This is a genomic window from Chryseobacterium subflavum (genome assembly GCF_055762745.1).
On record NZ_JBVTMR010000004.1, the window covers coordinates 1 to 57,671 of the forward strand.

Consider the following 57,671-nt stretch of genomic DNA (forward strand, 5'->3'; position numbering starts at 1 on the left):
GCAAAGATACAAACTTTTCTCAATTTTCAAAATAAATTATTATTTATTTTTTTTAAATCTTTCGTTTATAATTACTCTCTTCTGCGCTACCTACTATCTCTCGTTTTCAGTGGGGCAAAAGTATAAACTTTAATGATACCGGCCAAGCTTTTGATAAACTTTTTTAACATAATATCCATAACTTATTGACTACCGGAGACAAAACTTTTAATTGGTATTGCAAAAATTAAAAATAATAAGACAATCCAGATTTCTGAATGTTTATAAAGTACTATAAAAACAAAGACAGACTTAAAAGCCAGTCTCTGTTTACATAATATATAGGTATTAATAATGATGAATTATGTATTCATTCTCAAATGAGCCGTCATCATAAAATTTTAATATAGCATATCCCGGTGGTGTTTCCTGATAATAGAAAGGTTTCGCGGAACGCTTGTCTCCTTCTCCCCACCAGAATCCTGACATAGCTCCGTTACAGAAATAATATACATCATTATACCATGCTCTGTCGAGGAGATGCTGATGACCACTAAGACAGCCTTTCACTTTATCTTTATGCTTATAAAACAAGTCTTTCAATGCATTATGGTCTTTATGCTGCCCTCCTTCCCAGGATCCTGTAACCGTAAGTATAGGATAATGCGACATAATTAATGCATATTCTCCCTGCGGAATATTTTCTAATTGTTGTTTCAGCCAGTTCATTTGTTCAGGATCCAGGGTAATACCAGAGTTATTGCCATCCAACATTATAAAATGCCATTTCTCTTTTTTAGTACTGTAATAACGCTTAGGCATTTTAAGTCTTTTGGCCGCATAGGGAACTCCATGCATTTCATCTGATTTTTCACTTGCCCACCAGATGTCATGATTTCCGACGCAACTATACATATCATAGTCTGCAATTTCCTTCATACAGTTATCCCAGGCATTCCATTGGTCATATACTTCCTGACGGGTAGAGTTTTCCCGGTCCACAGCCATAATGGAATCTCCTGTGTTAAGGAAGAAATCTACTTTCCTGTTTTTGATTTCTTTAAGACATTTTACAAACCTTTCCATTATTTTAGGATCTGCCGGTAAGTGTACGTCTGTAATGTGAGCTACAGTAAACAGCAGTTTCTTTTTTTTGCTTATATCATCCTTCGGAGCTTCGGCCAGCAAGCTGGCTGCAGGTCCTCCCAGAAGTACCCCTGAAATGGCAAGCGGAATATTTGTCAAAAATTTTCTTCTTTTCATAGTCAATGTTTCTCTGATACCAGCATTCTATATAATTTTACCTTCAAAGACAATACAGCAAAAGTTCCATATACAGAATACTAATAATATTTCGGTGGACAAATTTGACTCAATATTTACAAATAAGAATTTCTTACATATTATAAAATTGTTAAGCTCCCATTAATTTTTTACTGCAGTGTTCAATAATGCAGAAAAAAGCATAGCTTATATTTTTAATCAAAGGTTATGAAATATTAAACCCCGAATTTCTTCGGGGTTTAATATGATTAGTATATTATATATTAATATCTAATGTCCAAAAATATCTTTTAAACTGACTTCTTTAAAACTCCCCATTTTATTGACAGCGTCCATATCAAGATTTTCTTTTTTGCCAAGAATAGCTGTATTAAAACGCAAGGGTTTTATTTCTGTCCGGTAAAATTCTTTTATCCCGCTAAAATCCAACTTTTGAATTTCCTCATACATATCTTTTCTGAAATCATGACTAATTCCGATTTTCTTTAATCTTAATGTATTAAAGAAAATGTTCGTTCTGGTAATTCTCGTAGAAGCGATCTGTTTCAGAGCTGTACTTTTTGCATTTTCAAATTGGATGGGCACTTCAGGGAGTTCATTCATCAGTTCAGACATCGTATCTACGGCAATCTGTAGCTTATCAGGCTGTGTCCCAATATATGTCGTTACATAATCCGGGTGTCCGGATTCTGAATTTGCAGCATAAGAAACGTATGCTGAATAAGCTAAGCTCTTGCTCTCCCGGATCTCCTGAAATACAATGGAAGACAATCCCCGTCCAAAATATTCGTTGAAAACGTTAATCTTACCCAAGTTAGCAGTATTGATATTGTGCCCTCTACCGATTTTGCTCATTTCAACCTGTACCATATCATAATTGATGAAATTCACTTTCCCATCGGTTTCAGGCTCGGGATATTTCTTAGGCTCCGGAATTTCCAGGCTTGAAACCTCAACATAATTGTCAATATACGTTTTGAAATTCTCCAGATTTTTTCCGTAGAAGAATATCTGGTATGGAAACGCGAACATTCTTTTCATTCTGTCCGTAAATATTTCAACTTCACTGTTTTGAAGCTCCTCTTTAGAAATCACATCTGTAAACCTGGAAAATTCGCCCAACTTGGTGTAATTCGTTAGAGCTGTCATGATCCGGTTTTTATCTTTTTTCATCGCTTCACGGTTTTCAAGAACTGTTTCGACAAACTGTTTGTAGATTTCCTGATCCGGCTTTACTTTATACATCCAATGCTGAAGAAGGCTAATTCCTTTTTCAATGTTTTCCTCCAAACCGCTCAATGAAATCGTTAACTGATCATTGGTTGTTTTAAAATCATTACTCACACCAATTTTAAAGAACTCTTTCTTCAGATCTTCAGGAGCATAATCTTCAGTTCCCAAATATTGGAGCAGCTGCGTTGATATTGCCAGATCACGATCATGATCGCTTCCAAGCGGGAAAATGAAATAGACCTGTGCTATATCGTTATATTTGTTTTTGACAAAGCTAAGTTTCTTATCCTTAACCTGTCCGGTTATGATCTCTTTATCATAATCAATAAATTCAGGTTGAATATCTTCCGTTTTTTCCGCTAAAATCTGTTTTAAAAATTCCGATTGAGCATCTCTGTTAATTTTAATCGGTGTAATTCCGGGGTTTTCAACCCTGATCAGCTTGTCATTAACTCCTTTTTCCTTATTTATCAGAACATAATTGTCCTTAAAAAAATCATTGGCAAAATGAATAACATCCTGTTTTGTGAATGAAGCATATACATCCATTTCATTAAGCTCCTCTTCCCAGGTTCTTCCTTTTATATAGGTATCATAGAGATTGGTAGCCAAACCATCAGCGGTTTCAAGAGCCTTCATTCTCTGAAGTTTGAAATCATTGATGATGGCAGGAAGCATCCAATCCGGAAATTCTCCTCTTTTGATCAGTTCTATCTGCTCCAAAACCATATCCTTTGCATCTTTCAAAGATTGGGTTTCTTTAGGAACAGCCACAATTGAAAAATATCCATATTGCTTTAGTCCTACTGAAAATGCCTGAGCCCATAACATCCGTTGGGTCTGATTAATATTAAGGTCCAGTAATCCGGCTTCCCCCCTGTTACTCATAATATTTGCAGTAATATCTGCCAACATAGCTTCCCGGGTTCCATAGCTATCCGTTCTCCAGGCCATCTGAACCCTCGGTGTGGTCGGACTTTTTACAGTTCTTTCTACAATTCCCCGGAGAGGCTGTTCTACCACCGGAGTTTTCTTTGGTAATTCTTTATAAGGAATTGTTCCGAAATATTGATCGATAAGCTGAATCGTACGTTCATAGTCAAGATCACCAACCATGACCATGGCATAGTTATTAGGAACATAATATTCATCGAAATATTTGTGAATCGCCTTCATGGAAGGATTTTTCAAATGTTCGGCTTTTCCCAGGGTTGTTTGCTGGCCATTGGCATGGGTAGGAAAAAGAGCATCCATCAGTTCATAATTTACTAACCTCGAGTCATTATCCTGCGCCCGGTTAAATTCTTCGTATACTGATTCCAGCTCGGTATGAAAAAGACGTAACACAATTTCTGAAAATCGCTCTTTTTCAACTTTCAGCCATTTCTCAAGCTCGTTACTGGGAATGTTGTTTTTATAAACCGTCTCATCAAACCACGTATGAGCATTAGTTCCGCTTGCTCCCAATGATGAGATCACTTTATCATATTCATTCGCTATAGCATATTGACTGGCGTCCTGGGATACCTCATCTATTTTTTTATAGATTTCTTTCTTCTTTTCAGGATCTGCCTCTGCCTTATGATGTTCGTACAATTCTGAAATCTGATCTAACAAAACCTTTTCTTTTTCCCAGTTTTGGGTTCCGATTCCTGAGGTTCCTTTAAACATCATATGCTCCAGATAATGGGCAAGCCCTGTATTATCAGAAGGGTCATTGTTGCTTCCGGTTCTTACGGGAATATAGGTCTGAATCCTTGGTGAATCAAAATTCTGGGCAAGAAATACTTTTAATCCGTTTTTAAGGGTATAGATTCTGACTCCGTTTTCATCGTGAGTAATGGTTATATATTCGTAGTTGTTTTTATCAGTATGAATTGTTTCCTTGTATCTTTTGTCCGTCATATGTAAATTCATTTTCATTCATTAAAACAGAATGCTTTACAAATGTAAGGAATACTAAAAGAAAGCATATTACTTTTATAATTATTACATCTATGATGGCAATTCAAAAAGTGGAATTGCTGAATTGCCAATTTGCCGAATTGAAAAGGCGATTTATTACCGACCAGGATCATATGGTACTTTATCCAATAATACATTTTACAATAAATAAAATCTTTCACATTCGGTTTGTATCTGTAAGTTTGATTAAGTTTGCATAAGGTTTTACCTAAAATTTATACCATGTCCGGAAATATTCTGATCATCGATGATGAGCTTAAACTTCTCAAACTTTTGGGAATGATTCTTACTCAGGAAGATTTTAATGTTAAAGAAGCTTCTACTGCCCGTTCTGCCATGACGATGCTTGAGCAATACGAATTTGATGTTGTTTTAAGCGATGTCCGGCTTCCGGATGCATTTGGAGTTGAGCTTGTAAAATCCATTAAAACAAAATATCCGCATCAGGAAGTTATTCTTATGACTGCCTTCGGAAATATTACGGATGCGGTTCAGGCAATGAAAAACGGCGCCTACGATTACCTGGTAAAAGGGGATGATAATGATAAAATTATTCCTTTGGTGTATAAAGCACTGGATAAAGTAAAGGATAATAAATCTAAAATTGTCCAGAAGAAGGATTCACAAAAAGGATTTAATCAGATCATCGGTCATTCACCTGCCATCCTGGAGGCTAAAAAATTGGCGGAAAGGGTTGCTCTAACGGATGCTACAGTACTTTTAACAGGAGAAACCGGAACAGGAAAGGAAGTCTTTGCCAACGCTATCCATGACGGAAGTGAGAGGAAGAAAAATAATTTTGTTGCCATCAACTGTTCTGCATTCAGCAAAGAAATTCTTGAAAGCGAACTTTTTGGCCATAAACAAGGTTCATTTACGGGAGCGATAAAAGACAAAAAGGGTTTGGTAGAAGAAGCTAATGGTGGGACTTTATTTTTAGATGAAATCGGAGAAATGCCTATAGAGCTTCAAGCTAAATTACTCCGTGTTCTTGAAACCCATGAATTCATTAAAATGGGTGAAACCAAGGTTTCGAAGTCAGATTTCAGGTTGATCGCTGCTACAAACAGAAACCTGGAAGAAGAAATAAAACAAGGAAACTTTAGAGAAGACCTGTATTTCAGATTGAATGTCTTTGAGATTAGCCTACCTCCTCTTCGTGAAAGGAAAGAAGACTTAAAAATTCTCGCAAAGAATTTTATTGATATGTTCTCTCATAAATTGCACCTCAGCGCTGTACAGGTGTCTCCCGAGTATTATAAAACACTGGAAAAAAATGACTGGAAAGGGAACATCCGCGAATTGCGAAATACGGTAGAAAGAAGTTTGATATTAATGAACGAGAATATTCTGAATGCTGAGAGCCTTCCGCACTACTCAGAAAAAGTGACCGGTGATAAGGATTCTTTAAGCATCCGTTCACTAGAAAAAGAACATATACAAAAAGTTTTACATTATACTAAAGGAAACAAAGCCGAGGCTGCAAGACTTCTGGAAATCGGTATTGCCACATTATACCGCAAGCTGGAAGAATACGGATTACGATAAAACTGAGCCTATCATTTTAATAAAGAGCCTATCATTTTGATAGGCTTTTTTGTTTTCAACACCTTTTCAAAATACCAATAAAACACTGTAATACAAAACATTAAAATAAAAAACAAAAGAATGGATTCTTTTTTGGCATTAGGGATAACATAATAAATATTTTAAAATGACTATTTCAAAAAAAACATTCAAAACACGGCGTCATTCGAAGTTCAGCTTCCTGATCGTGTCTTATGTACTGTTTACCCTTTTAACCTTAATTATGATAAGATGATGTTGATAATTTTATTAATCCTGAGCGCCATTTTATTTTGGCTATTGTATAAGTCCGTTGAATTTTTTGATAAAATATAAAGCTATGTGGAGTTTGCTTTTTCTTTCAATACTGGCCTTCGTGTATATCTGCTATGTTCTTATAAAACCAGAAAAATTTTAATCTATCATGAACACAGAAATTTTAGGCATCATAGCAATGTTTGTTATCACATTGGTAATAGGAATATTTTTAGGAAAATATATTGCTAATGTTTATGGCCATAAAAAAACTTTTTTGGATCTTGTTTTTCAGCCCATTGAAAAATTAATTTATAAAATATCCGGAATTAACCCTAACCGTCAAATGACATGGAAGCAAAATATGTTTGCCATGTTGAGTATCAATCTGGTTTGGTTGATTATTGGATTTTTCATTTTACTCAATCAATCCTGGCTTCCTTTAAATCCCGACGGAAACCCTAATATGTCTCCCGATCTTGCTTTTAATACGGCAATATCATTTTTAGTCAACTGTAACCTTCAGCATTATTCAGGGGAAACGGGAGTCAGTTATTTAAGCCAGCTGTATTTAATGTTTCTTCAATTTGTAACTGCTGCAACCGGAATGGCTGCTATGGCCGTACTTTTCAAAGCATTTAAAGAAAAGACAACAACAGAATTGGGAAACTTCTTTGATTTTTTTACTAAATCCATGATCAGAATCCTGATCCCAATAAGTATTGTTGTTGCTCTGATTCTTTCTGCCAACGGAAGTCCGATGACTTTTGAAGGAAAGGATCACATCACTACTCTGGAAGGACAAAAAGTTGATATCTCCAGGGGTCCCGCTGCGGCTTTTATTGCCATCAAGCATTTGGGAACGAATGGTGGAGGCTTCTTTGGAACCAATTCGGCACATCCTCTTGAAAATCCTAATTACTTAACTAATATGACAGAAATGGTTACTCAGATGATCATTCCATTCGCTTTGGTATTCGCATTGGGATTTTATTTAAAAAAGAAAAGACTTTCATGGACGATATTTTCAGTAATGACCATAGGCTTTCTGGCATTGGCCACTCCTACCATTTTAAATGAAATCCATGGAAATCCACTGATCACACAGATGGGTGCTGATCATCAGTTAGGTGCAATGGAGGGCAAAGAAATACGTTTTGGAAGTGCTGCTTCGGGATATTGGAGTATTGCTACAACTGTTATTTCTACAGGCTCAGTCAATGCAATGCATGACAGTATGATGCCTCTTTCAGGAATGAATCAGCTTCTTGCCATGATGATCAACTGTTTTTACGGAGGTTGTGGTGTCGGAATTTTAAACTATTTCATTTTTATTATTCTGGCTGTATTCATTAGTGGATTAATGGTGGGAAGAACACCCGAGTTTTTGGGTAAAAAAATCGAAGCCAAAGAAATGAAAATTGCGATGATTGTGGCTTTATTTCACCCGTTTTTAATTCTTGTGGGGACAGCATTAACGGCTTATTTCCCTGAGTTCGGAGCCAAAACGCTGAATAACCCGGGATTCCATGGCTTCAGTGAAATGCTATATGAATTCACTTCTTCATCTGCCAACAACGGATCAGGGTTTGAAGGATTAGGCGATAATACTCCATGGTGGAATATCTCTACAGGAATCGTACTGTTGCTTTCAAGGTTTATACCTATTATCGGTCCTATCGCGATTGCAGGATACCTGGCTCAGAAGAAATATATCCCTGAAAGTGCCGGTACTTTAAAAACAGATACTGCAACTTTCGGATTTATGACTCTAGCGGTGATACTTCTGATAGCAGCATTATCTTTCTTCCCTGCATTGACACTGGGACCTATTGCAGAGCAAATCCAGTATTCTTCTAAATAAACGTGAACACTACCAAGTAAAAATCAACAGGACCATTAAGGATCTGAAATCAAGGAAATTCAAACTAGTCTGATATCATAGAAACATTCACTTGAATAATATTATCCATACCTCACCTTATATTTTAACCAACCTTAATGGTTCCTCTTGATTAACAATTATATAATTCTTTTCAACAATGAAAAATCAATCACAAACATTATTTCAAAAAGATTTGGTCAATGAGGCTATCAAACAGTCTTTCGTAAAACTGAATCCGAAAATTATGTTTAAAAATCCAGTGATGTTTCTGGTAGAAGTCGGAACCGTCGTTATGCTCATCGTAAGCTTATTCAGCTTAACGGGTGATAAAACACAGGGAAGCTTCTTATATAATTTTTTAGTATTTATCATTTTATTCTTCACCGTATTGTTTGCCAACTTTGCTGAAGCCATTGCTGAGGCAAGAGGAAAAGCCCAGGCTGATACCCTTCGAAAAACACGTGAAGAAACTCCTGCTAAACTAATTGTTGACAACAAGCCCGGATTTCAGGTAGAGACTACATTAAAAATGTCTGCTGAAATGAAATTAGGAGATATCTTCCTTTGTGAAGCGGGTGATCAGATTCCTATGGATGGTGAAATCATCGAAGGGCTTGCAACAATTGATGAGTCAGCCATTACTGGGGAAAGTGCCCCGGTCATTCGTGAAGCAGGTGGTGATAAAAGCTCTGTAACCGGAGGTACCAAAGTACTTTCAGACCGTATCAAAGTGAAAGTAACCACAAAACCCGGTGAATCTTTTCTTGATAAAATGATTGCCCTTGTTGAGGGTGCATCCAGACAAAAAACACCTAATGAAATCGCATTAACCATACTTTTAGCAGGGTTCACCCTTACTTTTATAATCGTTACCCTTACTTTAAAACCCTTTGCAGACTATGCGCAAACCCCAATTACTATTGCGGCATTTATATCCCTTTTCGTTTGTTTGATCCCGACAACAATTGGAGGTTTGCTTTCTGCAATCGGTATCGCCGGGATGGACCGAGCTTTAAGAGCAAATGTGATTACCAAAAGTGGTAAAGCTGTAGAAACAGCCGGAGATATTGACGTTCTGCTTCTGGATAAAACAGGTACCATCACCATTGGGAACCGTAAAGCAACCCAGTTTCATCCTGCCAATAACATACAACTTGATGAGTTTATTAAAGCGGCAGCTTTAAGTTCTGTAGCGGATGAAACACCGGAAGGGAAATCAATTATTGAGCTGAGTGAACTACAGCCTCAGGACCTGATTGTCTCCAGCCCTACTTATATCGATTTTACGGCAGAGACAAGGACGTCAGGAATTGATTTCGAAGATACACGTATCCGAAAAGGAGCTTACGATACGATTAAAAAATTAACTGAAAAAGCAGGAAATATCTTTCCTCAGGAAACTCAGGATGCAACCACTAAAATTTCTGAAAACGGAGGAACTCCGTTGGTGGTGTCGGTTAACGAGAAAGTATGGGGAGTAATTGAACTACAGGATATCATTAAAACAGGAATCCAGGAACGTTTTCAGCGTTTAAGAAAAATGGGTGTAAAAACCGTAATGGTAACCGGAGATAATCCTTTAACGGCCAAGTTTATTGCAGAAAAGGCAGGTGTTGATGATTTTATCGCTGAAGCTAAACCTGAGGATAAAATGAACTACATCAAAAAAGAACAGCAGTCCGGAAAACTGGTTGCGATGATGGGAGATGGAACGAATGATGCACCGGCTTTAGCTCAGGCAGATGTAGGTGTTGCCATGAACAGTGGGACACAAGCAGCAAAAGAAGCCGGAAACATGGTAGATCTTGATAATGACCCTACGAAGCTGATTGAAATTGTAGAGATCGGAAAACAATTATTGATGACCCGTGGAACCCTTACCACTTTCAGCATTGCGAACGATGTGGCTAAGTATTTTGCTATTATCCCGGCTTTGTTTATCACTTTTATTCCAGCTCTTCAGAAGTTGAATATCATGAATCTTCATAGCCCTGAATCTGCGATATTATCTGCGATCATTTTCAATGCGGTTATCATTCCTGCACTAATTCCACTGGCACTGAAAGGTGTGGCTTATAAACCTATTGGCGCAAGTGCTTTGCTCAGAAGAAATCTTTTGATCTATGGTTTAGGAGGTGTAATCGTTCCATTCATCGGAATAAAACTTATTGATCTGTTTATCAGTTTATTCTTTTAAAATTTAAAACAATGAAAATTTATTTTATTTCAGCATTAAAATTAACATTCGTCATGCTGGTTTGTACGGGCTTTTATTTACTTTTTGTATTGATAGGTTCAAAATTACTTCCTACACAGGGAAATGCAGAAACCATTACTTATCGGGACCAGAAGTTCTACGCTAATATCGGACAGGAGTTCAAGTCGCCAAAATATTTTCACAGCCGTCCATCCGCAGCTAATTATAATGCCGCGGGGAGTGCCGGAAGCAATAAAGGCCCAAGTAATAAGGAGTATCTGGAAACAGTTCAAAAGAGAATCGATACTATAAAAATGCAGAATCCTGAAATGAAAGATACAGAAGTACCTGTAGAGCTTGTTACCGCCAGTGGAAGCGGGTTGGATCCTGATATTTCAGAAGCAGGAGCTCTTTACCAGGTAAAAAGAGTGGCAAAAGAAAGAAATCTTTCTGAGGCCAGAATTGAAAGTCTTGTTAAAACAAATACTGAAAAAACCCTATTGGGACTTTTTGGACCTTCAAAAGTCAACGTACTGAAGCTCAACATTGCTTTAGATAAATTACAATAGAAGCAGATCTCCTTTACATTAAAATTAGTAATCAAAAAAGAACCTCAGCTTATAATGAATTCTGTAATCTAAAATTCTAACTAAACGGATATCAAAGTTTCCCATTACGAAAAGATTTCGTTTCTATATCATAAAAATATTCCTACCGTTTACAGAATTCATTTTTTTAACCCCCTTTTATAGTGGAAAGCCTTTTCCACCATTACTGCAACACATTATTATCAATATTTATAATGAAATCAAAAACTTTTCATGCAGCATGTTTCTTAGGACTTACTGCTTTGAGCCAAATCAACGGCCAGGAAATAAAAAAAGATTCCCTTCTTGGCAAACCCAAAGATTCATTAATCACAAAAACGGAATCAAGAATTCCTTTTGATGGATATGACCTGACGTGGATCAACGGTCAGAATCGTCAAACCGATTTTCCTTTAACCCTAAAAGACAAAGATGGAGAAACTATACTTACAGGTGTAACCTATGTGGACGCTTATTACAATTATGATTTTAACCGCCCAAAAGATAACACACACACTATTTCCTCAGCTATAGGACGCTCTAATGAAGTGACCATTAATATGGCTAGTATTGGTTTAGAGACCAATTATAAGAATGTAATCGGTCGTTTATGGTTACAGTACGGACAAATGGGCTCTATCGTTCAGGATCTTGATGGAACTGTAAATCACGGTAAAAATACGAGCGTAGGTAATTTAAAATATATCCGTGAAGCAGCAGCAGGTTATCACTTTAATGTAATGCACGGCTTGAATGTGGAAGCAGGAATTTTCATGAGCTATATCGGCTTGGAAAGTTATGTACTGGGAGAAAACTGGAACTACCAGAGAAGTTTGGTGTGCGATTTTACCCCTTTCTATTTTCAGGGAGCAAGAATTCAGGCTTATCCTTCAAAAAAATTTAAAACTGAGATCTGGGTTCTCAATGGATGGCAAACTTACAATTCCTGGAATACGGGTCTTGGTTTAGGGGTTTCCAATTATTATCGTCCTACAGAGAATCTACAGCTGGTAGCTAATTTTTATCTTAACGGAAAAGATACAAGAAACAACCCTGGAGTTCGCCGTTTTCACCACGACCACAGTATTGTAGCCAGATACTATAAAAATAAAGAAAGTAAAGGCTTATCACAGGCAGCATTCAGTATCAATAACCATTACGGGTTTCAAAGTGGAGGCGGTATAAAGGCCAGGGACAATTATATGATTGGTACTTCTGTTGCTAACAGACTCTGGTTTCACCATAATAAAATTGCTTTAACTTTAAGAGCGGATGCGGTTTCGAATCCGGGAGCTTATTTAGCATTTTCACCTTCTCCTGTTGCTCAGAATGATTTCAACGATGCAATTGCATCAGGAGAAAAACTTAAAATGTTTCAGGGAACAGCAACAGTAGATATCATGCCTAATCAGTTTGTGACCTTCAGATTAGAATATGGCTTCAGAAAAAGCAATATCCCCTATTTTGCCGGAAGAGAAGGAACAACCAGTCCGGATGGATGGATAGATACTCCTATAGAATCATGGAGACCGGATCTGAGAAAGTCTGACAGCAGATTTACACTCGCTGTAATGTTCAGATTGTAATAATATCATTTAACTATTAAAACCACATGAAAAAATATATTGTTGTTGGAATACTATTAGGAATATTTTTTCCGAAAGCACAATCTTCAGATTCAATGAAACTGAGTCCTAAAGTAAAATTTTCTGCTTATGCAGAACTGTTTTACACTTATGATTTCAATGAACCCAGTAATCATCTTCGCCAAAATTTCTTGTATTCATACAACAGACATAACGAAGTAAATCTTAACTTAGGTTTGGTAAAAGCTTCTTACGAAAGTGATCATCTCCGTGCCAATTTCGCCTTGATGGCAGGAACTTATGCACAAGATAATATGGCAGCAGAACAGAACGCCTTACGTTATGTAAATGAAGCAAATATTGGAATTAAAATTTCAAAAAATAAAAATTTATGGATCGATGCGGGGATAATGCCATCTCATATCGGATGGGAAAGCGCAATAGGAAAAGACAACATCAATCTGACCAGAAGTCTGGCCGCTGAAAACTCCCCTTATTTTGAAACCGGTGCCAAAATTTCTTACACTTCAGATAGTGGAAAATGGTTTTTAAGCGGATTGATATTGAACGGATGGCAGAGGATAGCGAAGCCGGACGGAAATCAAACCATTTCTTTTGGACATCAGCTAACCTTCAAACCTAATGATAAAATAACACTAAACAGCAGTTCATTTATAGGAAATGATAAGCCAAAAGACGATAAAAGAATGCGTTACTTCCATGATCTACATGGGATTTTCCAGGTGACAGAAAAGTTTTCTACCGTAATAGGTTTTGATATCGGTGCGGAACAGAAATCAAAAGGAAGTGAGCAATATAATATCTGGTATACTCCCAATGTCCTCATGAAATATCAGCTTGACAATAAGTGGACCTTAGGTGGAAGATTAGAATATTATAATGATAAAAACGGGGTCATTATCAATACAAAAACACCAAACGGATTTCAAACCTTTGGGTATTCTGTGAATGTTGATTATGCCATTTTAAAAAACGTCGTCTTCCGTACAGAAGCCAGAGGCTTTACCTCTAAGGATGCGATCTTTGTAAAGAATAATGAAATGCAACAAGGTAATTTTTTCATTACAGCAAGCCTTGCAGCCTGGTTTTAATAATATCATTTAATCACATAAAAAGTGTTTAAAATTAAATTAAAAAGAATAAAATCAATGTCTTCAGCAAAACAATTTTTAGAACTGATTCAAAAATCCAAAAAAGGGAAATTCAAGATCTATATTGGAATGAGTGCAGGTGTGGGAAAAACCTTCCGAATGCTTCAGGAAGCTCATGCCCTGTTACGAAATGGTATTGATGTAAAGATTGGTTATATTGAGACCCACGGTCGGGAAGAAACCGTGGCATTGGTTGATGGCATTCCTGAAATAGCAAGAAGATCTGTCTTCTACAAGGGTAAAAATCTTGAAGAAATGGATCTTCAGGCTATTATTAATGAGCATCCGGAAGTGGTTCTTGTCGATGAGCTGGCTCATACAAATGTTGAAGGTTCAAAAAATAAGAAAAGATGGCAGGACGTCCTTGAAATTCTTGATAATGGGATCAATGTCATCAGCGCAATGAACATCCAGCATATTGAGAGCCTGAACGAAGAGGTAAAAAAGATTACCGGTGTGGAGGTTACTGAGCGTGTTCCGGATAAAGTTCTAGCCCTTGCTGATGAAGTTGTGAATATAGATCTAACGGCTGATGAGCTTCTCACGCGGTTGAAAGAAGGAAAGATCTATAAAAAAGATAAAATTCAGACAGCACTGAACAATTTCTTTCAAAGCGGACATATTCTTCAGCTCCGGGAACTTTCCTTAAAAGAAGTTGCTACCCATGTTGAACGAAAGGTAGAAACGGAAATTAAAACTGAAAACTTTAAGCCTATAAAATTCCTCGCCTGCATAAGCAGTAATGAGAAAATTGCCAAAAATATTATCCGGAAAACAGCACGTCTGGCAAGTTATTACAACAGTCCGTGGACAGTTTTATATGTACAGAAACCTTCGGAAAATCCGGAAAAAATAGCCCTAAATAAGCAACGATATTTAATTAATAATTTTAATTTAGCACAGGAAATGGGGGCTAAAGTAATCAGGATAAAGGAAAACAGCGTTCATAAAGGGATTCTGGATTATGTGATCCAGCATAATATTACAACGGTTTGCATTGGAAAACCACATTCTCATTTCTGGCAAAGAATTTCGGGATATAGCTGGATTTATACCTTAATGAACCGATTGAACGAACGACAGATAGACATTATCATTTTATCTTAAGAGTAATGAAACTTAAAACTAAACTCACATTAGGCGTTGGTCTTTTATTTTTACTGATCGTTTTACTGTCAGTGATCGGCTCTGTGTACATCAATAAACTAAAATCAGACACCGAGAAAATCCTTACAGCCAATTACAACAGCCTTGAGTATTCTAAAAATATGCTGATTGCCCTGGACAGAATGAGCACAGACAGCGTTGTTTCCGTCAGAGATTTCGAAAAAAATAATGCACTACAGGAACATAACCTTTCAGAAATCGGCGAAAAAGAAATCACTCAGAATCTGAAGATCCACTTCAGCAGTTATCTGAAGCAACCTGATTATAAAAAAGAAAAGCTTATCCGTGAAGATTTAGTAAAGATCATGTCATTAAATATGAAGGGAATTGAACGTAAAAGCGATACAGCAATCATAACCGCAGAGCGCGCTACTTTCTGGATCGTAAGTTTAGGAACTGTATGTTTTCTTATCGCTTTTATCCTCTTGTTTAATTTGCCACAGACTATTGCTGAGCCCATCAACCAACTGACCTTCAGCATCAAGCAGATCGCCAATAAAAATTATAATGAAAGGGTTCATTTTAAAGGAAGCGAAGAATTCAATGATCTGGCCAACTCTTTCAATATCATGGCAGAGAAATTACAGGAATACGAAAGCAGTACCCTTTCTACACAGCTGATGGATAAAAAGCGGATCGAAACATTGGTTAATAATATGCATGATGCTGTCATCGGACTTGATGAAAATCATTATATCTACATGATCAATGATGAAGCTTTAAAAATCACCAACCTTCGTAAGGAAGAAATTATTGGCAAAACAGCTCATGAAGTTGCTGTAAACAATGACCTGATCAGGGAGCTGCTTAAAAATATGGACCATCCTGTAAAAGATCCGATCAAAATTGTCTCTGATAATAAGGAGAACTATTTCGAACAGGAAATTGTTCCCATTAATATTGCCAAAACAGGCGAAAAGGAAAAAAAATATATCGGAAAGGTAATCCTTCTCCGGAATATCACCCCTTTCAAAGAGCTGGATTTTGCAAAAACCAATTTTATAGCAACGATTTCCCATGAGTTAAAAACCCCGATTGCGGCTATAAAAATGGGGGTTCAGCTTTTAGGGAATCAGAAATTCGGAGAACTTAATGACCAACAACAGGAATTATTGAAAAGCATAAACGATGACGGGCAAAGACTCCTGGATATTACAGGTGAGCTTTTAAATTTGTCGCAGGTGGAAACCGGAAATATCCGTCTGAATATTAAAAGCTGCTCACCGAAAGAAATTGTTGCTACCGCTATTAAAAATGTTGAAAAACTAGCGGAGCAAAAGAATATTTCGATCAGCACCGACTTTCTCACAAGTGAAGAAGATCTTGTTTCCGCAGATTTTGATAAAACCGTTTGGGTGATGAATAACTTCCTGAGTAACGCCATTAAACATTCTTTTCAGGACGAAAACATCCGAATACTGGTAGAGAAGTCTGAAGCAATGATCTCATTTAGCATCACAGACACAGGAAGTGGAATTGATGAAAAATACCACCGCCAGATTTTCGACCGCTACTTTCAGGTACCGGGAGAACATCAGAACGGAACCGGCCTAGGGCTGGCCATTTCGAAAAACTTTATCGAAAAACAACATGGAGAAATTGGAGTAAAAAGTGCACCCAATCAGGGAAGTACATTCTATTTTGGGTTGCCGGTGGCTTAAGATAAGATTTCATAATTTTGAACCTGAAAAATTTTCAAATGAGAAACCTCTATATCTTAATTGTATTCCTATTATTGTCTCAGATATCTTATGCTCAAAATACTGATACAGATTTCTACAGCAGTGATTTCAAATGGAAGATTCAAATTCCAAAAAACTTTGAAAAAGTAAATAATGATGAATGGGCAAAGTTGCAAGGAAGAGGACAGGAAGTACTTGAAAAAACAACGGGTCAGCCAGTTATCAATCAATCTAAAACTATTTTTGTTTTTAAATCTGATAATTTTAATTATCTGGAAGCCAATTATCAGCCATTTGATCCAAAAGTTGATGGTAATTATGATGAATCAAACAAAGCAGTTAATGAAGTTTTGTATAAAGCATTCAAAGAGAATATGCCAAAAGCAAAATTTGATACCATCAGTACAAAGGAAAAAATTAATAATTTAGTTTTCAACAAGTATACAATTAAAATGATCCTTCCCAATAATATGATACTTGAGTTTCAAATGTATAGCAGATTGTTTGATAAAAAGGAATTTTCAGTTAATTTAATGTTTTTGGATCCAAAAAAGGGAGAGCAAATGATTAATGCATGGAAAGCATCACAGTTCGGAAAGTAATTTCTACATTTATATTATATTCCCTAAATTTAAAGAAAACACAATGCCTGACTTTTTCTCTTTTTTTCCATATCCATTTTTGTTATTTGGTTTAATGTTCCTTATTGTATCTTCCATAGTATTTTCAATTCAAAGAAAAAATATCATTTCCAAATTTAAACAAGCCGACTCTAAAGAATTTAAAAATATCAGAGGAAGTATTGTAACCAATAAGGGCCCCTTAAGTAGAAGTGTTGAATGGTGCAGTTTTGATCTATTAATCAATCAAAATTCAATTTTTATTTTTTCAAAACATTTATACTTCATTCCTACTAGAATCATTAAATTAAGATTCTCTAATTATGGTGATAAAAATACCAGTAACTTTACCCTTCTCAGAGAGTATAAAATCAATAAAAACAGCGTCGAATTTATTTATTACCCATCGTTTGTGATCGCTCGCAGTCGTAAAATATATTTAAAAAATCTTGATCAGAATCAAATTTCATTATTGGAAAATGTTTTAAATAATAAAAGCACGAAGATGTATTGATTTAATAGTTTGGATCTATTAATTATGAATAAAAAATTTTTACTATTTTTCCTTCTTTTTTCTGTATTATTATACTCCCAAAAGAATGTAAGTTATGATAATCTCTATATCTTTATTGGAGAAAAAGTAAGTATACATGAGTTTGATCCTAATATTGATAATGTAAAAAACATTGGGAAAGAACTTGACGAGGAAACAGGTGATTCTATTACAATTTTTCGTGAAACTCATGTAATGGATAATGCATTTAATTGCACCTATAAAGTTTTGAGAAATATTCAGGGAAATCTAAAAGATACCGTACAGTTTAAAGCTTATGATCATTATGGTAGGCCTGGATTTGAAGATGAGAAAAACATCATTTTGTATCTGTTTAAAAACGATAAAGGAGAGTTTTTTCATCAAAAGTATTTTTATGATCCTGTTTATAAAATTGATGGAAAATGGGTAGGGATTTACAGTTCTGCGTTTGCTAATGACAGCAAAAACTCTTGGAGAAATTTTAAAGTGCAAAATATTAATGAAGATAATATTCTTAAAATAGACATTAAAAATTGTGATAAGGATTGTCGAAGCAAATATTATCCAAAGCCCTATTTCATAATAAAGGATAAGATCGCTTATCCTAAAAAGGCGTTTGATGTAGATGATATTATATCTTTTAGGAAGAAAAATTCTTTTGCATTAAAGAACTAAAATATATCTCATGAGTGATCTGGTTTACACATCTTCTGCTCCATCCGCTTCCCTCAAAGACTTTGTGGAAAGCTTTTGGATGTTGGATAATCAATCAGAGAATAAAGAAGTTATTCTTTTGCCTGACGGAAGGATAGATATTATATTGTCACAGTCCTCCACAATGCCTTTTCATATTGTTCTTTTAGGCATTGGAACACATCCTGAAGAAATTGTAATTGCTGAAAAATCCAGAACCTTTGCAATTAGTTTTAATTTACTGGCAACCGAATATATACTTCACGAAACTGTTTCTGATATTTTAGATTATGCTAAGAACCTGCCTGAGAATTTCTGGGGTTTCACTGTGGATGATATGAACGATTTTAATCAGTTCTGTAAAAAAGCAACAGAGAAAATAGCATCTGAACTTTCTCTGCGGAAAATTGATGAACGGAAACGGAAGCTGTTTGACCTTATCTACTCTGCCAACGGAGATATTTCTGTGAAAGAACTTTCTGAAAAGGTGATATGGAGTGAACGGCAGATCAACCGTTATTTTAATCAGCAATACGGTATTTCCTTAAAGTCTTATTGTGGAATTCTCAGATTCAGAGCCTCTTTTACACATATTAAAGAAGGAAAACTTTTTCCCGAACAAAACTTTAGTGACCAGTCTCATTTTATAAAAGAGATTAAAAGGCTTTCCGGGTTTCTCCCAAAAGAACTCAGCCAAAATAAAAACGACCGATTTATACAATTTTCTGTTCTTCCCGGGAAGTAATTTTGCGTCATAATTTAATAGATTATGATAGTACAAAATAAAAAAGTAGCCATTATTGGTGGAGGTCCCGGCGGGCTTACTTTGGCAAATCTCCTGCAGATCAACAAAGCTGAAGTTCAAGTTTATGAGCGTGATGAGCATAAAGATGTCCGTGTACAGGGAGCAACTTTGGATCTGCATGAAGAATCAGGACTGGAAGCTTTAAAAAGAGCCGGGTTAATGGATGCTTTTATCGCTCACTACCGTCCAGATGCGGGAAAATTAAAAATTTTAGACAAAGACCTTACAGTTTATCTCAACGAACATGATTCCGTGAATTCACATAGTGAAGACCGTCCTGAAATCGATAGGGCTCCATTAAGAAAAATTCTGTTGGAAGCACTTACTCCGGGAACCGTGGTTTGGGATAGTCAGTTTTTATCTATGAAAAAACAAGGTGATGGCTGGAGGCTTTATTTTAAAAACGGGAAATCGTATGATGCAGACATCGTTATTGCCGCTGACGGAGCCAACTCCAGAATACGACCTTATATTACAGATATTCAGCCTGTTTATTCAGGAATAACTATGGTTGAGGGAAATATTTACCACGCAGCTATTAATGCTCCAAAGCTCTGGAAGCTTGTAGAAGGGGGTAAAATTTTTGCGTTGGATGAAGAAAAAACATTATTGTTCAGCACCAAAGGAGATGGTACGCTCACTTTTTATACAGGATGTAAAGTCGATGAAAATTGGGTCAGGGAATCCGGAATCGATTTTAGTAACCGAGAGCAGATCTTCGAATGGTTCAGAAAAGAATTTGGAACATGGAATGAGACCTGGCAGGAATTGTTTATGAGTGAGGATTCATCATTTGTTGTACGTCCTCAGTACCACTACCCGCTTGATCAAAAATGGGAAACACTTCCTAACCTGACCATGTTGGGGGATGCTGCCCACAGAATGCCACCTTATGCCGGAGAGGGAGTAAATATGGCGATGCAGGATGCATATGAGCTTGCAGAATGCCTTACTAGCAACAAGTATGACACCGTTCAGGATGCTTTATCTCATTATGAAAAGCAAATGCTAAAAAGGGCTTCAGAAATTACCCGGGTTACTTTGGATAATACTATCCTGATGCATGCACCTAAAGCTATAGAAAAACTAATGAAGATGTTTAATGGTGATTAAAACAGCTCTGTGAAGGCCATAACAGAGAAATCATAGATTGTGTTTTTATACTCATATTTATTTTTTGGAATTATATCCTAAACATTTATATTTGCGAAAAAGTGAAGTAATGAGATTTTGTTCTTCACCCTTATAACACACAACAAAAATGAGAAAAACGATTTCCAATTTTTTAAATCTCCATAACGGAGAAGAAAATCCTGCTATTGTTCTTGAAAATGTGACAAGTAATGTATCCTTCAGGGGGGCCAATTTATGGATTCTGGCTTGTGCTATACTTATTGCGTCGGTAGGATTAAATGTAAACTCAACGGCTGTAATTATAGGAGCCATGTTGATTTCCCCACTTATGGGACCTATTGTAGGAGCAGGTTTTGCTTTGGCTACGTTCAATTTCAGTCTTTTAAAGAAATCCATGAAAAATCTGCTGATCGCCACGGTGGTCAGCTTAACAGTTTCAAGCTTATATTTTTATTTGAGTCCGTTCAAAGATATTCAGTCTGAACTGCTGGCTAGGACTTCGCCTAATATTTATGATGTCCTGATTGCTTTTTTCGGTGGAATTGTGGGAGCGATATCCATCACAAGAATTGAAAAAGGGAACCCCATTCCGGGAGTGGCCATCGCAACAGCGTTAATGCCTCCATTGTGTACTGCAGGATTCGGTATTGCAACTGCAAACTGGTCTTTTGTGGCAGGGGCATTTTACCTGTATACCATCAACTGTTTCTTTATTTGTATTTCTACCTTCCTGATCATAAAATCTCTCAAATATCAGGCTGTAGAAACCACCAATAAAGCGTTTGAAAAAAGAATACGTTATGGCATTTCGATCCTGATCATTATTATGATTGTTCCGAGTTGTTATTTGGCTTATAACCTTTTAAACCAAAAAAAATACAACCAGAATGTAGAGAACTTCATCAATGAAGAATTTTCAAAAAAAGGATATACTGTAATCTATAAAAAAGTGGATTATAATGCCAATCCCAAATCTATTGAACTTGCTTTTTTATCTACAAAATTCGACAGTACGGAAATAAAGAAATTTAATACTTCATTACAGGATTTTGGGATAAAAAACACCAATCTCCTTATTAAACAAAACACCAGCGATCTTAAAAAAGAGATCTTAAGCGAAATCAATCTTCAAAAAACCAATATTACAGAAAAGGATCTTCAGGTGAATGAATTAAAGAATGAACTGAACCTCTATAAAATGGATAATCCTGAACTGATAAAAGAAGTAAAGATCCTCTTCCCGGAGGTTCAGGAGATGGCTATCGGAAAACTCCAAAATTATTTTACTACGGATTCAACAAGTCTGGAAACTGCTTTTATCTATCAGTCGGAAACCAAGATAGATGAAGAAAAATTAAAAACATGGTTAGTTAACCGGCTTAAGACCAGTAATATTATTGTATTCAACACCCGGAAAGATCCTGTAAAGAAAAAGAATTGAGACACACCGGCATTATCCGGTAGGAATAAAAGCAGATGAGATTTCATCTGCTTTTATTTTTCTCTGTAATTTGTGTAAATTCGGATTTCAATTTTAACTGATATCTGATGAAAATCCAAAGAAATAAATATCTTCTTCTCAATTACATATTTGTAGCCTGTCTGCTCATTTTGTTCATGAATGATCATTTTTTTAAATATGAATTCTCAAACTTCCTTACAGGCAAACTTTCAGATATTGTTGGAATTATCATCCTGCCTTTACTCCTGTCTTATATTTTTCCGAGACTTAAAATTCATTCCATATGGATTAGTGCTTTACTCTTTCTATTCTGGAAATCCGGTTATTCCGAAGGGGCGATCAATTGGTATAATCAATATGCATTGATTCCTGTAACAAGAGTTGTTGATTATTCTGATCTGCTGGCTTTGCTGTTCTTGCCCATCCCATATTTCATCATTCAAAGAGCAGACAACTTACATAGGATCAAAATATCATATCTTCATCCAACCTTTATTTTAATTCCTTCATTGTTTGTTTTGATGGCTACTTCTCCCCCGCCAAGCTTCAGCTATACCGTAAGCCGTGGTAATCTGCAATGTTCAAAATGCCATATTACAGTTAATTATTCACAGGAAGAAATTGTACAGAAACTTAAAAATAACAATATCATTTTTGACACCGTCTTCCCAATGAGTGAAAGAGCATTGGAAAGATATCCCGGTTTCCGCAACAATAACATTCACTTCTATAAAATCAACAAGTTAGTGATTGACCGGGATACATTACGAGATCTTGATTTTGCCATGCGAAGTATTAACAGTCATAGAACCAAATTTTATTTTAACGGGATGCAGGTCAGCGAAAATATTTCTACCCCTGAACTTATGAGGAAAGCTAGAAAATATTACCGGAAAATAGTATTCAGGGAATTGAAAACATCTTTAAAAAAGTAAAAGTAACGGATGGAAATACAATTTTTTTCAACACCACAGGATTTTCGGGAATGGCTGGAAAAGAACCACGAAACAAAAACAGAACTGTTGGTAGGATTTTATAAAATAGGGACAAAGAAACCCTCTATGACCTGGTCGGAATCTGTAGACCAGGCTTTATGCTATGGCTGGATTGATGGAGTAAGAAAAAGTGTAGACGACGAAAAATATACCATCCGCTTTACTCCCAGAAAACCGACAAGCATCTGGAGTGCGATCAATATAAAAAAGGTTGAAGATCTGACTCAAGCAGGATTAATGAAAACAGCGGGTCTCAAAGCATTTGCATTGAGAAAACAGGAAAAAACAGCAATATATTCCCATGAAAATGCTCTGGCCGAATTAAGTCCTGCCTTTGAAAAACAATTCAAATCGAATAAAAAAGCCTGGGATTTTTTTAGTAATCAAGCACCATCATATAAGAAAGTCATGCTGCACTGGATCATGTCTGCCAAACAGGAGAAAACCATGATATCCAGATTGGAGAAAACAATCCGTGAAAGTGAACAACAAAAACGAGTTTTATAATTATGGAAAAAAATTTCACATTAACAGGTGGTGCAAGGATTGGTCTTGCCAATGCCACTATCCATTTGCTGACCTGTATGTTGATGCAGATATACTAAAGATTAATGCTTCCCTGGTAGGCAATCTTGTTTTCCAACCTCAGGATATTATCTCTATAAAGCCGTACACTTCAATTCCTCTGATCGGACAGGGAATCAAAATCTATCATCGCGTTGAGAAGTACAATTCAAATGTTATTTTCTGGACCTTTAGAGATCCTGCAGGAATAATCAATGAAATAGAAAAAACCGGATTTTTAGCAGCTAAAGCAAATACTGCACCTCCAAAGAATTATACAATTATTGAACAGCAAATGCAGGGTGGATTTCCTTTAAAACCTTTAGTCCCTATGTTGCTGATTATTGCGTGGAATGCACTTTTCCTGTATGATTTTCTTCCTCATTCCGGAAATAAAAATACCTTACAAACATTTCCCGGGCCGGGAGTACGCTCTGCTCTGGGACTGGTCTTTATCACAGCATTACTCTCATTAATATCAAACGGCTTCAGAAGATTGATCTTAAAAAAAGGAAGGAGTTTTGAAGATATTAAGAAATTTTCCATTTTTATTTTAGGTATTACAGGTTTTATGCTGATCGTTTTTCTAGCTATAGGAATCGTGAACTAATATACAGTATCTGAGAACCTATGAAACCAACCATTTTTGATAACGAACAATACCGGATTTACATTCCTTTCCGAAAATCCATAGACTTCGAAAGCAAGCTCTGCGAAGCTAATATTGAATACTGGACTGATTCTGAAATGCAAACTGCTTCCGTTGATATCAGATTTTACTTCAATAAAAAAGATGCTGCCGGAATTGAAAAAATATTGAAGGAAAATACTTGGATAAAAGAAATGGAAAAGGCTGGGAAAACAGAATGGAGAAAGAAATTGAAAATATAAAGAAAACTCCATTAAAATAAATGAGAACTAAGAAAAAATCAAAACTCCGGATTATTATCCGGAGTTTTGATTTTTTATCCTATCCAATTACCCAAACTGACCACCTCGGCCTGAATAGGAAATACTTTAGCAGTAAGTACCTGATGAACTTCAGGATCCCTGTCTGCACAACAATCTTCAATCACCGTCAATTCATAATCCTTATCTGCAGCTTCCCGTAAAGTAGATAATACTACTCCCGAAGTACTGATGCCGGTCAGTATAAGATGTCGGATCTCCTTTCCTCTTAATACAACTTCCAGATCACTTCCTGTAAATGCACTGAACCGTTTTTTTGTTACGATCACTTCATCTTTTTCAGGTAAGACTTCCCGGTGAATCTCCTGCCATTGTGCTGCAAATTCCGGAGTCCACATTTCTTTGTTTCCAAATCTGGAAAAAGTTTTGTTATGTTCACTGATCTCAGGAGCTCCGGGTCTGAAAGCAACCACGACGTAAATAACCGGGATCCCGTTTGACCTCGCATGAGAAATGGCTTTGGAAATATTGCTGACTAATGGCTTCGGATCGTCAATATTCTGTAAAATAGAATTTTGCATATCCATTACCAGCAAAGCGCTTTTGTTTGTTTCTTGCATTTTTTTTAATATTAAATTGTTTCACGAGTGAATTCCTCTTTTTCCGGAGAGGATACTTTATTTTTTTCAGGAGTCGTAAATAACCTGTAGAAACATATTGCTATCAGGATTGCGAGTATTCCTTGAATCAGGAGTGTATTACTACTTCCTATATGCTCTGAAGCATATCCTGTGACTAAACTTCCTAACGGAAGCATTCCAAAAATAGCCGTTAATAAAATACTGATCGCCCTCCCTTTCATATGAGGTGCCGCTTCGGACTGCACGATAATATTACAGCTGGTTAGTTGCATCACACTTCCAAATCCTGTAAAGACCACAAACAGCATTGCCCAGTAAAAATTTGTTGACTGCGAAAACAGAATCAGCCCCAAACCAAGGGCTATTGTACTCAGAACAAGATAGAACCTGAGCTTATCATTTCTTTTCAGTGAGGCCAGTAAAATGGTTCCTGTAACAGCTCCTAAACCTATAAATCCTGAAATATATCCAAAAGTGGATGCACTTCCTTTAAAAGTAATTTTAGCAACCTCAGGAATTAAAGTATCGTAAGGTAAAACCAGTAAACCCATCAGGGAAAGCATAAGAATTACCAAGCCGATTCTGGACTCATTTTTAAGATAAACCCACCCCTCTTTGAATTCTGAGAGTACTTTTTTATGCGTTGTTTTCTTTTCATATGCCGGCAACTTCATCATCGAAAAACAGACAATTACAATCATAAAACCAATTGCATTAAGTACAAAACAAAAACCGACATTCCAATGCTCTAATACAAAACCCGCAACTGCAGGACCTAATACCTTGCTGATACTTGATGTTGCAGAGCTGAGAGAAAGTGCACTTGGAACATCACTTTCCTCCATCACTACCTGGCTGATCATTGTTTGCCTTGCCGGAACATCAAAAGCATTGATTATTCCCAACACCACACTTAAAGCCAGAATTTGCCAGACAACAATATGATGGGTTAAAAATAAGACCGCCAGTAATGAGGTTTGCAATACTGCCGCAATCTGTGTCCATCGTATGATCGTACTCCTGTTGAACCGGTCTGCCGCAACCCCTCCGGCAAAAGAAAAAAGGAATGAAGGAAATTGCTCAGCAAACACTGTAACCCCCAACATAAACGAAGAATGGGTAAGCGAATAGATGAGCCATACAATAGCTGTTCGCTGCATCCATGTTCCAAACTGGGATATGGAACGTCCTGCAAAATAATATTTGAAATTGCCACTTTTAAAAGCCCTGAATGTGCTTACACTGCTGATATTCATTATGTATAATATCTTGTTTTAATTACTAATACAACTCCAATCTAACTATTTGACAAAAATCATCAAAACGTCAAATTTTGAATAAAAAAAATCATCCTTTTATCTTCTCAACAATCATTTGGGCAAACATTTCTGCACCATCTTCCCATTGATCCTTATAATTCTCACTAACTGATTCACGTCGGATCCCACGAATGCTGCTCAGTAAAACAAACAAGAGAACATCTAGAGCTGTGGAATCAGGTTCATTAATTTCACCTGCTGTTACAGCATCGCGAATTACTTTTTTTAACAAAGTGGTCTCAGAACGCATCATCCTCTGATGAATTTCCCATATAATATCAGAATATTTAGAGCGTTCCTCGCTATCCATACGTGCTTCAATAGCTGTTATAAAGTTTCTGGTCTTTTTAAAACCCTTTACTTTAGCAAAACAAAAAGCCCGGATGCGCGATTCTAAAGTTTCTTCTTTATAAATCATCTTTTCCAGCTCATCCTTCACTTCATCTACTAAGGAAATCATAACTGCCTCAAAAAGCTCATCCCTGTTTTTGAAATAATAATAAAGAGCACTTCTGGTCTTTCCCACAGCTTTAGCTACATCATCCATCGTCACCTTTTTAATGCCATACCTTTGATACAGATCCTGTGCGGTCTGTAAAATCTGGCTTTTTAAAATTTCTTCCTGGGAAAGTGGTTGACTCATCTGGATAATTTTCTGTATAGAAATATTTGACAAATTTACAAATTTTGTCGAAATGAAAAATCTTTTTATCTATTTTTTACTCTTTTTGATTAAAAAAACCTCTAAAAAAGTTTTATGAAGTGAAAAAGCAAGATCGGAATAGTATTTAGACTTTCCTTTTAAGGCATTTTTATACCTTTGTGAAAAATTATGATTCCTATCCATGATCTTTTATTTTTCGCTCTGGCAGCGCTTATTCTGGTCATAAGTCCCGGGCCTAACATGATCTATTTGATTTCAAGATCCATTACACAGGGAAAAAAAGCGGGATTGATTTCTCTTGCCGGTGTGGTCTGTGGCTTTTTATTTCATATTGTCATGGTTTCTTTTGGACTTACCGCTGTATTATTTGCGGTTCCATACGCTTATATTATTTTAAAAACATTGGGAACAGTATATCTTTTATACCTTGCTTATCAGGCTATCAAACCCAACAGTAAGAACATCTTTGAAGTGGATCAGGACATGACCATAGATAGTCCCCGAAAACTCTTTACCGTTGGTTTTTTAACGAATGTTCTTAATCCAAAGGTGGCTGTTTTTTACCTTTCCTTTTTCCCACAGTTTATAAAGCCTCAATATGGCTCTATTTTTACACAAAGCATTGAACTCGGGATGATACAGGCCTTCACAAGTTTCACCATCAATTTCATCATTGTTCTGACCGCAGCAAAAGTAGCTTCCTTTTTTGCTAAAAATCCTCTCTGGGTGCGAATACAAAAATGGTTTATGGCCAGTGTACTGGTTTTTCTCGCCGTGAAAATGGCACTTTCAAAAGCTAAATAGATTCAGAATTCTAATAAAAAAATTAATCGTATTAATGGCAGCCTTAACGATAGTTTAAGGCTTTTTCTTATTTTAAAAAATAGCGAAAAAGGGTAATTGAAACTGAATGGTGATTATTCCAACTTTGTTTAGAGATAAAACTAACCAAAACAAAGAGCCATGAAAAATTATTTATCAAAAACTTTAAGTCTCTTCAGCGTCTTGCTTTTTCTAGGCAGCTGTACTCCGCTAAAAACCGCATTGAATAAAAAATTTCCGCCTGTTTCTACCATCGACCAGCAATATACCTCGGTTGAAAAAAACCTTTCTGAGCTTACTGATTTCAGCCCCCATATAGGAGTAAATATAGATAGGGATATCATTCTGCAATATTTACCTCCTGAGATCAAAAAAGCAGCGGAAGCGATAAATGATGAGAACATCCTGGTACAAAATGTAACTCCAAAACTATCCTTTGATAAACAGGGAATATTTGTAGAAGCTGATTTTTCAGTCAGGTTTCCTAAATATAGTATAGAAGCCACCGGGAATTTCAAAGGGGTTACTGCTGTTTCTACCAAATCAGATTCTTTATACCTGAGAAGTGCTTTAACTTCTTTAAAAATTGAAAGCATTAAATTTTTGAAACATCCCAAAATATCACAAAAGGTATTGGCAAAAATGCTTTCCCCCATTCTTAAAAATTATATCGACAATGTAAACGGACAAATTTTTAAAAAGCCAACAATTATTAATATTGGCTGGGGACAATCTTATCAGCTTAGCCTAAAGGAAATGTTTAAAAATCCGGATACTGAAATTATCGCTGACTCCATAAGAATATCACGGTTTGTAAAAAAATCATCAGTAAGAATACAATCCACAGGTGTTTCAATAATGGCTGAATTAACAAAAGAAAAGCCTTTAATTAATGACTTAATAAGTCTTTCTCAAAGCAAACCTAGAAGTGAAGCTGAGTTATCAAAACTATTCAAATTATTCAGTGAGAAGTATGACAATTTGTGGTTAAGTGTTTTTGAGCCTATTGATGCAAAATCGTCAGTAACGGCCAATGTAAGTAAGGCAGAGATTTCATCGATTTTCAACGAGGCATTTTCCAATCCTATTAGCTTAAAACAGAATTTCATTATTCCTCAGACTTCATTCAATGAGAAGCTGGAAGTAAAAAGAGGTGATATCAACTGCCAGAAAGTAAGAACTGATTTTAAATATCCTGATTTTAACGGCCCAAGTTGTAACTGGAGCTGCTCCAGATGGGATCCGATATGTCACAGTACAAGGGCTGCATGCAGAGTACGAAGAGAAGCGCAAAGAGTCATTTGGCAGACTGCCCGTGAAACGGCTCGTATTGCTCATCAGGTTGAAAATGAAGCCAAAGTAGCAGCCTGTAACGTCTGGCGGGAAACCCTGGATTTCTTAGCTTTGGGAAGATTTAAAGGAGAAATATCCGGTAACGGAAAAGCGTTTGTTCATTTTCAATCCCTCCGTTTTAATCCGGATCTTTCAGAAATGAGCATGCAATACTATGGTAATGTCGATGCTACTCTGCAGTCCAATCTTGAGTTAAAGCCTGTGGACCTTGGACATATTTTCTTTTGCTTTTCCGATTATGATAAAAGAGTATCAAGTGATATTGAAATTAGTATACCAGAGTCCGTATCAAAAATATCTATCACCTCAGCACGTGAAGGAGAAAACCTTCTTTTACATATCAAGCCCGATGATATATTATACAATGCATCTATACAACCAAGTCCTCTTCATAGTCTTCTGCTGGACCCTAAATTTCAGGTACAATGTCCTATCAGTGTTTTATTAACCTTAGGGCAAATAGGAATTGCTGCCGGAGAGTTTCTTAACATGGTTAAATTAGCTCCCGAACAAAAACTACTACTTCTGGGACGGACAAATGGAAAATACAGCATCGATAGCTTTAGAATTCCGTTCAAACCCATTGAGTTTAAAATCAATGGTGTCCAAAAAAAATCATCTGTATTCTGGAATAGTAAATCGATACAGTTCACCTATTTGGAACCAATCCTTTGAGATCAATAATTATCAACGAAAAAATGCTGAATTGAATTCAGCATTTTTTTATTGTTACATGAAACAATTGTATTTTAATGGGCTTCCAGCCAGTTGTTCCCTACTCCAACCTCAACCAATAAAGGAACCTGCGTTTCGATGGCACTTTCCATTTCGGTTTTGATAAGTTTTGTAGCTACTTCAATTTCTTCGATCGGCGATTCAAATACCAATTCGTCATGTACCTGCAGCAGCATTTTGGTTTGAAGATTTTGTTCATCCAATTGCTTGTCAATTTTGATCATTGCCATTTTTACAACATCTGCCGCGCTTCCCTGAACAGGAGCATTGACGGCATTCCGCTCTGCATGGCCACGCACAACAAAGTTATTGGAGTTGATATCTTTTAAATGACGCTTTCTTCCTAAAATAGTTTCTACATATCCTAGCTCGCGGGCTTTTTTAACCTGCTCAGCCATATACTCTTTCAGCTTCGGATAGGTCTCAAAATAAGCTTCGATCATCTGTTTGGCTTCTGATCTGGATAGCCCTGTTTGTTCTGCTAGTGCGAAAGCGCCCTGACCGTAAATGATTCCGAAGTTAACTGTTTTAGCCTGCCCTCTTTGTGTTTTGGATACTTCTTCCAAAGGAATTTTAAAGAGTTTCGCAGCTGTAGAAGCGTGGATATCTTCACCGTCCTGGAACGCTTTGATCATATTATTTTCACCTGAAATCTCAGCAATCAGACGTAATTCGATCTGAGAATAATCGGCTGAGATGATTTTCTTTCCTTCTCCGGAAACAAATGCACCACGAATCTGTTGTCCTCTCAATGTTCTGATCGGAATATTCTGCAAATTCGGATTTACACTTGCCAGACGTCCGGTTGCAGCAGTTGTCTGCGAGAAATTGGTATGTACACGCTCATCTTTATCAATCTGGGATGGTAAGGCATCTACATATGTTGATTTCAGTTTCTGATAGGTTCTGTATTCCAGGATATGCTGAATGATCTCATGCTTTGAAGAAAGTTTTTGAAGAACATCTTCTGAAGTAGCATATTGCCCTGTTTTAGTTTTTTTAGCTTTCGGATCAAGCTGCATCTTTTCAAATAATATTTCTCCTAATTGCTTAGGAGAGTTCATATTGAATTCCTCCCCTGAAAACTCGAAAATTTTAGATTCAAGCTGTTTCAGATCGTTTTCAAGGTCAATACTTTCCTGAGCCAACCATTTTTCATCAAGAGAAATCCCCGCCAGTTCCATTTTTGCCAGAACGACCATTAATGGCATTTCTATTTTAAAAAACAGGTCTTCAAGGTTTTCTTTTTTCAATTGCGGAGCAAAAAGCTCATATAATTGGAACGTTACATCTGCGTCTTCCGCAGCATAGTCCGTTTGTGTCCTTAAATCTGCGTCTCTGAAAGTTCCCTGCTTCTTACCTTTTTTACCAATAATGGTTTCTATGGAAACAGGTTTATAATTTAAATATACTTCTGAAAGGTAATCCATTCCGTGTCTTCCGTCCGGATTCAGAAGATAGTGAGCAATCATAGTATCGAACATTGCACCTTTTACAGTAATGCCGTATTGCTTTAATATCTTGTAATCGAATTTCAGGTTATGGGCTACCTTAAGAAGATCTTCCTTTTCAAAAAAAGGTCTGAAAATTTCTAATGTTTGCAGCACTTCTCCTTGATCTTCTGACAAAGGTATGTAATAAGCCAATCCTTTCTTATAGGAGAAACTCATTCCTACCAATTCAGCTTCCAGCTCATTTAAAGAAGTTGTTTCTGTATCAAAACATACTACCCTTTGCTGTAATAAATTGTTAACAAGGATTTTTTGGGCTTTAGGATTATCTATAAACTGGTATAAATGTTCGTTGTGTTCTATTGTTGATTTTGTAGAAGTCGCCTGATCCAATTCCTCATAAGTAGCAAACAGATCAAGCTGTGTAACCTGACCCTTTACCTGAGTTCCGGCAGGAGTCTGTGTAACCTCAACCTCACTTACCACAACAGTTTCTGTAGGAGCAAAAGCACGGTAAAGATTTTCATATAATCTTCTGAATTCTATCTCATCAAAAACCTGTTTTACTTTTTCAAAATCGGGAGTTTCAAGATCGTATTGTTCCTGATGGAACTCGATAGGAGCATCACAAATAATGGTGGCTAGTTTTTTAGATAAAATTCCTCTTTCTGCCGATGCTTCTACTTTTTCTTTCAACTTTCCTTTTAACTGATGGGTATTGGCTAAAAGATTTTCGATACTTCCGTATTCTTTCAGGAATTTCATCGCAGTTTTTTCTCCTACTCCTTCTAATCCCGGAATATTATCTACGGCATCCCCCATCATCGCCAAGAAGTCAATGACCTGTTTCGGATCATCGATTTCATATTTAGCTTTTACTTCTTCTACACCAAGAATTTCTATATCTCCTCCCTTTAAACCTGGTTTATAGATCTTGATTTTATCGGTAACCAATTGGGCAAAGTCTTTGTCCGGTGTTACCATAAAAGTAGTATATCCTTCTTTTTCTGCTTTGCAGGCAATGGTACCGATTACGTCATCCGCTTCATATCCTTCAACCCCTAAGTAAGGAATATGCATTGCCTCCAAAATCCTGTGAATGTACGGAACGGCAATCTTGATCGCCTCAGGGGTTTCACTTCTGTTCGCCTTATAATCTGCAAAATCATCTGTTCTTACACTGGCTTGTCCTACATCAAACACCACTGCCAAATGCGTAGGTCTTTCTCTTCTGATCAATTCGATCAGAGAGTTTGTAAAACCAAAAATAGCCGAAGTATCAATTCCCGTACTCGTTAACCTTGGATTTCTGATCAATGCGTAATATCCTCTGAAAATCATCGCATAAGCATCGATGAGAAATAACCTTTTATCTTGAGTTGCGTCCATATTTTCTATAATGAACAAATATAAGAAAATAGGAATATTTATGTTCTACAATTAAAGATGAGATTTTTAATTTTAAAGTTCCATCAAATAAAAGAAGACCTTTTCAGGTCTTCTTTATTTTTTACTATAATTAAGATGCGGATTATCAGGTTTAAATTCATAATTAAACAATTCTTCTTTGGAAAGGCTTAACAATTCCCGTAAATAATCCGGCAAAAATTCTCCGAATTTATCCTGGTAAGAAGTTGTTTCCTGAAATGTCCCATCAATAAGTTCAATAGATTTCAGATACTCATTATTAAAAACGATGCTTGCATTTACAATATTTCCATCTTCATCATATTCTTTTGAAACACCATACATTACATTGCCTTTGTTTTCATTAGCCTGCTCCAGATTTCCGTCAGAATCATAGATGTATTCGATCCCATTTTTGTAGCCATTCTTATATTGGGCTTCAGATTCTATAGCATCTTTGAATTTTACATATATTTCTCCCGTAAAGGGTTCTTTACATTCTTTATCTAAAAAATATACAGCAAATCCGTTACTATCATTTTTAGTATACAAACGATCATCAGTATCTTCTAATCTCAGCTCTGCATTTTTGTCAATCATATAAGTTTATTATTTATGTCCATGAGTGTTTATTCCATCTGTCAGGAAACCACAATGAGGGCATCTTACCTTAGGAGGAGGTGTTCCATTATTATTTTTAATTGCATTATTCTGTAAATCCCTATTGTGAAGATCCATTTCCCGGATTGAATTTTCATCTACCGGAAGACCGGCTTCCCTTCTTGCTTTTAAAGCCTGATCGTAAGCTCTTATTTCAGAGTGAGCTGCTAATCGGTTGTCTGCAGTTTCAGGAAGTTTTATTTCACCACTTTTAATTTTGGCTTCGTACTCTGCCACTTTTTGTTTGATAAGAGGATCTGCACCACCCAATTCAGGAGGATCACTCAACCATTTTTCATAAGCATTCTTGCCTGTTACGTTATTTTTAAAGTTTTGTCCAAAAAAGGTTTTACCTGTTGCAGGATCATATACGCCTGATAAACATGGTCCCCTTTCTTTAGCACTTTGAGTTTCTACAATTTCTTTAGCCTTCGCCTCTGTATCAGCAATTAATTTATCACTAGGTTTTTGGGGTGTACTTTCATAAGCATCACCTTTTTTATTTTCTCCGGAATTGTTTTGCCCTTCATCACCTTGTCCTTTATTTCCTTTAGGTCCATCTTCCTCTGCCGCTTGATGTTTCTCGTCTTTTGGTGGTTCTTCGTCCTTTGGCTGACCTTCATCTTTTGGTTTTCCTTCTTCTTTATTAGCGGTATTTCCGTCATTATCAGAAGGAGTATTTCCATCCTTATCACCACCGCTGTTTGATTCTTTTATTGGCGGAGCAGGCTCTTTCACTTTAATATTAAGCAAATATAGGAAAAGAAGATAATCGGACGGATGGGCCTGTCCGGTAAAAATACGTTTTCCCATGCCTATTTCAGGAATTCCTCCGTTGACTAAAGCAGCTCCGGCATCACCGGCATCCTGAACATTTCCATAAGCATGCTCATTAGCCAGCGCATTTAATCCGAACAATGCACGACTGCCTCCCCAAATTCCGGTAAAACTTCCGGCAACGTTTGAGAGAACACTGGAAAAGGTTGGCGCTGCTACGGCTAGTGATCCGCCTGCCAGTCCCGAGACCAGAAATCCTCCAGCCCCTACCGCCGCACCACCAAGAGCACAGCCTGCAAGCTGAGTAACATAATTAAAGCTACCCAAAGCTAAAGCATGGGTCCAGCTTTTGATTTCAGGAGCAAATTTCACCACTCCACCTATAGAACAGGTCATTGTACGGTCTCCTGTAATACCTGGAGTTCCTGTAAGTATTAGATTGCTCTTACTTCCATCCCATGTTCTTGCTGTTGCATTTTTTTGCCCACACTTCAACGCTCCGTCTACGGCTGCAATAACTCCACCTGCAACCCCAGCAGCTGCGCCTATAGCCATCATTCCGATAAGGCCAATAGCAGCAACTCCTCCGGTACCTACAATTAAGGCGACCACTACCACTACTGCCACAGCAGTTAAAAGTGCAGCCCAAAGCATATTTTTTGTACAGCCGAAATCGATCCAGCTGCTTGTAGCCGTATCCGCTACAGTGATATAGACTTCTCCTGAGCTTTTTTTATTGCTTTTTCTGGTTCCCTGCAATTGTGCAGGCATTGCACCACTGGAGCACATCCAGAAGTCTTTTTCTGTAATAATCTTATTTCCCATATCTGGTTTTTAGGATTTATATTTTATATGGGGTTGTATATTTTAAATTAAAAAATAAGGCAGTTCCTTACATTTCCCAGAAACACTCTTTTATTAAGAAATTTCATTTTATTATCTTCTATTTTATAAACCAGGCCAAAAGAATACCCTGAACCTTCATCAACATTATATACCTGAGAAACAATAGCATCAAAACTACCGTCTTTAAGAGTAATCTTATTACTGTAGATTAAAACCACCGTCTCTTCATCAATGCTTTCTATTTCTTCTTCTGCCATTTCAATAGCTTCATCCAAAGAGTCCGCAATCATCTTTTTAATATTTTTTTCGCCAAAATAAATAAATGGAGAAAACCGCACGCCATTCTGAATATTTTCAATCGCAATCTCTTCTCCTTTTTCTACTTCAGCTTGTAAGTCTTTTTCTAAATCTTCAAATTCCATGAATCTTCATTTCTCTTGGTAAGCTTTGTTTTTTAATATACTTGTAGTAAAGATTACATACTATGGATATTAATATCTTTATTAACACTTTTTGCAGCATCAAAGGCTTTATAGAAGACATTAAAAAGATCTTCACCATCATTGGTATAAAAATAATTGGACAGATCGGTTATTCTTTCGGCAATATTATCTCCCCAAGGTGGTTGTTTCGACAGATCCTCAATATCCCACACTACCATAGATGGTGAATATTCTTCCAATTCTTTTTGGATCGTTTTTAATTCATTAATTGCTTCATCTACCTTATCTGCGGGTAAAGTTTTATAATACAATTCATTCATTAGCAATGGAAATCTACTGCCCCATTTATTATTTTCCAGATTATAAGCAATTGTAGAAAAAAAAGAATGTAAAAAATCACCCGTGCCTATCTTATAAAATATAGGTCCTACCTTTAATCCTGTCATTATTTATTTTTTATAAATATATTAATTATTGAATAAAAATTACCTCCAGATTCGGACAACTCTTTTGAATACTAGATTCTAACTGAACTAATGCCTCAGGAGACATATTTTGACCTCTAACATCAATTACTGCTGTCTGTCTTGTTCCTGGTGGAAGATTTTGTAATCTGTCTGTATATTGTCTGTTGAGCTCATTCGTTAAATTTCTTCGACCCGTATTAGATGTGACATCATAATTTTTCACCTCAACGCTATGTCCTGTATTATATAAATCAGGCCTTGTACTTCCTTCCGTTCCATACGGCACTTCTTTGCCATCAATGAAACTTTTTTGAGTATCATAACCAGGATACATTTGTTCCGCATCAATTTCACTTTTTCTCCAGCTTGGTCGATTTGTATCATTTGGGTTATTAGGATTAGGTTCGGTTGGTTCTGCAACCTGGGCATTAGGATCCTTAACGAATTTATGAGTTTGAGAATCTTTCAATCTTCCATTGCTATCTCTATAGGTACCAGGCGGATCACCAGGCTGACTACTTTCATAAGAATTTGCTTCCCCGCCTTCATTGGGTTTTGTTGTTGTTTCTCCTTGTCCTTTGCTTCCATTAGCTCCTTCTTCTTCAGGCGTTTTGTTTCCTTCTTCTTTAGAAGTATTATTTCCATCTTTATCGCCTCCACTATTCTGCTCTTTAATGGGTGGTGCAGGTTCCTTCACTTTTATATTTAATAAATATAAAAACAGAAGATAGTCAGAAGGATGAGCCTGTCCGGTAAAAATACGCTGTCCCATGCCTATTTCAGGAATTCCTCCATTGACTAAAACAGCTCCGGCGTCCCCGGCATCCTGAACATTTCCATAAGCATGCTCATTAGCCAGAGCATTCAATCCGAACAATGCACGACTGCCTCCCCAAATTCCGGTAAAACTTCCGGCAACGTTTGAGAGAACACTGGAAAAGGTTGGCGCTGCTACGGCTAGTGATCCGCCTGCCAGTCCCGAGACTAGAAATCCTCCGGCTCCTACCGCCGCACCACCAAGGGCACAGCCTGCAAGCTGAGTAACATAATTAAAGCTACCCAAAGCTAAAGCATGGGTCCAGCTTTTGATTTCAGGGGCAAATTTTACCACCCCACCTATAGAACAGGTCATGGTACGGTCTCCTGTAATACCTGGAGTCCCTGTAAGAAGAAGATTATTTTTACTGGCATCCCATGTTCTTGCCGTGGCATTTTTTTGCCCACACTTCAATGCTCCGTCTACGGCTGCAATAACTCCTCCTGCAACTCCTGCCGCTGCGCCGATGGCCATCATTCCGATAAGACCTATGGCAGCAACACCTCCGGTACCTACAATTAAGGCGACCACTACCACTACAGCCACAGCAGTTAAAAGTGCGGCCCAAAGCATATTCTTTGTACAGCCAAAATCTATCCAGCTGCTTGTAGCGGTATCCGCAACAGTAATGTAGACTTCTCCTGAGCTTTTTTTATTGCTTTTTCTGGTTCCCTGCAATTGTGCAGGCATCGCACCACTGGAGCACATCCAAAAATCTTTTTCTGTAATAATCTTATGTCCCATATTACAGTCTTTTTAGGGTTTGTTTTCGAGTATGGGCTTTTATCCTGTTTCTATCATCGATCCGCTGATGCTCAATTCCGTAAACGGTTTTTCTGATAAATTTCTCCTGATCTTTTTCATATTCTTTAGCCATAAAGATGAAAAAGCTTTTAATACAGTTTTTCCTGTCGAATTTTAAATTAAATCCGAGGCGGTAATTTCTTATAGAAATGCTCTTTATATAAGACTTTACATCAGGAAGTCGCTGTATTGTATTCATCTGACATTTTATATTTAAGAATTTCGTCGCTATAAAATGTATATTTCAATTTTGCATAAAGATTTTCAGGATCGGCAATTTCTTCTCTCGTAAGGGAAGCTTCTATGATTCTTCCTGTAGATTTTTCCGTTCTGTAAATCCCTTTTTCGTTGAGTGAGGTTTCCAGTTTGGAAACATCGATCTGATTGGAAAACTGAATATACGCCCGGTTATAAAATCCTATGTTCAATAAAATGGATGGTTCTCCGGAAAGTTCTACAATCATTTCATCGGAAGACAGTAATGGGTTACTGCTATTCTTCAGGTCAAAACTCCAGTGTACATTGGCTGAATTAAAAAGGTTTAATGCATTTTCCTTGTAATTTCCCGGGATTTTTCGTCCATAGATTTTATTAAAATACATCAGGAAAAATTCATTATTCTGAATGCCTTCTATCAGCTTCTTTTCATCCTGGAAGATGTTATCATTTAAGATAATCGCATTTTTAATTTCAGGATTATTTTCTGCTATCTTTTCCATTTCAGCCTTGGTCTGCTGCCACTTTGAACGAATGACATTCATATTGGAAACTTCCACGACTTTGCCTTCACTATTTATGGTCAGATATAATTCATTATACAACCTGGAAAACGCATTCGTAAGTGCTGCCACCTCTTTAATTAGAGGATTATTGGCTTCAAGAAGAATGTGGTCCAGAACAATTATTTTTACTTTAATATGATCCTCTGCTACCTGTAGAACGGTGAAATCCCATCTTAACTGTGAACGGGAAATCATGTGTACATTTACCGCTTTAATATCTGAATCTATTATAAGAGTATATTGTTCAGAAAATTTATCTTTTATGTTGAATGATTCACTCATAGATCTGTTTAATTAATAAATGCGTCCCCACCATCGATCTTGGTCTGTCCGCCACCGAGATGATTGGCAGGAGATGAAAGATCAATTCCTTTGGTACCTACAACTCCGATTCCCTCTCCACTGATTCCAATGATCTTTCCGCTGAGGATAATTGTTCCGTCAGCTTTTAATGTAATTGAACTGGCACCTGTCTTGATGGTTACATTCGTGTCGCATTCTAAAGATATATTTCCGGCATTATCCATTGAAAACACAGAATTGGCACCACCGCCATCTTTACTTCCGACATTGATGACATTTTTGCTACCTGTATTTACTGTATTGTTATTACCTACTTTTACTGTCTTATTGTTATTGGCATTGGTCGTTGCATTACCGGCACCATCAAACTTCATATTCGCACCTCCCTGATCTGTTAAAAAAACAGAACCTGCTCCGTCATCCAGTTCCAGTTTATTACCACTTCTGCTGCTTAAGCTTTTAATATTATTTCCTGCGCCACCGCCACCGCCAACACCTCCGTGAAACATACCTCCCATAACAAAAGGACGGTCCGGATGTTGATGAACGAAATTAACCACAACCTGATCGCCGACTTCAGGGATGGCCATAAATCCACGATTTTTGCTTACTTTTTCACTTCCTCCACCATCGGGAGTCATCACTCTGATAAATTCCGTGGTTGCAGATCCGTTTTGCCAGTCAAACTGTACCTGTACACGACCCTGGTTTAAGGGATCGGTATTGGAGATCACTTTGGCAAACTGAGGTTCTGCTTTAGGGGTTTCAAACTCCGGCCGTGGAATAAATCCTGTATCAGATGCAATCGCATCAAATGTTCCTGTATAATATCCTCTTGCATCTACCTCGTGAGTCATATCTATGATCATGAGTTTTGTGAAATAAGAGGTTTCATTACTGTCTGTTTTCCGCATCTCAATATCGGCAGTACATCCTGGATACAGGAAAGGAACAGTAGTGGTTCCTGAAGTAATGAAAACACTGGATGCTTTACTTCCCGCAGTACCTTTTTGGGATGCGTCAATGTCCATAAATGATGAAGCCTTAATCGGAGCTACTCTCAGAGATGGCGTTGTAAATGTTTTTTCTGAAATTTCGTATGCACGCTTGGCAATATCTGAAGTATGGGTAATTTTTGAATTACCGGTGGTTAGTTTTTCATTCTTACTGCTGTTATACCCATAAAAAGTAGGATTAACATGCTGAGCCTTCATTCTTATTTTTATATCCTGAACGCTGCTGCCATAAGTAAGCTTGATTGGTTTTTCCTGAGGCGGCAATTTTCCGAAATGAAGAACTTCACCGTCATAATAGAATTGCTCACCATAGGCTTCGGCAATTCTTGCAAGATAATTATAATGGGTTTCCTCATATTGGGAGCTGTAAGAGACATTTCCATGTTGTGAATCAACCCGGAAGTCAAACTTATTTTGTCCCAATCCTTCTTTTATAACCTGATCTGCGATGCTATTTAAGCTTATTTCTTTACCTCCTCCAAAGCTCTGGATATGAGGAGCCGCATCAAGCAAAACGGTAGGACTTGATCCCGTAAGTACTACATTTCCAAGGCTGCCCTTCTCCTGGCTAAAACCTACTTCGGTAATAACCCCTACAAAACTTCTTTCAGGTCCATCTTCAACGTCTTTGTATTTAAATACGACAGTGATTCTTTTTCCAAGGAAATTTTGGGCTTCTTCAAGGTTATGGTTTTCCGGATTTCCCAGTGTATCATGAGCAAGCATTAAATCGAATTCATGATGTTTTGTAGCACTTTGTTTAAGCTTAAAGTGTTTAAAGTGTTTTACAATTTTTCCTTCAATAATAATATCAAGTTTTACCACCCTATTGATACCCATGATCTGGCTTTGAGGGAGCGCATTCGCATTATGTATTTTGGAAGTAGGTTGCTTGGACCATACTTTATCTTCTATAACAGAAGGAGCTGTAGGCTGCACAACCTGGTTCATAAAAAGACCGGAGGCATTTTGTGCCATGCCTGAATAAGCCTGAGCCTGGGATAGCTTTTGGGTTATTTTCTGAACTTTCGGATTTGCTTTTTCCTGTATTTTTTCACTACCCTTTTGTATTGCCTGTGTTTTCACTGTATCTCCCAGTTGTTCTGCAGGACCTTTTATATTTTTGGGCGCCGACATTTTCGGCGATTGACCATCCTTAAACATAATCTTACTATTTGAATTGATTAGCTGATGTTGTGAAATAAAATCATCTTATGATCAGATAATTTTCTATATTCCCTCTAAACCAAAAATCATAAACACCTAATTAATAGATATATATGATATTTTTATAGAGTTATGGATCTCAAAACGAAAAAACAGAATAGTCAACTCTGGTGAGTAAACTATTCTGTACCAATTTTATTTTTACTAGGATGGTTTAATTAATTGCTGCTTCCACCTGGCCAGATACCTTCATAGATACCGTTACCATAATGGATTTTTTCTGCACTTACGATGAAGCTGATCAGCATACTGTTGTCATCCACAGCATCAAAGTCTACTTCGTGCTGAATAACATATCCGTTCTCCCATGTTAAAGTAATTAATGTTCCTTCTTCGTGAGATTTATTGAAAGTAACTTCACCTGTTGTAGGCTTGTATTTCCCGTTAAGTAAGCTTTCTAAGATGTCAGATTTTTCTGTAGCTTCGATCGTTAATTTGATGATTGCGTTGGAAGGGTCAGAAGCTACACGTCCTGAAACGTCTGTAGATCTTGATACGCTGTAATTAAGCTTTAATAATTTCTGACCTTCGCCTCCGTTGAATTTTAAGATTCCTCTTGAATTTGCTGCCATGATTTGTAAATTTTAATCGTTAATATTTTGTGATGTGGTGTTCAATTGTATAGCAAATATAGATTGCTTATTCTTAATCTGAAACTTTTTGATCACCTATCTGAGTTTTTGTAGTAATTCTACGATTTGGTGTAGTAATTCTACGATAATAGAAATAAATAACACATTAAAACACTTATAATCAAATAATTATAATTAAAATTCAGTCAATATATCTAATTATTTTTAACACCCATCCGAGAGATATTAACAAAAAATTAATAAAATTTAGAAGGTGTTAACATAAGATTAGATTCAAAAAAAGCTGTGAAAATCACAGCTTAAATTTAAAATTTATATGCAATACTCCCGAGGACCTGGGTCGGATTTTGTGGAGTTAATCTTACCGACCATGTTTTTTCATTGGTCAGGTTATTCACTTTTATTCCTGCTCTGAAATTTTTATGATCATAAAAGACTGTAGCATCTAAAGTAGTATATGCCGGGATAATAACTTTAGCTGTTGTCGTATTGGTCTGGAAAGAATGATTTCCCTTATTTCCTCCAAAACCCACTCCGAGTCCTTTTAATTCTCCCGCCATGATTTGATAGCTCATCCATAAATTGTAAAGATTGGATGGTCCGGATAAAGCAGGACGCAACCCATTGATTTTTTCTTCTGCTTTGGTCATTTTACTGTCATTATAGGCATATCCAGCAATAATATTGAATCCACGAAAAGGGTTTGCAGTAAATTCTACCTCTACTCCTTTACTTCTCTGCCCTCCGTCTTGTAAAGAATACAGATTATTAACAGGATCAGGTCGCACCATATTTTTTACATCAATATCATAATAGCTCACTGTTCCTACCAGCTTATGTCCAAAAAGGTCTCCCTTTATTCCTATTTCTTTCTGGTTTGCCTGTTCCGGTTTGAAAGTGTTTCCGTTGATATCTGATCCTCCTTTATTGGTAAATCCATTCATATAGTTTCCGAAAATGGATACTTTGTCTTTTACCACCTGGTAAACCAAACCGAATTTTGGGGAAAAATTAGTCTGCCAGTAATCACCTGAGTTTACATTTTTAGCAATATCGGTAACTCCAAGATTTTGATATCGGTCTGCCCTCAGACTTACCATAGCCAGAAATCTGTCGGTAATATTGAAGACATCGGATGCATAAATAGCATAGCTGTTGTCTCCATTTTTTTCGATCCTTGGGGTTCCTGAACTAGCAAGATTATCTATCGTAGATTGATTGGCTGAATAGGGCGTATTGCTGGTAAAATCAAATGGAGCACCTGTCACCGTTACCCTGTCGAAACTATTCGCATTGTTGTAATAATCCAGCCCAATGATCAATCTGTTTCTATGTCCTGAAATCTGAAAGTCCCCAATAAAATTTTGTTGAATATTGGTCGCAATGAAATTGGTATTTCCCTTCATCACCTGTAAGCTTGCTTTTGTATCAGAAGTCCCATTGATGGCAGTAATGTATCCGTCTATGGTCGATCTTGCACGTGAGAAAACGGTTTGAGATGTCCAGTAATCAGAAATCTTATAGTTCATTTGTGCAAAAATATTCATCATTTCTGTTTCATAAGCAATATCATTGCTTCCAAACAACCGGTTATAAGGAAATCCCATATCAGCAATAGATTGTACTTTATTGCTTTTCAGGTAAGGATTAAACCTCACAACAGAGGTAGCCTTCTCGTGGCCATATTCGATGTCAAATAAAAGAGAAAGCCTGTCATTGATCTGATAGGAAATAGAGGGTGCCATTGAGATCGCATTACTAAATCCAAGATCCTGAAAGCTTTTCTGGTACGTGGCCGCACCATTTAACCGGAAAAGAATGGTCTTATCCTTATTCACTGGTGTATTAATATCTGCAGTAAACCTGTTGTAGTTCCAGCTTCCTGCCGTATAGGACACTTCTCCTCCGAAACCATTATACGGCTTTTTGGTTACCCTGTTAAATAAACCTCCATATGTCGACAGATTTGAGCCAAATAAGGTTGCCGAAGGTCCTTTAATAGCTTCAATTTTTTCAAGGTTTGCCGGATCAATGGTAGTGTAGGCAAAACCTGAGATCCCGTTTCTTACCATAGGCTCCGTGGTAAATCCACGGGAAAGGAATGTAACACGTCCCTGATTGGCAAGCATGGGAATTCCGGAACCCGGAATATTTTTTGAGATACTTCCCAGATTAACTGCAATCTGTTCCTGAATCAACTCTTTTGGAACACTGAGGTAAACCTGCGGGGTTTCGATATTTTTCAAGGGAAGCTTGGAAACATAAGGACTTTCCTTTTTAGAAAACTTATTGGTGACCGTAGATAAAGTAATTTCCTGAATAACGGAAATATTTTCTTTCTCCAGCTGGTAATTGACCACTGCTGGTTCATTCTGCTTTACATGTACTCCTACAATTTTCTCATTGGAGCCAATAACCTGTATTTTAAGGTGGTAATCTCCTTCCGGCAATTCATTAAAACTGAAGTTACCATTCTGATCAGTTAGGGTATGCTTATGAGTCTCTATCAGCTCTATGGTCGCTTCGGAGAGATTATCTCCATTATACTGTTTGAGAGTCCCGGAGATAGATCCTGAATTTTGGGCAAAAGCCCAACCCAAGCCCCCGAAAAAAAAGGCAACAATAACGGCACGTTTCATTTAGTCAATTTTTCAGCCGCAAATGTAAGTTTTATTTATACTAAGTAAAAATAAGAATAGGTAACATTGATTAAAATCATGTCCCTGTTTCAAAAAGAAAAACCTTCTTTTATTTCTCTATTGATTATTTATAAGAATCGTGAAACTCTTTTTCGGTCTTGAAAATCCTTATGCTATCAGCCGGAAAAGGCTCCCCATTCAGAGAGATCTGAAATCCGCTGTTATCAGGAGCTATTGTTAGTTCAAGATTTCCCTTGCTTCCTGTTTTCCTGAAGGCTTCATTTGCTTTTTCCCAACTAAAAAAAGCACGCCCCAGGTATTGTTGTCCTTTTCCAGTTTCCCAGGTAAAGTTCAATTCTTTAGGTATTGCCCTTTCTTTGATCTGAATGTTATTAATCCATGGACGAAGCATCACTTCCGTTTCACCATTGTAAAAATCCAGGTTCATATCAAATAGGCGAAGTCCTTTATTCTGGGAAGTAATCAAAGGTTTCCAGGAATACTTTGTTCTATAATTATCCCATGTAACGGGTGATGCATCAGGATTAAAATCCCTTTTTTTAACCTCTTCTCTGGTCATACTCCATTTAGCAAACAGCTTTTTCTCAAGCTCTTTATCATTTTTTACTGCATCGGCCTGAAACCTGCCTAATTCTATTTGAACAGCACGAAAACGAAGCCATACAACTACCATTCCCTTGGGAGCAAAACCAAAAACCAAAGTTGAAAAGCTATTGTAAGGATTTTGTGCACTTCCAAAAGTTTCATTTCGTCCCAGGTTTTTATATTCCTGAAGTTCTTCGGTGTAAAGAGGAGCTTCACTTTGTGCATAAGCCCGTTCCATATAGTCTTTAATTTTATCTTCCGGAAAGTCCGCTTTCAGATGGTAAAAAGTATCTTCATACCCTGCATAGTAAGTAATATCAGCTCCAATCGGAGTTCCATGCTGCTCGGTCCATCCTTTTCCGGATGTCCCCCATTCACCTGATGTTCCGCCATAAGGCAAGCTGGCAGGAATGCCTTCGAGGGTTATGATCTTATCATCAACGAACTCTATTCTATATGGATTGGCTGGAGCACATATTTCTACCTGAAACTGGGGTATTTCTTTTTCTTTCATTTTCTGACAGCTTATATTTTGGGCAAAAATTGCCAATAAAAACAATATCTTAATCAATCTCATATCAATTTCATTATTTTTGAGAAGCGGGTTGTACAGGAAGCGGGGGATCAGAATCATTGCTTTCTTCCCTTATCAGTCCCGGATCCTTCAAACATTTTGCGACAAGGAAGTTTTGGGGATCATCTCTGTATTTCAGTTCTTTAGCCGGCTTCTGTTTTATTTTAACATATGGATAAATGATCCTGAGATGCTGATCGTTTGTACTATTCTTTTTTTCGTATTGATTTTTATTTTTGTTAAAAGAATAAGTTCCGAGATCTATTTTATCCTGAACAATATGATAATCTTCATTCAAATATATCTTATCCTGACCGAAAATTGAATATATTTTGTCGAATTTCGCCAGTATATTTTCCGGTTTTTCTTCTTCAATATCAGTGGTGTTTCCCAACTTAAGCGGTGAGCGGCGCACGAGGTTACTATCTTTAATGTGTCCCTCCTTAATCGTAATGATGCCATTAAGTTCAGAAATATCCTGTTCTTTTTCAAGAAAGAATAACAACAGATCGTTGCTCATATTGTCCAGCGGAAATACATTTACAACATCAGCGTTATTTTTTACGGTCAGATCCTGTACTTTATTTTGAAATGGAATGAAGTAACCAGTTTGTCCGCAATCTTCGGTAAGGCGGACAGGACGTAGAATATCTGATTCTGTACTCATGTATATCTTGTTCCGGATGATCTGCTGATCGGTAATAATCAACCGGTTTTCACCAGGAGTTTTCCTACTATATAAGAGGTATTCTGATTTTTGATGGATAGGATTAAAAATCAAAGCATTATTTTGTATTGACGCTCTTCCAATAGCAACCGTGGACGCTCCTATCGCAACAAACCGGTTATCAGGAAAAATATACAGATAAATCTGCTTTTCTCCAAAATAATATTGTCCGGTTATGTCTGGCGTTTTCTGACCATAATTATAATTAAAAATGAGTACTAAAAATAAATAGATCAATCTTTTCAGCTTATCCATCCTGTATATTCCTTTTTCTGTATTTCGCTTCCAATGCGCCTCTTTCCTTAGGAGCATTATCATTAGGTCTTGTATCTAACCCAATCTGATTGGTCTTAGCAGACCAATGAAGGTACTGATTTCTAAGTATTTTCAGATCTTCTTTATCGATATGCCCTAAATAGGAAATAGCTTTAATATCCTTTATATAGCGGGAAGATGAAGAGGTATCCCCTGAATTATAAGCTTCTATATATTTATTCCGGAGATCATTGCATGCATTCATATATGTGGATAACTGCGAATAGATCTTCTTCATAAAGCTATCATTTATTTTATGATTTTTTTCGATGACATCTTCCAGATACTTGATATTATTATTTCTGGAATAATGAAACATTTGGTTTAAGGGAATTTTATCATACATATTGGAAAGCTTCCTTGTTCCTACCAAACCATAATATTGTGCTCCTTTATTCCACCACCGGTCATAATTGACGTCTTTTTGGTAAAAATATTTAATTTTCAATTGGTCTTCATGATACCAGCCTTCTTCTACAACAATTTTTTTAAATGCTTCACACTCTTTATGCGTTTCTACATTCTGATAAGGATCATAAGGATCACAATACAACACGGAAATTTCCTCTCCAATGCCGTAGGACCCTCCAATATCGGAGTGAACTCCCGGAAGGGTAAATTCCAGACCATACAATCCTGTACTATTGATGTTCGTAAGGTCAAAATTATCCCTGTATTCATCATCAGAAGCCAACTGCAGGGCAAACTGTACTTTCCCTCTTCCAATGGTATCCAGCCCCAGCTGTTTGGTATCATTATCAATACCAAAGCCCCCTCTGTGATTAAGTCCATAGGACGCTACCGTATCATATAGCCCGGCAAATCTAAATCTGATCTCTTTAACCTCCAGTCCCTGCGCCAGGAGACAAGCTCCAAAATAACCATGTTGATTTATAAATGCATCTTTGGATCCATCTTTATCACTGATGGTCAGATATCCGTCTTTGATGTCTTCAGGTGGAAAAACCTGCAGGACTTTTCCAAAGTTAGAGTAAGAGACATAAGCTTTTGAGTTGGCTACATGTACAAAATGTCTTGCCGCCGCTGCTCCGCGGCTAAACCCGAACACATTTACAGTTAGAATATTGATCGGCCTAATGTTATTTTTTAATTTATCTACAATCGCCTGGGCTCCCTTTAAACATCCTTTAGCTACCTTGGCGACTACTCCTGTGCTTCCGGTACCTTGTGCAACTCCTTTCAGGATACTATCACTTTCTTTATCTTCTGTTCCGATTCCCTCAATGTACCACGACACCTGGTTATCCGCATTGGGATCTATAGCGTCATATCCTTTCGCTACGTTCGTAAATTCATTGTTGTAGCTATCATCCTTATCGCTGCTGGCTTCCTTAAAACCTCCACCCAGCATGGTATTGGTTTTATTATTCTGGGTTCCGTCAAAAAAAAGATTCAAGCTGATATCAATCGAATTTACGGGCTTATCATTGGGGTTTACTTTTTGTGCCTGTCCATAGCTTACCCCGGAATCCTTGCCTTTCTGCTCTACCGAAACCGAACTGTTATGTTCTATGCCTTCCTTGGCGTAGGTTAAATAATTCCCTCCGGTTCTCGTAGTCGTCTTACCTTCTACAAAATACTCGATGCTCATGACTAGTGATTTTTAGATTTCTCACCACTATTGTTTTGAACTTCTTTTTCAGCGTGATGTTCTACTTTTCCTTCACTATTGACCTCAACTCCTTTTAAGCTGGTCAGCTTGTGTTCTTTTTCTCCGTATACCTCCATGTCTCCTTTCACATAATGGCTCATTTTTCCAATGACATTGGTTGTAAAATCCGCCCCGGTAGTAACATATTTCATAGACCCTACGCTTTCCGTATTATTGAGCATTATTTTATCCATTTTGTTCATCCCGACATAGGTATTCATATTTTCTCCAACATTAATATTCATATTCCGGCAGTTCAATGTCATGGTTTCAGGAGCTGTGATTGTGATGTTACTTCCGGTGGTGTCCAAATGGATCTTATTTCCCGATTTATCCGTAATAATAATGCTTTCATCTTCCGTAAAAATAATACGGTGCCCACTTCTTGTCTGAATGGATTTTACACGGTTATCTACTCCTCCTCCTAAACCTACACCACCATGAAACATTCCCCCCATTACAAACGGGCGGTCAGGATGGCTGTGAACAAAATTGACCATCACCTGGTCTCCTACTTCCGGTACTGCTACATAGCCTCTGTTTTGAGTAATCTGATCCGTTCCCCCTGCATCAGGAGTCATTACGCGGATAAAATGGGTAATATCATTAGTCTGCCAGTCAAATCTTACCTGTACCCGCCCCTGGTTTTCAGGATCGGCATTGGAAATTACAGTGGCAATCTGTGGTTCTGCTTTCGGAATTTTAAAATCCGGTTTTGGTAAAAATCCGGTGTCCGATGCAATGCCTTCAAAGCTTCCCTGATAATGACCGATTGTATCGATCTCGTGGGTGGTTTCGGTGATCATAATCCTGGTGAAATAATCACTTTCATTGGTATCAGGCTTACGCATCTGCACATCTACAATACATCCCGGATGTAAAAAAGGCACCGTAGTTTTTCCGGAAATGGAAAAAACACCTACCGCTTCACTCCCCGCAGCACTTTTCTGGGAATATTCCACATCAAGGTGTGTTGACGCTTTTACAGGTGCTACCTGCAGAGCCGGTGTTTTGAAGATTTTATCATTATGGGCATACGCTGTTTTGGCAAGATCACTTACATGCTGAATCGGTGTTTCACCGGAAGTAAGCTTTTCATTTCTACTGCTGTTGTATCCATAAAACTGAGGCTTTGTATGAACTGCTTTCAGTTCTACTTTTACATCATTGGCATTACTCCCGTAGGTAAGTTTGATCGGTTTATTTTGTGCAGGAAGCTTTCCAAAGTGCAAGACCTCTCCATCATAGAAAAATTGCTCACCGTAAGCTTCCGCCATTCTCGCCAGATAGTTATAGTGGGTTTCATCATACTGGCTGCTATAAACAATCTGGGAATAATCATTAGTATCTATCCTGATATCAAACCGGCTTTTATCGATACCCTGCTTAATCACTTCCTCTGCAATAATCCCCATATTAACGGCCTGGTCACCTCCAAAACTCTGAATATGCGGAGCACCGTCCAAAAGGATGGTAGGGCTATATCCTGTTAAAACAATGTTCCCAAGGCTCATTTGCTCCTGGCTGAATCCTACTCCTGTAATTACTCCCACAAACGTTCTTTCGGGACTGTTTTCTATGTCTTTGTAAGAAATCACAGCTGTAAGACGCTTACCCAAAAATTTATTGGCTTCTTCCAAAGTATGTGTTTGTCTTCCTCCAAGTGCATCGTGCGCTAAAGTAAGCGTAAACTCGTGGTGACGTTGTGCACTTTGCTTCAAAGTGAAATGCTTATAGTATCTGATCACATTTCCTTCGATCACAAGAGACAATTTTACGAGACGGTTGATCCCCGTATGATGGCTCTCCGAAACGCGATCAGCATTTTGTGAAGGACGAAAAGAAGGATTTTGGGATATGTTGGGTGATTTTGTTTTCATATAAACTGCATTTGGATCGTTAAACATTATTATTAAACCTTAATCATTACTTTATTTCTTCCTGACAGAGCGGCTCAGTATTTTATTCTTTTTTAAAAGAAAATCAGGCATGAGATCTACCGGCAGATAGAATATGCTTTCGCCGCTTTGCTTGAGCTCATCCATGATTCCCGGATTCCAGGTAAGTATTTTATCTACATCTACATCCAGTTCTTCGGCTATAATACTTAAGTCAAACCCGGCATTGATATCTGTTTCAGCTAAATTAGGTGCGGTATATTGGCCTGTCCTGTTTTCAAATATCATATTCATGCGTGAATTGTTATAATCATTCAGTACGCTTTGCAATTCACCTGTGGCATAGCAGGCATTTAAATATTTTTTAACATGGTTTATTGTTTCTCCGGGAAGATATTTACTAAAAATATGATATTGCGAAGATCCCGCAGCATCCATTGCTCTTGAAATATTACCCTCGCCACAGTTATAAGCAGCTACTACAGTTACCCAGTTGTTGTATTTTTTGTATAGCTTCCCCAGGGAAATCACTGCTGTTTTGGTACTTCTGTATAAATCCGAACGGCTTTGCTCAGAAAGACCGTATTGATTGGCATGTGCCGTCATAAACTGCCATACACCTACCGCACCGGCACCGGAAATTTGTTTCCGGTCAAAACCGGATTCAATCAGGGCTAAATTTCTAAGATGCCTGGGTAACCCTTTTTGAGAAAGTGAATATTCTATAAATTCTACGATCTCTTTGTTCGAACTGATGATACTTTTATATCTTCTCACACTGTTTTCGGAAGTATCAGAAGCTGAAAGAAACTGCCCATTTACAAAATGAGAAGAAATCAGCAACAACATTCCGGTTACAATATGTTTGAAATTAAATTTCATTGTACTAATAACTATTTTAAATTAAAAATAAAAACATTTTAAAATGGATTTATCTTAACACTACGCCACACTCCATGTCAGTTTATCCTCTTCAGCATTCCAGCCTACATGGATTGTCTGCCCGGATTTTACTTCTTCACGAACGATCATTTTGGAAATAGGTCTGGCCAGCTGTGCACGGATAACACCTGAGATCTGCCTTGCTCCATATTTACTGCTAAAGCCTCCAAGAGCAAGATTTTTTACAGCCTCGTCACTTATTGTAAGCGTCATACCCAGTCTGGTTAGTGAAGTATGGAGTGATTTCAGCTGAATATTAAAGATCCTTTCTGCAATAGATTCGGTAATTGGTGCAAAAGGAATGATCTCCGTAATCCTTGCCAAAAATTCCGGTCTGAATCTTCCGGAGTTCGACATGATCTGCATTAATGAAGAGGATTCAGGAACCTTACCTTCTTCAAATTGCTTTACAATTTCTTCACTTCCGATGTTGGAAGTAAATAATATAAGGGCGTTACTGAAATCTCCTTCTTTTCCGAGTTTATCATGTACTTTACCCTCATCCATAATCTGAAGGAATACATCAAAAACTGAATGGTGGGCTTTTTCAATTTCATCAAATAAAACGACTGTGTACGGTTGCTGTCTTATTTTATTAACCAGCATTCCTCCTTCTTCATATCCTACATATCCCGGGGGAGCCCCATAAAGCAGGGCTGCGGAATGTTCTTCTTTAAATTCAGACATATCGAAACGCACCATCGCTTTCTCATCATTAAAAAGAAGTTCTGCCATTGATTTTGCCAGCTCCGTTTTTCCTGTTCCTGTAGGTCCCAGTAAGAAGAATGATCCTATTGGCTGCCCCGGCTTGTTCAGTCCGCTTCTGTTTTCAACGATAGCATCAGAAAGGATCTTTAAGGCATGATCCTGTCCGACTACACGGTTCATAAGAAGCGATTCCATATTAAGGAGCTTCTCTTTTTCCTGTGCCTGAATCTTACCTATCGGAATATTTGTTTTTGCAGCCATCACTGCGGCCAGTTCCAGACGGTCAACTTTTTCTCTTTTTATGGAAGCATGCTGAAGAAGCTCAGTATAGGTATCATCGATGATCTTTTTGATCTGGTCTACAGGCATTGAGTTATCGATCATAGGTTGCTCACTCAACGATCCCCACAAAATAGGGCTGATCTTATCCCTTAACAAATTATAAGTCCATATCAGCTCATCTGCCTGATCCTTAGCATCAGGATATTCTTCTTTTAGAATTTCTTCATAACTTTCTTTCCAGCTCTCCAGCTCTTTTTCGGAAAGTTCATCAAGCATTTTGATGGCAGCCATAGTCCTGTCCAGCAAATCAATCGCCGCATCAGGAAGTTTTTTACCTTTTGCATAGCGCTTCGCTAAACGTACACATTCCGGAAGGGCTGTTTTTTCAACCTCAATGTTATGGTGTTTTTTGTAACCTTCAAGAAGAACATCGATCATTTTCACACAGGTTTTCTCATCCGGTTCATTTACCGTCAATACCTCAAAGCGTCTGTTAAAGGCCTGTTCAGGTTCGATGATCTTCCGGTATTCCTCCTGAGTGGTAGCTCCGATAACCGTGATCTCGCCTCTTGCTAATTCAGGCTTCAGTAAATTGGCAACATTTCCGATGCTCCCCTTTGGATCTAAAAGTGTATGAATTTCATCGATGAATAAAATAGCTTTTTCAATCTTTTTACATTCATTAATTACTTTCTTAAGGCGATCTTCAATTTCGCCTTTATAGGATGTTCCTGCCAGCAGTGCTCCTGTGTCCAACTCCAATAAGGTGGCATTTTTTAGCATTTCCGGAACATTTCCCCTGATGATTTCAGTAGCAAAGCCTTCTACTAAAGCTGTTTTACCAACTCCGGGCTCACCAATGATAATCACATTAGGTTTGCTTCTTCGGCAAAGGATCTCTACGAGCATCCTCAATTCTTTGTCCCGTCCGATAATATTTTCCAATGTTCCTTGCCTCGCCTGTGCTGTTCTGTCTACACAATAGTTTTTGATCGAAGGAAATGAGGCGTCCGTAAAATCCGAAGTATTGGAAAAAAGTGACGAAAATTCACCATCTTCCGCTGTGCCGTAAGGCATATCCTTCCTGTATAGGGCGAATATTTCATGCTCTCTTAAGGGAAGGGATTTCAACTGCTGTAATGTAAATGCAACCTGAGGCTTTACAATAGCAGTAAGGATACAAATAGGAGTGATCTCATCAAGTCCAAGTTTCAGCCTGATGTCATCTGCCTCTTCGGTAATTTTATCTACGTATTCATCTTGTCCCACATCATCAGGAAGATGGGTTGTTTTAGGGTAATCTTCTATGCGAACGTCGGCCCATTCGTAAAAGTATCCAGGGTCTTTATCAATATTTTTCAGAAATTCGTTAAGTCCTATATCTTTGTGCATCAAAGCCTGTAAAAGATGTGGAGCTCCATATGTGGCATTATAATTTTCTCTTGCAATGGATTGTGCAATATGAAAAAGCTGTTTTACGGTTTCGTTGGTTACTAGTACTCCCATTGATAATGTTCTTATTAATATGTTTTGTGTTGTTGTATGCAAATAGTTTCACGTCTGCCTGTACAGTTCATCAGCAGGAATGTTCTTACATTAAAATATCATGAGCCTCATCAGCAATAATATGATCAGAATAGGGTCTTATTGGTAAAGTACACATCTGCAGATCCCTAATGAATCTGCCGGGTTTCTGTGATAAACGGAAAGAAATTCCGTAGGTATGTTCAGGTATCGGTAGCATATTTTTGCGATTGTGGTGAGGCTTAAAGGTAAAAAAAAATATCCAATCAGGATTTCTTTTAGGCAAAGTATTCCCTGATAAAGATTTCAGATTGTCTTTTCTGTGGGTATCTAAATTATCTCAGGCAAAAAAGACTGTCTTTTTATGGACAGTCTTTTTCTATGAATGTGGATTAAATGTGCCTTTTTTAATTAGCTTGATGGCCATAGACCTTCATAAATACCCTGACCATAATGAATGGTCTCAGCGCTTACGATAAAGCTGATCAGCATACTGTTTTCATCTACTGCATCGAAATCTACTTCATGCTGAATAACATATCCGTTTTCCCACTTTAAAGTAATTAAAGTACCTTCTTCATGAGATTTGTTAAATGTAACTTCTCCGGTGGTCGGCTTATATTTTCCATTAAGTAAGCTTTCCAGAATATCAGATTTTTCCGTTGCCTCTACTGTAAGTTTTATAAGTGCATTTGAAGGATCTGATGCTACCCTTCCCGATACATCTGTAGATCTGGAAACGCTATAGTTAAGTTTTAATAGTTTTTGACCCTCGCCTCCGTTGAATTTTAAAATCCCTCTAGAATTTGCTGCCATGATTGTAAATTTTTAATCGTTAATTGTATATTGTAACTCAATGAATGTACAACAAATATAGTACCCCTGCTGCTTTTATAAAAGTTTTCAAATGGATTTTTACAAATTTGTAGTAGTTCTACGATCATCGATGTAGCAACATTTTAGAACTCCCTGGCAATGATTCTTTTGCAATAATCCGGAATTGATAATCCGGAGATATTTCTTCAGGATTTCAATATGTGTAAATACAAAAAAGGCGGAAATAATTCCGCCCTATAATTGATTTTAATGTTTTGTATACTCTGGTTCCTCTACCGGAAGCATGGTCGGCATAAAATATTCATTTAGCCAATAGAAAGTCTGCCCGTTTTGCTGGATTTTCACCGCCGGATTATTTCTGTGAGTAAGCAATCTTTCTCCCAATTCTTTGTAGTTAAGGAAATATTTTCTTACTGTTTCATTTAGAACGATCTTAGATTTTCTCCATCCTTTAAGCTTATATTTTGACATTAGCTCTTCTTCAGACAAATCGAAACCTGTCGTCAATCCCACCGCATAAGACATAGGCTGCTCATAAAGATCACCTTTATCTAAGAATGTTGTTGTCGGATTATATTTTTTAACAAGACGAACATATTCTTTAATTGCTTTTGACTGGTTGAAGTCTGCTCTTGCCGGACCAGTTTTCTCATATACTTCCCTATAGAAAGCTTTTAGGTTGTCATATTCTGTTTCAGAGATCAGAATTCCTTTTTCAAGACCTGGTTTATAATCTTTAAGATCTTTTGGAATATACCCTTTTACCAGGAACGGACTTCCGTAATTGATCAGCTGAGCGGCAATTCCCGCCGGAACGCGATTGGTAAGTCCCGGATACAGATATTTATATTTCAGATCCACATCTGTTCTTCCCGCTCCTACTGAGGAATGGAAATAAGCATTCAGGGAATTATCGATCGACATATTATCCATGGTTACCTGTGAAATTAAACTATCAACTGATTTTTTCAGATAGCCCGGTGTCGTTACATCTCCTTTTTTAGGGAATATTACAAATCCCTGAGACATACTTTGCTTTGGATAATCTAAAGAGAAGAAGCCTTCATCTCCTTCCACAAGGTTAAAGTTATTCTTAGTTAAAACATCATTCTGGTTAATGATTTTTTGCTTTTTCAGCTCGGCAATATTTTTTGCCGTATTGGAAACAACATTCTGCCCCAGCAAAACGAAGTCATTATAGGTATCAGATGATCTAGAACTTGTCTGGAACATGATCAGCCTTGCCTGTGCTTGCGTAAGAGAATTGATTACGCCATACATATTCCCGCTCTGGTTGGCGGATGTCCCCACTGTAATTACAAGGTTCGTTTCATCAGGAACCGCTGAAAGAAGATTTCCTGCAGCCGTTAAACCTTCACTTACGGGTTGATAACCACTGTTGGTAGGACAATTCATCTCATTAATCTTATCTTCTATGAAAGAGATTATTTTACTGTAATCAGCATTTAAGCTGGAAACAGCTACATTATCTCCGCAAGAATTGTTTTTATAGAGAACCACTCCATATTTTACAGAATTGAAATAAGAAGGCTTTTCAAATCTTAACTGCAGGTCCTGTAACAGGGACTTTACAATCGGAGCATAGAGTGCATTAGGTGCACTGATATCTAAAGCAAAAACAATATTGATGTTTTTATTTCTTTCCGTGATCTCACGATAACGGTCAAAATAAATAGGTTCTCCCAATACATTTAAGACATAGTTCTTACTATAGTCCAGGATATTGGTAAAATATTTGGTTTTAGAATCCGGAGTTGGCGCTTCTTTTAATGCAAGCTTAACAGGGTAAATATTTTCAAGTGGCGTTCTCTTATTAACATCCGTAAGAAGAATTGCAGTCCTGCTTGCGGCATCACTACCTCCCGGCGCTCCTTCATGTAACCCTAAAGCCGTTTCTGTAACACCGGTTGTATTCTTCATTTTTACTGCAGAACGTTCCCCCCATGCTGAAATCACATTGGAACTTACCCAGCCATACAATCCTGTACTGATACTATCGATGTCAATATTCGGTTTTTTACCCACTAAAAATCTTTTGTTATTCTCAGCTTGTTTGTAAACATATACAATTTGACCGTTAGGTATCTTTACATTCGCATTTTCGATCAGACTTGGAGAGTTGAACACCATGATCGAATCATTTTTGTAATATCTTTCAGCACTTCTGATAACATCACTATTGCTTGGTACCACAGCAACCCTTACCGGATAACCGGTCTTTTCATCTTTTAAAGAGCTGTTCCAAAGCAATAGCTCGGATTCCGGAATCCATCCATAGGTCTTAATAGCCTTCGAAGAAACTTTTTTCATTAAAGCATCCGGAATATACTCGGCTACTTTTACCATACCGTCTCTATGCTTTAAGACCATTAAAGGTTCTAAGAATTTTACTTCTTTATATGATTTTTCGTCATTTTTATCAAGATAAGCCGTATTTCTGGAACGATCCGAAATGGCAATCCATGGAACAGACTTCTTTGGATAACCATTCATCACTGAGGCATTATCAATTTGCCCGTATTGCGTCGGCTCCGGAGTTCTTTTCGATGGTAATTTTACCTGACAGCTGGTCAGTAAAAATGAAACTCCGATATAATATGCTGCTAGAGGAAATTTATTTTTCATCCTATTTTCTTTTATAATTTGGTGTGCCCGATACAGGGTTGTAATTATTTACTTTGGTTAATATCCACTTTGGTTACACAATTCTGTGTATCATCAAAATTTACCTTAACGGTCTGAATAACATTATTTTTATCAAACTGAAGTCCCGCGCAATACATGTAAAAGTTATTTACTTTACTGTCATTCACCTTCACAACCGTATTCTCATTATTACAAAGGTATTTCTGAAGAAGGTAATTATAGTGTGAATTGAAATTACTCCCGTTGGCAATCTGCTGCAAATGATATTTAAAATCATTATCGATTTTTGCATAAGCGTCTTCTACGCTTACATCCTGATCATTTAATGCATCATAAGAAGGATCAATTCTAATGTGGTGTATAATCGGTTCAATGCTTTCATCCGTGTATAAAGTAACAATATAATCTCCCGGTTCTTTATAGGAGTAGATTGCTAGCTTATCTTTAGAATCTGTAGTTCCGCTTTCCCCGAATTTCCAGCTGAACTGTTTAGCATCGGAGATCGCACGAAACTGTACATTCTCGAATTGCATAGCCCGTAATGGTGCATCTATGGTTGTTTTTACCATCGCTGTATCTTTTGCTTTCTGAATTGCTCTGGCAGAAACCAGTACAGGGAAGGATTTAGAGTATTTATTATCGATAATAAGCGTTACCGGATAGTATCCCGGTTTGTTATAAAAGTGGATCCCACTGCTTTTCTCAGAAGTTGTCCCGTCTCCGAAGTTCCATTTTTTGCTTTTGGCAAATTGTGTTTTATCTTCAAATACCAATGTATCCCCTACACTTAATGTAGATGGATATACAACCCCTACAATATCATCTGCAGAATGAATGACCTTTTTCTGCAACCAGAGTGCAACAAGAGCCGCAATCAG

46 protein-coding genes (1 of these 46 running past the window's edge) are annotated in these 57,671 nt (G+C 37.3%); 20 read left to right on the forward strand and 26 right to left on the reverse strand.

Features of this window, described 5'->3' with window-relative positions; translation table 11 throughout:
• Nucleotides 1-327: 327 nt before the first annotated feature.
• Nucleotides 328-1,242, reverse strand: coding sequence for a metallophosphoesterase family protein (locus AC0INN_RS17350; RefSeq protein ID WP_273650883.1), 915 nt, complete (start codon nt 1,240-1,242; stop codon nt 328-330).
• Nucleotides 1,243-1,533: 291 nt separating this feature from the next.
• Entirely contained in the window at nt 1,534-4,401 is a 2,868-nt protein-coding gene (locus AC0INN_RS17355; protein WP_306614252.1) for a M16 family metallopeptidase, read from the reverse strand.
• Nucleotides 4,402-4,683: 282 nt separating this feature from the next.
• Here AC0INN_RS17355 and AC0INN_RS17360 point away from each other — a divergent pair, with 282 nt between their 5' ends.
• The 18 genes from AC0INN_RS17360 to AC0INN_RS17445 all read left to right on the forward strand — a co-directional run bounded on the left by AC0INN_RS17360 (nt 4,684) and on the right by AC0INN_RS17445 (nt 24,257).
• A complete protein-coding gene (locus AC0INN_RS17360) occupies nt 4,684-6,009 on the forward strand; it encodes a sigma-54-dependent transcriptional regulator (RefSeq protein WP_306614254.1) in 1,326 nt (441 codons plus the stop codon).
• A gap of 358 nt (nt 6,010-6,367) precedes the next feature.
• Nucleotides 6,368-6,445 (forward strand): potassium-transporting ATPase subunit F, encoded by a 78-nt coding sequence (locus AC0INN_RS17365; RefSeq protein ID WP_373428029.1) that lies wholly within the window; start codon nt 6,368-6,370, stop codon nt 6,443-6,445.
• Nucleotides 6,446-6,451: 6 nt separating this feature from the next.
• Nucleotides 6,452-8,146, forward strand: a complete 1,695-nt coding sequence (gene kdpA / locus AC0INN_RS17370; RefSeq protein ID WP_306614256.1) for a potassium-transporting ATPase subunit KdpA — start codon at nt 6,452-6,454, stop codon at nt 8,144-8,146.
• Nucleotides 8,147-8,324: 178 nt separating this feature from the next.
• On the forward strand, nt 8,325-10,364 hold the full coding sequence (gene kdpB, locus AC0INN_RS17375; protein ID WP_172284155.1) for a potassium-transporting ATPase subunit KdpB: 2,040 nt from the start codon (nt 8,325-8,327) through the stop codon (nt 10,362-10,364).
• 11 nt (nt 10,365-10,375) lie between these two features.
• Complete coding sequence (gene kdpC / locus AC0INN_RS17380) at nt 10,376-10,933, forward strand: potassium-transporting ATPase subunit KdpC (RefSeq protein ID WP_306614260.1); 558 nt, start codon at nt 10,376-10,378, stop codon at nt 10,931-10,933.
• A 233-nt stretch (nt 10,934-11,166) separates the two neighbouring features.
• Nucleotides 11,167-12,537, forward strand: coding sequence for an outer membrane beta-barrel protein (locus AC0INN_RS17385; RefSeq protein ID WP_273650877.1), 1,371 nt, complete (start codon nt 11,167-11,169; stop codon nt 12,535-12,537).
• 26 nt (nt 12,538-12,563) lie between these two features.
• Nucleotides 12,564-13,649: a porin gene (locus tag AC0INN_RS17390; protein ID WP_306614262.1), complete on the forward strand. Its 1,086-nt coding sequence runs from the start codon at nt 12,564-12,566 to the stop codon at nt 13,647-13,649.
• 57 nt (nt 13,650-13,706) lie between these two features.
• Nucleotides 13,707-14,816: a sensor protein KdpD gene (locus AC0INN_RS17395; protein WP_172284147.1), complete on the forward strand. Its 1,110-nt coding sequence runs from the start codon at nt 13,707-13,709 to the stop codon at nt 14,814-14,816.
• Between the two features lie 5 nt (nt 14,817-14,821).
• Nucleotides 14,822-16,537: an ATP-binding protein gene (locus AC0INN_RS17400; RefSeq protein WP_306614264.1), complete on the forward strand. Its 1,716-nt coding sequence runs from the start codon at nt 14,822-14,824 to the stop codon at nt 16,535-16,537.
• A 38-nt stretch (nt 16,538-16,575) separates the two neighbouring features.
• Nucleotides 16,576-17,160 carry a hypothetical protein gene (locus tag AC0INN_RS17405; protein ID WP_273650873.1) on the forward strand — a complete coding sequence of 195 codons (585 nt, stop codon included), beginning with the start codon at nt 16,576-16,578 and terminating at the stop codon, nt 17,158-17,160.
• A gap of 556 nt (nt 17,161-17,716) precedes the next feature.
• Nucleotides 17,717-18,388, forward strand: a complete 672-nt coding sequence (locus AC0INN_RS17410) for a hypothetical protein (protein ID WP_306614266.1) — start codon at nt 17,717-17,719, stop codon at nt 18,386-18,388.
• Between the two features lie 10 nt (nt 18,389-18,398).
• The gene (locus AC0INN_RS17415; protein WP_306614268.1) at nt 18,399-19,151 is read left to right on the forward strand and encodes a helix-turn-helix domain-containing protein; all 753 of its coding nucleotides are present in this window, start codon (nt 18,399-18,401) and stop codon (nt 19,149-19,151) included.
• A 24-nt stretch (nt 19,152-19,175) separates the two neighbouring features.
• Nucleotides 19,176-20,324, forward strand: coding sequence for an FAD-dependent oxidoreductase (locus tag AC0INN_RS17420; RefSeq protein ID WP_306614270.1), 1,149 nt, complete (start codon nt 19,176-19,178; stop codon nt 20,322-20,324).
• A 148-nt stretch (nt 20,325-20,472) separates the two neighbouring features.
• Nucleotides 20,473-21,786: a DUF389 domain-containing protein gene (locus AC0INN_RS17425; RefSeq protein ID WP_306614272.1), complete on the forward strand. Its 1,314-nt coding sequence runs from the start codon at nt 20,473-20,475 to the stop codon at nt 21,784-21,786.
• Nucleotides 21,787-21,893: 107 nt separating this feature from the next.
• Nucleotides 21,894-22,742, forward strand: coding sequence for a hypothetical protein (locus AC0INN_RS17430; RefSeq protein WP_306614274.1), 849 nt, complete (start codon nt 21,894-21,896; stop codon nt 22,740-22,742).
• 9 nt (nt 22,743-22,751) lie between these two features.
• A complete protein-coding gene (locus tag AC0INN_RS17435; protein ID WP_273650868.1) occupies nt 22,752-23,309 on the forward strand; it encodes a YdeI/OmpD-associated family protein in 558 nt (185 codons plus the stop codon).
• Nucleotides 23,284-23,976: a hypothetical protein gene (locus AC0INN_RS17440; RefSeq protein WP_306614277.1), complete on the forward strand. Its 693-nt coding sequence runs from the start codon at nt 23,284-23,286 to the stop codon at nt 23,974-23,976. Before AC0INN_RS17435 ends, AC0INN_RS17440 begins: the two co-directional genes overlap by 26 nt.
• Before the next feature lie 20 nt (nt 23,977-23,996).
• Nucleotides 23,997-24,257, forward strand: coding sequence for a hypothetical protein (locus AC0INN_RS17445; RefSeq protein WP_306614279.1), 261 nt, complete (start codon nt 23,997-23,999; stop codon nt 24,255-24,257).
• A 74-nt stretch (nt 24,258-24,331) separates the two neighbouring features.
• Here the strand turns inward: AC0INN_RS17445 and AC0INN_RS17450 are convergent, their stop codons facing one another.
• From AC0INN_RS17450 to AC0INN_RS17460, 3 genes are all read right to left on the reverse strand, one after another.
• Nucleotides 24,332-24,895, reverse strand: a complete 564-nt coding sequence (locus tag AC0INN_RS17450; RefSeq protein ID WP_306614281.1) for a cysteine hydrolase family protein — start codon at nt 24,893-24,895, stop codon at nt 24,332-24,334.
• Nucleotides 24,896-24,906: 11 nt separating this feature from the next.
• A complete protein-coding gene (locus AC0INN_RS17455) occupies nt 24,907-26,172 on the reverse strand; it encodes an MFS transporter (protein ID WP_306614283.1) in 1,266 nt (421 codons plus the stop codon).
• Nucleotides 26,173-26,263: 91 nt separating this feature from the next.
• Entirely contained in the window at nt 26,264-26,878 is a 615-nt protein-coding gene (locus AC0INN_RS17460) for a TetR/AcrR family transcriptional regulator (protein WP_306614285.1), read from the reverse strand.
• Nucleotides 26,879-27,067: 189 nt separating this feature from the next.
• Between AC0INN_RS17460 and AC0INN_RS17465 the strand changes: the two genes are divergently transcribed.
• Together AC0INN_RS17465 and AC0INN_RS17470 are read left to right on the forward strand one after the other, a co-directional pair.
• Complete coding sequence (locus AC0INN_RS17465; protein ID WP_306614287.1) at nt 27,068-27,703, forward strand: LysE family translocator; 636 nt, start codon at nt 27,068-27,070, stop codon at nt 27,701-27,703.
• Between the two features lie 159 nt (nt 27,704-27,862).
• A complete protein-coding gene (locus tag AC0INN_RS17470) occupies nt 27,863-29,749 on the forward strand; it encodes a hypothetical protein (protein ID WP_306614289.1) in 1,887 nt (628 codons plus the stop codon).
• 74 nt (nt 29,750-29,823) lie between these two features.
• Here the strand turns inward: AC0INN_RS17470 and polA are convergent, their stop codons facing one another.
• The 21 genes from polA to AC0INN_RS17575 all read right to left on the reverse strand — a co-directional run.
• Nucleotides 29,824-32,649, reverse strand: a complete 2,826-nt coding sequence (gene polA, locus AC0INN_RS17475; RefSeq protein ID WP_306614291.1) for a DNA polymerase I — start codon at nt 32,647-32,649, stop codon at nt 29,824-29,826.
• 114 nt (nt 32,650-32,763) lie between these two features.
• A complete protein-coding gene (locus AC0INN_RS17480; RefSeq protein WP_306614293.1) occupies nt 32,764-33,267 on the reverse strand; it encodes a toxin-antitoxin system YwqK family antitoxin in 504 nt (167 codons plus the stop codon).
• A 9-nt stretch (nt 33,268-33,276) separates the two neighbouring features.
• Nucleotides 33,277-34,929 carry a hypothetical protein gene (locus AC0INN_RS17485; protein WP_306614295.1) on the reverse strand — a complete coding sequence of 551 codons (1,653 nt, stop codon included), beginning with the start codon at nt 34,927-34,929 and terminating at the stop codon, nt 33,277-33,279.
• Nucleotides 34,930-34,976: 47 nt separating this feature from the next.
• The gene (locus AC0INN_RS17490) at nt 34,977-35,372 is read right to left on the reverse strand and encodes a hypothetical protein (RefSeq protein WP_306614297.1); all 396 of its coding nucleotides are present in this window, start codon (nt 35,370-35,372) and stop codon (nt 34,977-34,979) included.
• Between the two features lie 53 nt (nt 35,373-35,425).
• Nucleotides 35,426-35,839 carry an immunity 70 family protein gene (locus AC0INN_RS17495; protein ID WP_306614299.1) on the reverse strand — a complete coding sequence of 138 codons (414 nt, stop codon included), beginning with the start codon at nt 35,837-35,839 and terminating at the stop codon, nt 35,426-35,428.
• Nucleotides 35,840-35,864: 25 nt separating this feature from the next.
• Nucleotides 35,865-37,421 carry a hypothetical protein gene (locus AC0INN_RS17500; protein ID WP_306614301.1) on the reverse strand — a complete coding sequence of 519 codons (1,557 nt, stop codon included), beginning with the start codon at nt 37,419-37,421 and terminating at the stop codon, nt 35,865-35,867.
• Nucleotide 37,422: 1 nt separating this feature from the next.
• Nucleotides 37,423-37,680, reverse strand: a complete 258-nt coding sequence (locus AC0INN_RS17505; protein WP_172284107.1) for a hypothetical protein — start codon at nt 37,678-37,680, stop codon at nt 37,423-37,425.
• A complete protein-coding gene (locus tag AC0INN_RS17510) occupies nt 37,655-38,545 on the reverse strand; it encodes a hypothetical protein (protein WP_172284105.1) in 891 nt (296 codons plus the stop codon). Before AC0INN_RS17510 ends, AC0INN_RS17505 begins: the two co-directional genes overlap by 26 nt.
• An 8-nt stretch (nt 38,546-38,553) precedes the next feature.
• Nucleotides 38,554-40,719, reverse strand: coding sequence for a type VI secretion system Vgr family protein (locus AC0INN_RS17515; protein ID WP_273650854.1), 2,166 nt, complete (start codon nt 40,717-40,719; stop codon nt 38,554-38,556).
• A 248-nt stretch (nt 40,720-40,967) separates the two neighbouring features.
• Nucleotides 40,968-41,381, reverse strand: coding sequence for a type VI secretion system tube protein TssD (gene tssD / locus AC0INN_RS17520; RefSeq protein WP_172284101.1), 414 nt, complete (start codon nt 41,379-41,381; stop codon nt 40,968-40,970).
• A 326-nt stretch (nt 41,382-41,707) separates the two neighbouring features.
• Nucleotides 41,708-44,041 (reverse strand): TonB-dependent receptor, encoded by a 2,334-nt coding sequence (locus AC0INN_RS17525; RefSeq protein WP_273650853.1) that lies wholly within the window; start codon nt 44,039-44,041, stop codon nt 41,708-41,710.
• 124 nt (nt 44,042-44,165) lie between these two features.
• Nucleotides 44,166-45,161 (reverse strand): DUF2931 family protein, encoded by a 996-nt coding sequence (locus AC0INN_RS17530; protein ID WP_306614306.1) that lies wholly within the window; start codon nt 45,159-45,161, stop codon nt 44,166-44,168.
• A gap of 73 nt (nt 45,162-45,234) precedes the next feature.
• The gene (locus AC0INN_RS17535) at nt 45,235-46,203 is read right to left on the reverse strand and encodes a hypothetical protein (RefSeq protein WP_306614309.1); all 969 of its coding nucleotides are present in this window, start codon (nt 46,201-46,203) and stop codon (nt 45,235-45,237) included.
• Nucleotides 46,196-47,875: a T6SS phospholipase effector Tle1-like catalytic domain-containing protein gene (locus tag AC0INN_RS17540; protein WP_306614311.1), complete on the reverse strand. Its 1,680-nt coding sequence runs from the start codon at nt 47,873-47,875 to the stop codon at nt 46,196-46,198. Before AC0INN_RS17540 ends, AC0INN_RS17535 begins: the two co-directional genes overlap by 8 nt.
• A gap of 2 nt (nt 47,876-47,877) precedes the next feature.
• Nucleotides 47,878-49,815, reverse strand: a complete 1,938-nt coding sequence (locus AC0INN_RS17545) for a type VI secretion system Vgr family protein (protein ID WP_306614313.1) — start codon at nt 49,813-49,815, stop codon at nt 47,878-47,880.
• A gap of 51 nt (nt 49,816-49,866) precedes the next feature.
• A complete protein-coding gene (locus AC0INN_RS17550) occupies nt 49,867-50,715 on the reverse strand; it encodes a lytic transglycosylase domain-containing protein (RefSeq protein ID WP_172284092.1) in 849 nt (282 codons plus the stop codon).
• A 60-nt stretch (nt 50,716-50,775) separates the two neighbouring features.
• Nucleotides 50,776-53,271 carry an ATP-dependent Clp protease ATP-binding subunit gene (locus AC0INN_RS17555; protein WP_306614316.1) on the reverse strand — a complete coding sequence of 832 codons (2,496 nt, stop codon included), beginning with the start codon at nt 53,269-53,271 and terminating at the stop codon, nt 50,776-50,778.
• Between the two features lie 85 nt (nt 53,272-53,356).
• Nucleotides 53,357-53,509, reverse strand: coding sequence for a hypothetical protein (locus AC0INN_RS17560; protein ID WP_273650849.1), 153 nt, complete (start codon nt 53,507-53,509; stop codon nt 53,357-53,359).
• 191 nt (nt 53,510-53,700) lie between these two features.
• Entirely contained in the window at nt 53,701-54,105 is a 405-nt protein-coding gene (gene tssD / locus AC0INN_RS17565) for a type VI secretion system tube protein TssD (RefSeq protein ID WP_172284086.1), read from the reverse strand.
• Nucleotides 54,106-54,372: 267 nt separating this feature from the next.
• Nucleotides 54,373-56,772, reverse strand: a complete 2,400-nt coding sequence (gene tssR / locus AC0INN_RS17570; protein ID WP_273650848.1) for a type VI secretion system protein TssR domain-containing protein — start codon at nt 56,770-56,772, stop codon at nt 54,373-54,375.
• Between the two features lie 44 nt (nt 56,773-56,816).
• Nucleotides 56,817-57,671: the 3' portion of a PKD domain-containing protein gene (locus tag AC0INN_RS17575; protein ID WP_172284082.1), read on the reverse strand. 57 nt of this gene lie beyond the right edge of the window; 855 of the gene's 912 nt are visible here — the last part of the coding sequence; the start codon falls outside the window, past its right edge — the gene reads right to left on this strand; the stop codon is at nt 56,817-56,819.

Excerpts from the sequence above, each read along its gene's own strand:
- AC0INN_RS17350 (WP_273650883.1), bottom strand. The coding sequence starts at position 1,242 with ATGAAAAGAAGAAAATTTTTGACAAATATTCCGCTTGCCATTTCAGGG.
- AC0INN_RS17355 (WP_306614252.1), bottom strand. The coding sequence starts at position 4,401 with ATGACGGACAAAAGATACAAGGAAACAATTCATACTGATAAAAACAAC.
- AC0INN_RS17360 (WP_306614254.1), top strand. The coding sequence starts at position 4,684 with ATGTCCGGAAATATTCTGATCATCGATGATGAGCTTAAACTTCTCAAA.
- AC0INN_RS17365 (WP_373428029.1), top strand. The coding sequence starts at position 6,368 with ATGTGGAGTTTGCTTTTTCTTTCAATACTGGCCTTCGTGTATATCTGC.
- kdpA (WP_306614256.1), top strand. The coding sequence starts at position 6,452 with ATGAACACAGAAATTTTAGGCATCATAGCAATGTTTGTTATCACATTG.
- kdpB (WP_172284155.1), top strand. The coding sequence starts at position 8,325 with ATGAAAAATCAATCACAAACATTATTTCAAAAAGATTTGGTCAATGAG.
- kdpC (WP_306614260.1), top strand. The coding sequence starts at position 10,376 with ATGAAAATTTATTTTATTTCAGCATTAAAATTAACATTCGTCATGCTG.
- AC0INN_RS17385 (WP_273650877.1), top strand. The coding sequence starts at position 11,167 with ATGAAATCAAAAACTTTTCATGCAGCATGTTTCTTAGGACTTACTGCT.
- AC0INN_RS17390 (WP_306614262.1), top strand. The coding sequence starts at position 12,564 with ATGAAAAAATATATTGTTGTTGGAATACTATTAGGAATATTTTTTCCG.
- AC0INN_RS17395 (WP_172284147.1), top strand. The coding sequence starts at position 13,707 with ATGTCTTCAGCAAAACAATTTTTAGAACTGATTCAAAAATCCAAAAAA.
- AC0INN_RS17400 (WP_306614264.1), top strand. The coding sequence starts at position 14,822 with ATGAAACTTAAAACTAAACTCACATTAGGCGTTGGTCTTTTATTTTTA.
- AC0INN_RS17405 (WP_273650873.1), top strand. The coding sequence starts at position 16,576 with ATGAGAAACCTCTATATCTTAATTGTATTCCTATTATTGTCTCAGATA.
- AC0INN_RS17410 (WP_306614266.1), top strand. The coding sequence starts at position 17,717 with ATGAATAAAAAATTTTTACTATTTTTCCTTCTTTTTTCTGTATTATTA.
- AC0INN_RS17415 (WP_306614268.1), top strand. The coding sequence starts at position 18,399 with ATGAGTGATCTGGTTTACACATCTTCTGCTCCATCCGCTTCCCTCAAA.
- AC0INN_RS17420 (WP_306614270.1), top strand. The coding sequence starts at position 19,176 with ATGATAGTACAAAATAAAAAAGTAGCCATTATTGGTGGAGGTCCCGGC.
- AC0INN_RS17425 (WP_306614272.1), top strand. The coding sequence starts at position 20,473 with ATGAGAAAAACGATTTCCAATTTTTTAAATCTCCATAACGGAGAAGAA.
- AC0INN_RS17430 (WP_306614274.1), top strand. The coding sequence starts at position 21,894 with ATGAAAATCCAAAGAAATAAATATCTTCTTCTCAATTACATATTTGTA.
- AC0INN_RS17435 (WP_273650868.1), top strand. The coding sequence starts at position 22,752 with ATGGAAATACAATTTTTTTCAACACCACAGGATTTTCGGGAATGGCTG.
- AC0INN_RS17445 (WP_306614279.1), top strand. The coding sequence starts at position 23,997 with ATGAAACCAACCATTTTTGATAACGAACAATACCGGATTTACATTCCT.
- AC0INN_RS17450 (WP_306614281.1), bottom strand. The coding sequence starts at position 24,895 with ATGCAAGAAACAAACAAAAGCGCTTTGCTGGTAATGGATATGCAAAAT.
- AC0INN_RS17455 (WP_306614283.1), bottom strand. The coding sequence starts at position 26,172 with ATGAATATCAGCAGTGTAAGCACATTCAGGGCTTTTAAAAGTGGCAAT.
- AC0INN_RS17460 (WP_306614285.1), bottom strand. The coding sequence starts at position 26,878 with ATGAGTCAACCACTTTCCCAGGAAGAAATTTTAAAAAGCCAGATTTTA.
- AC0INN_RS17465 (WP_306614287.1), top strand. The coding sequence starts at position 27,068 with ATGATTCCTATCCATGATCTTTTATTTTTCGCTCTGGCAGCGCTTATT.
- AC0INN_RS17470 (WP_306614289.1), top strand. The coding sequence starts at position 27,863 with ATGAAAAATTATTTATCAAAAACTTTAAGTCTCTTCAGCGTCTTGCTT.
- polA (WP_306614291.1), bottom strand. The coding sequence starts at position 32,649 with ATGGACGCAACTCAAGATAAAAGGTTATTTCTCATCGATGCTTATGCG.
- AC0INN_RS17480 (WP_306614293.1), bottom strand. The coding sequence starts at position 33,267 with ATGATTGACAAAAATGCAGAGCTGAGATTAGAAGATACTGATGATCGT.
- AC0INN_RS17485 (WP_306614295.1), bottom strand. The coding sequence starts at position 34,929 with ATGGGAAATAAGATTATTACAGAAAAAGACTTCTGGATGTGCTCCAGT.
- AC0INN_RS17490 (WP_306614297.1), bottom strand. The coding sequence starts at position 35,372 with ATGGAATTTGAAGATTTAGAAAAAGACTTACAAGCTGAAGTAGAAAAA.
- AC0INN_RS17495 (WP_306614299.1), bottom strand. The coding sequence starts at position 35,839 with ATGACAGGATTAAAGGTAGGACCTATATTTTATAAGATAGGCACGGGT.
- AC0INN_RS17500 (WP_306614301.1), bottom strand. The coding sequence starts at position 37,421 with ATGGGACATAAGATTATTACAGAAAAAGATTTTTGGATGTGCTCCAGT.
- AC0INN_RS17505 (WP_172284107.1), bottom strand. The coding sequence starts at position 37,680 with ATGAATACAATACAGCGACTTCCTGATGTAAAGTCTTATATAAAGAGC.
- AC0INN_RS17510 (WP_172284105.1), bottom strand. The coding sequence starts at position 38,545 with ATGAGTGAATCATTCAACATAAAAGATAAATTTTCTGAACAATATACT.
- AC0INN_RS17515 (WP_273650854.1), bottom strand. The coding sequence starts at position 40,719 with ATGTCGGCGCCCAAAAATATAAAAGGTCCTGCAGAACAACTGGGAGAT.
- tssD (WP_172284101.1), bottom strand. The coding sequence starts at position 41,381 with ATGGCAGCAAATTCAAGAGGAATCTTAAAATTCAACGGAGGCGAAGGT.
- AC0INN_RS17525 (WP_273650853.1), bottom strand. The coding sequence starts at position 44,041 with ATGAAACGTGCCGTTATTGTTGCCTTTTTTTTCGGGGGCTTGGGTTGG.
- AC0INN_RS17530 (WP_306614306.1), bottom strand. The coding sequence starts at position 45,161 with ATGAAAGAAAAAGAAATACCCCAGTTTCAGGTAGAAATATGTGCTCCA.
- AC0INN_RS17535 (WP_306614309.1), bottom strand. The coding sequence starts at position 46,203 with ATGGATAAGCTGAAAAGATTGATCTATTTATTTTTAGTACTCATTTTT.
- AC0INN_RS17540 (WP_306614311.1), bottom strand. The coding sequence starts at position 47,875 with ATGAGCATCGAGTATTTTGTAGAAGGTAAGACGACTACGAGAACCGGA.
- AC0INN_RS17545 (WP_306614313.1), bottom strand. The coding sequence starts at position 49,815 with ATGAAAACAAAATCACCCAACATATCCCAAAATCCTTCTTTTCGTCCT.
- AC0INN_RS17550 (WP_172284092.1), bottom strand. The coding sequence starts at position 50,715 with ATGAAATTTAATTTCAAACATATTGTAACCGGAATGTTGTTGCTGATT.
- AC0INN_RS17555 (WP_306614316.1), bottom strand. The coding sequence starts at position 53,271 with ATGGGAGTACTAGTAACCAACGAAACCGTAAAACAGCTTTTTCATATT.
- AC0INN_RS17560 (WP_273650849.1), bottom strand. The coding sequence starts at position 53,509 with ATGCTACCGATACCTGAACATACCTACGGAATTTCTTTCCGTTTATCA.
- tssD (WP_172284086.1), bottom strand. The coding sequence starts at position 54,105 with ATGGCAGCAAATTCTAGAGGGATTTTAAAATTCAACGGAGGCGAGGGT.
- tssR (WP_273650848.1), bottom strand. The coding sequence starts at position 56,772 with ATGAAAAATAAATTTCCTCTAGCAGCATATTATATCGGAGTTTCATTT.